Genomic DNA, 56,475 nt, shown 5'->3' on the forward strand with positions numbered 1-56,475 from the left:
CGCCGCGCGTAACAGCCGCCGCCGTCCCGCACCGCCGGGACGGGGCCGCCCGCCGTACCGCTCCGCCGGGACGGCGCGCCCCGCCGCACCCGCAGCGTCCCGCCGTGCCCCACGGGCCCCGGGCCCCCCGCCGAGCTCCCGCGCACCCTCCGCGCGGCGTGCGCCGGCGCCGTACCGCCGCGCGCGGTGCGCCGCCGACGGCGGGTACCGGGCCGCCCCCGTGCGGCCGGTCGCGGACCTGCGCACCCGGACGACGGCTCTCCCCGCGACCCGGCTGACGGCGCGTACCGTCGAGGTGCGCGGCTGCCGGGCGGAACGGCGCATACGGTGACATCACCCATTGCTTCCGAGAGGTACTGGTACTGGCCATGTCCAGCGAGTTCTTCATCCCCGACCACCAGGGGCAGGTCCCGAACTCCGAGGGTTACTTCGGAGACTTCGGCGGCAAGTTCATCCCCGAGGCCCTCGTCGCCGCCGTCGACGAGGTCGCCGTCGAGTACGAGAAGGCCAAGAACGACCCGGCCTTCGCCGCCGAGCTCAACGACCTGATGGTCAACTACACCGGCCGGCCGAGCGCCCTCACCGACGTGCCCCGGTTCGCCGAGCACGCCGGCGGCGCCCGGATCTTCCTCAAGCGGGAGGACCTCAACCACACCGGCTCGCACAAGATCAACAACGTGCTGGGCCAGGCGCTGCTCACCAAGCGCATGGGCAAGACCCGCGTCATCGCCGAGACCGGCGCCGGCCAGCACGGCGTCGCCACCGCCACCGCCTGCGCCCTGTTCGGCCTCGAGTGCGTCATCTACATGGGTGAGATCGACACCCAGCGGCAGGCCCTCAACGTGGCCCGCATGCGCATGCTCGGCGCCGAGGTCATCGCCGTGAAGTCCGGCTCGCGCACCCTGAAGGACGCCATCAACGAGGCGTTCCGCGACTGGGTGGCCAACGTCGACCGGACGCACTACCTCTTCGGTACGGTCGCCGGCCCGCACCCCTTCCCCGCCATGGTCCGCGACTTCCACCGGGTCATCGGCGTCGAGGCGCGCCGCCAGATCCTGGAGCGCGCCGGGCGCCTCCCGGACGCGGTGGCGGCCTGCGTCGGCGGCGGCTCCAACGCCATCGGCCTCTTCCACGCCTTCGTCCCGGACGCCGACGTCCGCCTCGTCGGCTTCGAGCCGGCCGGCCACGGCGTGGAGAGCGGCGAGCACGCCGCCACCCTCACCGCCGGCGAGCCGGGCATCCTGCACGGCTCCCGCTCCTACGTCCTCCAGGACGAGGAGGGCCAGATCACCGAGCCGTACTCGATCTCGGCCGGCCTCGACTACCCGGGCATCGGCCCCGAGCACGCCTACCTCAAGGACATCGGGCGCGGCGAGTACCGGGCCGTCACCGACGACGCGGCCATGCAGGCGCTGCGCCTGCTGTCGCGCACCGAGGGCATCATCCCGGCCATCGAGAGCGCCCACGCCCTGGCCGGCGCCCTCGACCTGGGCAAGGAGCTGGGCAAGGACGGTCTGATCGTGGTCAACCTGTCCGGCCGCGGCGACAAGGACATGGACACGGCCGCCCGCTACTTCGGCCTGTACGACAACGCGAGCGCCGAGGGGGAGACCAAGTGAGCGCCAACGAGCAGACCGGGCGCGTCCAGCTGCTGAGCGACACGCTCGCCAAGGCCGCGTCCGAGGACCGGGCCGCCCTCATCGCCTACCTCCCGGCCGGCTTCCCGACCGTCGACGGCGGCATCGAGGCCGTCAAGGCCGTCATCGCCGGTGGCGCCGACGTCGTCGAGGTCGGCCTGCCGCACTCCGACCCGGTCCTCGACGGCCCGGTCATCCAGACCGCCGACGACATCGCCCTGCGCGGCGGCGTGAAGATCGCCGACGTGTTCCGGACGGTGCGCGAGGCCCACGCGGCCACCGGCGCCCCGGTCCTGGTCATGACGTACTGGAACCCCATCGACCGCTACGGCGTCGAGCGCTTCACCGCCGAGCTGGCGGCCGCCGGCGGGGCCGGCTGCATCCTGCCCGACCTGCCGGTCCAGGAGTCCGCGCTGTGGCGCGAGCACGCCGAGAAGCACGGCCTGGCCACCGTCTTCGTCGTGGCGCCGAGCAGCAAGGACGAGCGGCTCGCCACCATCACGCGGGCCGGTTCCGGCTTCGTGTACGCCGCCTCGCTGATGGGCGTCACCGGCACCCGCGAGTCCGTCGGCGAGCAGGCCCAGGACCTGGTGCGGCGCACCCGCGCCACCACCGAACTGCCGGTGTGCGTGGGTCTGGGCGTCTCCAACGCCGAGCAGGCGAAGGAGGTCGCCTCGTTCGCCGACGGGGTGATCGTGGGCTCGGCGTTCGTCAAGCGCATGCTCGACGCCCCGGACGAGGCCGCGGGCCTGGTGGCGGTGCGCGAGCTGGCCGCCGAGCTGGCGGCGGGAGTGCGGCGCGGCTAGGCGTTCGGCCGTGCCGCGGGAGCGGAGCTACTGACCCGTACGGCGGACTTTTAGTCCGTACGGGTGGAACTGGGACCGGGGAGGCACGCGAGTGCCTCCCCGGTTCGTTTCGCTGGACGTGAGCGAGAATTCGGAAGCGAAACGATCTGCCCGCGAGCGCCTCGCCCAGGAGCGCGAGCGGCAGAGGGCCAGGGACAAGCGCCGGCGGACCCTGATCGTGACCTCGGCGGTGGTCGGCGTACTCGGGCTGGCCGCGGTCGTCGGGATCATCGCGGCGAACGCGGGCAAGGACGACGGCTCGTCCTCGGCCGGCCCCGTCGTCGCCCCCTCGGGCGCGGTCGGCAAGGACGCGCTCGCCATCCAGACCGGCAAGGACGGCGCCAAGTCCACGCTCGTGGTCTGGGAGGACTTCCGCTGCCCGGCCTGCAAGTCGTTCGAGACCAACTACCGCGACACGATCCACCAGCTGGAGGACAAGGGCCTCCTCAAGGCCGAGTACCACCTGGTGACGCTGATCGACGGCAACATGGGCGGCAGCGGCTCCCTGAACGCGGCCAACGCGGCCGCCTGCGCGCAGGACGCCGGCAAGTACCGCGCCTACCACGACGTGCTCTTCCAGAACCAGCCGCCGGAGACGCAGGACGCGTACGCGAGCACCGCGAAGCTGCTGGAGCTGGCGGAACGCGTGCCCGGGCTCGACTCGGACGCGTTCCGCCAGTGCGTGAAGGACGGCGAGCACAACAGCTGGGTGAAGAAGTCGTACGACGCCTTCCGGGCCGGCAACTTCCGCGGGACCCCGACCGTGCAGCTGAACGGCAAGGACCTCTTCGCCGACCAGGCCAACCCGGTCACCCCCCAGAAGCTGAAGGAACTGGTGGAGGCGAAGGCCGCCCAGGGCTGAGCCGGCGGCTCCGGCCCCGCCGCAGCGGTCACTCCGGCCACCCCGGCCGCTCTCCGGTCGCCCGTACGTCCCCAAAGGGCCGCGTACGGGCGATGTGCGGCCGGGGCCGGCACCGCCCTTTTGCCGGGACGTTGCCGGGCGGCTTGCCCTGGCCACGGGGCGGCAGGGTACCGTCGGTCCTGCCATGGAACTTGCCTTCATCCCCAGCCCGTCGACCGGCGTGATCCACCTCGGACCGATCCCGCTGCGCGGCTACGCGTTCTGCATCATCATCGGCGTCTTCGTCGCCGTCTGGCTCGGCAACAAGCGCTGGATCGCGCGCGGCGGAAAGCCGGGCACGGTCGCCGACATCGCCGTCTGGGCCGTGCCCTTCGGCCTCGTCGGCGGGCGTCTGTACCACGTGATCACCGACTACCAGCTGTACTTCAGCGAGGGTGAGAACTGGGTCGACGCCTTCAAGATCTGGGAGGGCGGCCTCGGCATCTGGGGCGCGATCGCCCTCGGCGCCGTCGGCGCCTGGATCGGCTGCCGCCGCCGGGGCATCCCGCTGCCGGCCTGGGCCGACGCCCTCGCGCCCGGCATCGCGCTGGCCCAGGCGATCGGCCGCTGGGGCAACTGGTTCAACCAGGAGCTGTACGGCCGCGCCACCGACGTGCCGTGGGCGCTGGAGATCAGCGAGGGCCCGAACCGGGTCGCCGGCACCTACCACCCGACGTTCCTGTACGAGTCGCTGTGGTGCGTGGGCGTCGCCCTGCTCGTGATCTGGGCCGACCGGCGCTTCAAGCTGGGCCACGGCCGGGCCTTCGCCCTGTACGTCGCGGCGTACTGCGCGGGGCGCGTCTGGACCGAGTACCTGCGCGTCGACGAGGCGCACCACGTGCTGGGGCTGCGCCTGAACGTGTGGACCGCGATCGTGGTCTTCGTCCTGGCGGTCGTGTACTTCGTGGTCTCGGCGCGGCTGCGGCCGGGCCGCGAGGAGGTCGTCGAGCCGGACGTCCGTCCGGGCCGCGGTCCCTCGTCGGACGGCGAGGGCTCCGCAGAGCCGGCCGCCGACGCCCCGGACGCGAAGGCCGACCAGGCCGACCGCACGGACGGGGCCGACGCCGACGCCGAAGCCGGTGCGGCGGACGCGAAGGACGCGAAGGACGCCAAGGACGCGGACGCCGAGGGCGACGGGCCGAAGGCGGACGCCGCCGCCGACGACGCCGCGGCGAAGGACGAGCCGCAGGACTCCGCGGACGCGGACCAGACGCCGTCCGCCGAGGCGGAGGACGCCGCACCGGCGGCCAAGAAGCTCTGAGCCGCTGAGCCCCTGAGCCCACCCGGCTCCCCGCAGGCCCGCCCACCCGGCGGGCCTGCGGCGTTTCCGGAACCGAGCGCCGCCCCCACCGGGGCCGGTCAGACCACCGGGTCCGGCACGAAGAGGCTCACCGCGTAGCCCGTCGGGTTGACCAGGCGGCCGCAGAACATGTCGATGCGCAGGTCGTCGGGGGCCAGGTCCGGGTCCTCGGCGTACAGCCGCCGGACGACGGCCCGCAGCTCCGCGTCGGAGTCCCCCTCCCAGACCCGCTGCCAGCGCCCGGTGGGCCGGGCGGCCTCGGCCCGGGCGCGTTCCCGCTCCCGCTTGCGCTTGCGCTTCCCCTGTCCCGGCATCGGACCAGCATCCGGGGCCGGGCCGGCCGTCCGCAAAGCATTTCCCCGACCGGGTGGCCCCCTGTCGGCGGCCCGCGGGCGATGTCGTAGCCTGCGGGCACGGTCGTGCACCCGCGCCCCGCCCCCGCCGGGGCGGCCGCGCCCCGGGCGGCGGGCCGTGTCGTGTCACCCGCCCCTCGGGCGGGACTTCCAGGGGGGTATCCACATCGTGCGTACGCGCACCTTCACGGCCGCGGTCACCCTCGCGGCCGTCTTCGGCTCCGCCGTGCTCGCGGCCGGTCCGGCCGTCGCCGACAGCCGTGCCGACGTGCCCGTCAGCGGCTTCAGCGACACCGTCGTCGACGGCGTGCACCACCGGCTCTTCCTCGGCGACAAGAGCGGCGACGGCATCCTCGTCACCGACTACGCCGGCCGGACCGTCGGCACGGTCACCGGTCTGCGGGGCGTCAGCGACCTCGCGCTGAGCGCCGACTCGGCCACGCTCTACGCCGCCGTCCGCTACGCCGACAAGGTCGTGGCCGTCGACACGGCCACGCTCGAGGTCACCGCCTCGTACCCCACCGGTGCGGGCAGCGAGCCGTCCCAGGTCGCGGCCGGCGAGAACGGCCGCATCTGGTTCTCCTTCGGAGACCAGTGGAGCTCCGGGCTCGGCTCGATCGACCCGAGCGGTCCGGACGGGCCCGTCACCACCACCTACGACGACCAGCAGGCCGGGCACGACTTCGCCACCCCGCCGCTGCTGCGCACCGACCCCAAGGCGCCCGGCAAGCTCGTCGCCCTCGACCACGGCATCAGCTCCGGCCCGGTCGTCGTCTACGACACCACCGGTGCCGCTCCCGTGGTGAGCGTCCAGGACGACAAGGGCGGCTTCTGGTACGACGCCGACTTCACCCCGGACGGCACGCGCCTCGTCGTGGCCGGCTCGGCCAAGGGGATCGTCGAGTACCAGCTCTCCGACCTGAAGCAGGTCGGCTTCTACCCGCTGGTGGACGAGCCGAGCAGCGTCGCCGTCGCGCCCGACGGCACCGTCGCCGCCGGCACCAGGGGCTTCTCGGACGACCCCGACCTCGCCGTGTTCACCCAGGGCGCCGGCAAGCCGGCCAGCCTGCGCAAGCTCTTCCCCCAGTACGGCCTGGCCCGGCGCGGCCTCGCCTGGGCGCCGGCCGGCAGCACCCTGTTCGCCGTGAACGACAACTGGACCACCCCGACCACCGCGCTGCGGGTGCTCACCGACCCCCGCCAGTACGTCACCACGGCCACCCTGACCGGGCCGGCCACCGCGACGCGCGGTGCCGCGCTCACCCTGACGGGCAAGATCGGCGCGAGCCTGCCGCTGCCCGCCGGGACGCCGGTGTCGGTCACCCGGACCGACCTGGAGTCCCCGCAGGGCAAGGTGCTGGCCCCGGTGAAGGTGGACGCGAAGGGCGCGTTCACGGTCAAGGACACCCCGCCCGCCGGCGGCAAGGTCACCTACCAGGTCGGCTACGCCGGCGACGCCGCGTACGCCCCCGCCAAGGCCTCGTTCCCGGTGACCGTGTCGCGGGCCGCGACCACGCTGACCCTCTCCAACAACAACAAGACCTTCGACTACGGCGCGCAGGTCTGGTTCATCGCGCACCTGGGCGCGACGTACAAGAACCGCACGGTCGAGCTGTGGGCCGATCCCTACGGGGGCGACAGGCCGAACAAGCTCGTGCACCGGGCCCTGGTGGACGCCCGCGGCAACATCGGGGTCAAGCTGACGATGACCCGGGACACCACCGTGGTCGCGTCCTTCGCCGGTGACGCCCGCTACGCGCCGAAGAAGGTGACGGTGACCGGGCTGGCGAGGGTCAAGGTCGCCACCACGCTCAGCGGCCACTACAAGTGGGGCAACATCGGCAGCGTCCCGTACCGCTGGTTCCGCAAGACCACCTCGCCGATCGCGACCAGCACCATGACCTACTACCCGGGGCGCAAGGCGCGCTTCGAGCTCGAGGTCTACTCGGGCGGGCGCTGGTACCCGGCGAACCCGGAGTTCTTCGCGCTGGCCCCCAACGGCAAGGTCGCCGTCCGGTTCGGCGCCCCCAACGCGTCGGGCATCCGCGCCCGGGTCCGCTCGGGGTACGTCAACAACGCCTCGGGCGACTACGTGAACACCACGACGCTCTCGTCCTGGCAGTACATGTACTTCACCAACTGACGCGGCCGGACGCGCGGGCGCAGGAGGGGGTGGGACCCGTCGTCAGGCGGGCCCCACCCCCTCCTCCGTCGTGGCCGCAGGAGACGTCCGGGCCGTTCCCCGGGCGGCGAGGGCGAGGACGCGGCGGGCGCCCGCGACCACGGCCGGGTCGACGAACCGGCCGTCGGGCAGCGAGGTGGCGCCACCGGCGGCGCCCGCCGCGACCACCTCCTCGGCCGCCGTCACCTCGGCCGCCGTCGGCAGGTACGCCCGCTCGATCACCGGCAGCTGGCGCGGGTGGATCGCGGCCCGGCCGAGGAAGCCGAGCGCCCGGCCGCGGGCGCAGGAGGCCGCGAGGCCGTCGAGGTCGCGCAGGTCGGGGTGGACGGACTGGGCCGGCGGGGCCAGGCCCGCGGCCCGGGCCGCCACGACCACCCGCGAGCGCGGCCAGTCCAGGCCCGCCTCCGCCGTGACCCCGAGGTCGGCCCGCAGGTCCGCCTCGCCCAGCGCGAGCCCGCGCAGGGCGGGGTGGGAGCGGGCGATGGCGTACGCCCGCTCGATGCCGAGGGCCGATTCGAGCAGCGCGTACAGGGCCGTGCCGCCGGTGCGCTCGGCGACCCCGACGACCTCGGCCGGGTCGACCACCTTGGGCAGCCGCAGGCCGGACAGGCCCCGGGCGGCGCCGAGGGCGGCCAGGTCGGCGTCGAACCAGGGGGAGCCGAGCGGGTTCACCCGGACGTGGACGGGCACCGGGGGCCGTGCGCCGAGCAGCTCGGCCGTGGCTTCGCGGGCGTACGGCTTGCGGTCGGGCGCCACCCCGTCCTCCAGGTCGACGATCACCACGTCCGCGCCCGACAGCAGGGCCTTGGCGACCACCTCGGGCCGGTCCCCGGGCGCGTACAGCCAGGTCAGCCAGGTGGGGTGGGCGGCGGCCCCGGCCGGCACGGCCGGGGACGGCGGGGCCGGGCGGGCGGCGCGCGGCGCCGGGTCGGCGGTCACAGCGAGCCCGCCTCGCGCAGGGCGGCGATCTCGGCGGCGGACAGGCCCAGTTCGGCCAGGACGGCGTCGGTGTCGGCGCCGTGCGGGCGGCCCGCCCAGCGGATCCCGCCGGGGGTCTCGGAGAGCCGGAAGAGGACGTTCTGCATGCGGATCGGGCCGAGTTCGGGGTCCTGGACCTCGGTGACCGTGTCCAGGGCGGCGAACTGCGGGTCGGCCATCACGTCGCGCACGTCGTACACCGGGGCCACCGCCGCCTGGGCCTCCTCGAAGGCGGTGACCACCTCGTCGGACTTGTGGCGGGCGATCCAGCCGCCGACCGCCTCGTCGAGCTCGTCGGCGTGCTGGGCGCGGCCGGTGCCGGTCGCGAACCAGGGCTCGGCGATCAGGTCCGGGCGGCCGACCAGGTGCATCACCCGCTCCGCGACGGACTGGGCCGAGGTCGACACCGCGAGCCAGCGGCCGTCGGCGGTGCGGTAGGTGTTGCGCGGCGCGTTGTTGGTCGAACGGTTGCCGGTCCGCGGCTGGACGTAGCCGAGCTGGTCGTACCAGAGGGGGTGCGGGCCGAGCACGGTCAGGATCGGCTCGATGATGGCGAGGTCGACCACCTGGCCGCGGCCGGTGCGGGTGCGCGCGGCGAGCGCGGTCATGACGGCGTACGCGGTGGTCAGCGCGGCGATCGAGTCGGCGAGGCCGAACGGCGGGAGGGTCGGGGGCCCGGCCGGCTCGCCGGTGATGGCGGCGAACCCGCTCATGGCCTCGGCGAGGGTGCCGAAGCCGGGGCGGTGCGCGTACGGGCCGAACTGCCCGAAGCCGGTGACCCGGGCCAGCACCAGGCCGGGGTTGGCGGCGCTCAGCTCGGACCAGCCCAGGCCCCACCTCTCCAGCGTCCCGGGGCGGAAGTTCTCGACCACGACGTCGGCGCCGGCCGCGAGGCGCAGCAGCACGTCGCGGCCGCCGGGGGTGGAGAGGTCGAGCGTGACGGTGCGCTTGTTGCGGCCCAGCAGCTTCCACCACAGGCCGACGCCGTCCTTGGCGGGACCGTGGCCGCGGGAGGGGTCGGGGCGGTGCGGGTGCTCGACCTTGACGACCTCGGCGCCGAAGTCCCCCAGCAGCGTGGCCGCGAGCGGGCCGGCGAAGAGCGTGGCGAGGTCGAGGACGCGCAGACCGGCCAGCGGGGCGGCGGGGGCGGTGGTGCCGGCGGGGGCGGCGGTGCCGGTCACGGCCGGTGCTCCGCGGCGAGGGCGGTGATCTCGTCCCGCAGCGGCATCGAGGCGGACGCGCCGGGGCGCTGCACCGAGAGCGCGGCCGCCGCGCAGGCCCAGCCCAGGGCCTCGGGCACCGGCCTGCCCTCGCCCAGCGCCACCGCCAGCGCGCCGACGAACGTGTCGCCCGCCGCCGTCGTGTCCACCGCCCGCACCCGCGGCGCCGGCACAGCAAGGGGTTCGGCCCCCCGCGCGCCGTACAGGCAGCCCGCCGCGCCCAGCGTGACGACCACCTCCGGAACCTCGTGCAGCAGTGCGGCCAGCGCCTGCCGCGGGTCGGTCAGGCCGGTCAGGGCGGCCGCCTCGTGCTCGTTCGGCACCAGGAGGTCGGTGGCGGCGAGGATTTCCGGGGGGAGGGGCTGTGCGGGTGCGGGCGTCAGGACGGTCCGCACGCCGTGCGCCCGGGCCGCGCGGGCTCCCGCGAGCACCCCGGCCATGGGCAGTTCGAGCTGGAGCAGCAGGGTGCCGGCGGCGGCGATGCGGGCCTCGTCGCCGGGTTCGAGGTGGGTGACCGTGCCGTTGGCGCCGGGGATGACGACGATGGCGTTGCCGCCCTCGTCGTCGACGGTGATGTGCGCGGTGCCGCTGGCCCCCTCCACGGTGCGCAGGCCGGCCGTGTCGATGCCGGCCTCGGTGAGGGTGGTGCGCAGCCGTACGCCGAAGCCGTCGGCCCCGACCGCCCCGATCATCGTCACGGCGCCTCCCGAACGGGCCGCGGCCACCGCCTGGTTGGCCCCCTTGCCGCCCGGGACGGTGCGGAACTCCCGTCCGGTGACGGTCTCGCCGAGCCGGGGGGCCTTGGGGACGTAGGCGACCAGGTCCATGTTCGTGCTGCCGAGGACGGCGACGGCGGGGCGGGCCGCGGCCCCGGGCGCGGGGCGAGCGGCGGCCGTACGGGCCGGCTCGTGGGGCGTGGACGGGTGCGCGGGCGGGTTCGAGACCGGGTTGTCGGGCGGGGTCCGTGACGGGGGCGTGGACGGGTTGTCGGGCGGGTTCACGGGCGGGTTGCCTCCTGTGCGGTGAGGGCGGCCACGGTGTCGAAGCCGATGCCGTCGAAGCCGGGGATGCTGGTGGCGAGGCGGTTCTTCAAGGGTGCGGTCCAGCGGGCGGGGAGGTGCTCCGGGCCGCCCGCCAGCAGTCCGGCGAGGGAGCCGGCGGTGGCGCCGTTGGAGTCGGTGTCCCAACCGCCCGACACCGCACGGCAGACGGACGCGGAGAAGTCCCCGTCGGCGTGGGTGAGGGCGGCCGCGATCAGGGCGGTGTTGGGGACGGCGTGCACCCAGTGGTAGTGCCCGTACCGCCGGTGCAGGGCGTCGGCCACCGCGTCGAAGCCGCCGGGGCCGGGGTCGGCCGCGGCGGCCGTCGCGATCCCGAAGCGGACCGCCCCGGCCAGCCGCGAGCCGGGCGGTACGTGCGCCAGCCCGGTGCGCAGCGCGGTGTGCACGTCGGCGGTGCCGGAGGCCGCGGCGGCCAGGGCGGCGGCGGTGAACACGGCTGCGTAGACGCCGTTCGCGGTGTGGGTGAGGACCGCGTCCCGGTACGCCTGCGCGGCCGCGCGCGCCGGGTCGCCGGGGTTGGTCCACCCGTGTGCGTCGGCCCGGATGAGGGCGCCGATCCACTCGCGGAAGGGGTTGCGGTGGGTTGCGGTGGCGGGCGGCTCCACGCCGAGGAGCAGGTTGCGGTACGCCACCCGCTCGGCGGTGAACGTCCGCCCGGCCGGCAGTTCGTCCAGCCAGACGCGGGCGACGTCGGCGGTCCGGAAGTCCTTGCCGTGGCGCCGGAGGAGCAGGAGGTTCAGGAGGGGGTAGTTGAGGTCGTCGTCCTCGGGCATGCCGTCGATGTTCTCGGCGAGGGAGGTGGCGGCGGAGCGGCGGTTCCAGGGGTGGGCGGCCAGGAGGGCCGGGGGGACGCCGCGGGCGGTGAACCAGGTGCGGAGCGGCCAGTTGCCGGCCGCGCTCCCGAGGGCCCGGATCGCGGTGAGCGGGAGCTTCTCCACGGGCTTGCCGAGGAGGCAGCCGGCCGCTCTGCCGAGCCAGGCCGCGTGGAGGCGGGCCTCCAGGGCGCCGGTCGGCCGGGCGCGGCGGGTGTCGCCGCCGTCGGGGAGCCAGGTGGTGGGTTCGCGGGGTGTGAGGGGGGAGGGGCGGGTGGCCAGTTCGTCCAGCAGGCGCTCGGCCAGGGGGCGCAGGTCCGGGCGGGTCGGGGGAGCGGGGGAGGCACCGGCCCGGATGGGGGCCGGGTGGCCGCCGGCGGCCAGCCAGGCGCGTTCGACGTCCGTGGCGTCCCGGCCGTCCTCCGCCGCCTGCCGCAGCTCGTGGCCGATCAGGTCCTCCGGCTGCACCCACGTGACCCGCAGCGGTTCCCGGCCCGTCGCCGGCCCGTCGGCCGACGTGCTCGCGCCCCCGGGCTCGCGGGGGCCCGTCGCTCCCGGCCCCGGGCCGCTCGCGGCCGCGGGGTCCGGGGCGGGTGCGAGCGTCACGGGGCGGCCGCCAGGGCGGTGAAGGCGGACTCGTGGGCGTCGCGGCGGGCCCGGTCGAGGGCGAAGACCTCGCGGGCGACGGCGGCGAGGGCCTCGGCGGGCGCGTGCAGGTCCAGCCGGCTGGCCTCCGCGACGGTCTTCGCCCAGGCCGCCGGCACGGCGGCGGAGCCGCCCAGCGCGCCCGCGACCGCCCCCGCCATCGTGGCGATCGAGTCGCAGTCCCGGCCGTAGTTGACCGCGCCGAGGACGGACGCCTCGTACCGCCCGCCCCCCACGACCAGCATGCCCAGGGCCACCGGAAGCTCCTCGATCGCGTGCAGCCGCGACGGCCGCCGCGCGTCCATCGAGGGCCGCCGGTAGTTCGGGCCGACCGAGTCGTACGGGGCCACCGCGGCCCGCAGCGGCCCGAGCGCCGACTCGAAGTCCCGGTGTCCGGCGGCCACTTCGACGACGGCCTCGATCGCGTCGCGGGTGCCGTCCTTGGCCAGCGACAGGGCGGCGGACACCACCGTGTCCACCGTCGCGCCCGGCGTGAACGCCGCCGCGACCGCCGCCGCGAACACCCCGGCGGCCTCCCGCCCGTACGAGGACTGGTGCGCGCCCGCGACGTCCAGCGCCTCGGCGTACGCGGCCCTCGGATCGCCCGCGTTGACCACCCCGACCGGCGCCATGTACATCGCCGCGCCGCAGTTGACGATGTTGCCGGAGCCGGCCTCGCGGGGGTCGACGTGCCCGTAGTGCAGCCGCGCCACGATCCACTTCTCGGCCAGGAACACGCGGTGGAGCGGCAGGGCCTCGGCCTCCAGCTCCGGGATCCAGCGGGGCGTGCCCATGAGGTCGGGCACGAGGTGGTCGGCGACGGCGTACGCGTCGAGGTGGTCGCGCACCTTCTCGTAGACGCGGACCAGCGCGTGGCACATCAGGGTGTCGTCGGTGACGTGGCCGTCGCCCTTGTGGTACGGGGCGATCGGGCGCGCCGTGCGCCAGTCCTCGTACCAGGGGCCGACCACGCCGGTGACGCGGCCGCCGTGGCGTTCGAGGATCTGATCGGGCGTCCAGCCCTCCACGGGCCCGCCGAGCGCGTCGCCGACCGCCGCTCCGACGAGGCAGCCGGCGGCCCGGTCTTCCAGAGTGAGCGTCATGTCCGAATCATCCCTTGGGTGAGGTCAGTTCCGTACGACTGAGCAGTCCGGCGAGTTCCACGAGGTCCGTGCCCGCGAGCCGGGGCAGTGCGCAGCCGGAGAGGGTCCGGCAGGCCGTGCGCCACGGCGCCGGCAGGCCCGCGCCGCCGCCGAGGGCGCCGGTGAGCGCGCCCACGAGCGCCGGGGCGGAGTCGGCGACGCGGGAGAGGCAGGCGGCGGCGGGCACCGCCTCGGCGACGCGCCCGCGCGCGGCCGTGGCGAGGGCGAGGGCGACGGGGACGGTCTCGGCGGCGGCGATGCCGTAGCTGTAGACGTGGTCGACGATCTCGTGCTCCAGCGTGGGGACGAGGCCGAAGGCACCGCCCTCGGCCGCGTCGGACCGGGCGAGGGCCACCGCGGCCCGGGCGTTGCGGCCGATCTCGGTGCCCGCGGGCAGTTGGGCGAGCGCGGCGTCCACCGCCGCCTCCACGCCGGCGGCGGCCGTCGCGGCCGGGCCGTCGGGCTGCCGGCCGAGGGCGGTCGCGACGGCCGCGGCCATCGCGCGGGCGCCGTGCACCCCGTCGCCGTCCTGCGTGTACCGAGCGTCGAACTCCGCGAGGTCCGCGGCGGCCCGCGGGTCCCCGGGGTGCACCACGGCCAGGACGGCGGCGCGTACGCAGGCGGCGTCGTCGAAGTAGTGCGGGTTGTCGTGGCCGGTCGCGGGCGGCCGCAGCCCCGCGGCCAGGTTCCCGAGCCCGGCCCGTACGGAGATCCGGGCGCGCAGCGGCAGGACGGCGGACTCGACCTCGGGGGCGCGTTCGGCGGCGGCGGCGATCTCGCTGGCCAGGGCGTTCCAGGCGAGGTCGATGGCGGCCCGCATCCGGCGCGACCGGCTGAGGTCGCTGAGCAGCACCCCGGCGGCCGTGAGTACCGACTCGGCGGCGAAGGCGGCCCATTCGGCGTCGTCGGACGGGCCGAGGCGGAGCGGCTCGGGTGGCTGGTTGAGGGCGATCGGGACGGGCAGGGTGGTGGTCGCGTTCTGCTCGGCGAAGGTGTCGAGTTCGCGGGTGAGGCGTCGGGTCCACTCGGGCATGCGGCTGGCCCGGTGGCGGGCCGCCGGCCAGCCGGCGGCGTCCCCGGCGGCGAGCCCGAGCAGCAGCCCCTCGATCCGGTCGCGCCGCCACGCCGCCTCCTCCGCGCCGCGTACGTCGCCCTGCGGGGCCGGCGGGATCCGCCCGGCCCGGCCGGCCTGCGCGGCCTGCCGGACCGTCGGCGCGGGGGGCCCGGACACCCGGACGGCCCCGGGCGCGGAGGCGGGCGAGGCAGGTGAGGCAGGTGAGGCAGGTGAGGCAGGTGAGCGTACGCCGCTCTCGGGCGTCCGAGTGGCGGTCCGTTCGGCGTGCGCGGGCACGGGGACGGAGGTCGGTACGCCGCCCTCGGCGACGGGTGCTCCGGACCGTGCGTCGGTCGGCCCGACGGGGCCGCCGGACCGCGCCGTCTCCGTGGCCGGGCCGGCGGTGGGGCGCACGGCCTCGTCGGGCGGGCTCGGGGCCGCCGCCGGCAGGGGCGGGCCCAGGGGCGGGGGCGGGGTCGTCGCGGGGTCGCCGGGTCGGTCGCCGGCGGGGTCGAAGGGGGTCATGACGCGGGCTCGCATTCGGGGGTGAGGAGGTCCGCGATGTCCAGGACGTGGTAGCCGCGCATCGAGGGCAGGCAGCTCCCGCGGACCGGCCCGATGGCCGAGGACCACGCGGCGGGGATGGCGGCGGCGCCGGACAGCGCGCCGGACAGGGCGCCCGCGACGGCGGCGGTGGTGTCCGCGTCGCGACCCATGTTGACCGCCGTCAGGACGGAGTCGGAGAAGTCGCCGGCGGCCGCCGCGAAGGCCCCGAAGGCCAACCCCACGGCCTCGGGGGCCAGGTCGGTCCAGGGGTACCCGCCGATGACCACCGCCGAGCGCACCGCCCGTTCGCCGCGCGGGGCGGCGGTGACGGCCCGGCGCAGCGAGCGGGCCGTCCAGGAGTCGGAGGGGATGACCGACAGGGCGGCCGAGACGACCGAGGCGGGCGAGCCGCCGGCCATGGCGGCGGCGACGCCGGCCGCCACCGCCTGGCCGCCGTAGATGCCCTCGCCGTCGTGGCTGACCGAGCCGTCGATGGCGACCAGCCGGGCCGCTTCGGCGGGGCGCCCCGCCGCGAACACCCCGAACGGGGCGGCCCGCATGGCGAGCCCGTCGGACCACGCGTGCCGGTGCTGCGCCGAGATGGGAGCCGCCAGTCCGCGCCGCAGGTTCTCCAGGGTGCCCCGCTCCGAGAAGCCGGCCCCGCGGAAGGGGCCCTCGTCGAGGTCGGCGATCCAGTGGTGCCAGGCGCGTTCGACGTGGGAGACGGTCAGCGCGGAGCCGTGCCGGGCGAGGAGGAGGCCGGAGAAGATGGCGTACTCCGTGTCGTCCGTGCCGGCCGGGTCGTCGGAGACGAAGCCCTCGATCCGGCCCCAACGCGCCCTGATCTCCGAGGGCTTCATGTTCTCCGCGGGCGCCCCCAGCGCGTCGCCCACCGCCAGGCCCATCAGAGCGCCTCTGGCCCGTTCCAGGAGGACCTGCGGATTGCATGCGATCTGCTCCATGGCGCGCCTCTCCACTGGTGGGACCCGCGCTCGGATCCCTTGGGGGATTTGTGCCATGCCGGGGGGCGCGCGGCGGCGCGCGAAACACCCGCGTCACCCGGTCGCCGAGGCGTTGCCCGATGGCGGGCAGCGCGTCGCGCGCGCCGTCTCGCGCGGACCGTGTCCGAGGGGTGCGCGCGCCGTCCCCGACGGCCCGCACCCGACCCCGCCCGAGTGGCAAAAGCGCAGGTAAGTACGGCCTACCTTGCTGGCGGGCGGCTCGAATCGTGCGTAGTTTCGAGGTGTTCAGGGGGAGCGGGGCACCACGTGCTCCGCCGTACGAACGCGCCCGCGCGCCACCGCGCCCGGCGCGCCGGCACCCGACGGCGCCCGCCGCCGTCACCGCCGACGCGCGAGCCCGACGTACGGACCCGACGCCCGCCGCGCACCCACCGCGGCCGGCCCGCACGACGAGGGGATAGGGGAACCGAGCATGTCCATCATCGACATCGAAGCGCCGCTGCACACCGCCCACCGCGACAACCACACCCACCGTGACGTCAACGGCGGCTGGCTGCGCCCCGCGGTGTTCGGCGCCATGGACGGGCTGGTCTCCAACATCGCCCTGATGACGGGCGTGGCGGGCGGCGCGGTCGCCCCGTCCACCGTCGTCATCACCGGACTCGCGGGCCTGGCCGCCGGCGCGTTCTCCATGGCCGCCGGCGAGTACACCTCCGTCGCCTCGCAGCGCGAGCTGGTGCTCGCCGAACTCGACGTCGAGCGGCGGCAGTTGCGCAAGCACCCGGTCGACGAGATGGAGGAGCTCGCCGAGCTGTACGTCTCCCGGGGCGTCGAGCCCGCGCTCGCCCGCGAGGTCGCGATGCAGCTCAGTCGCGATCCCGAGCAGGCCCTGGAGATCCACGCCCGCGAGGAACTCGGCATCGACCCGGCCGACCTGCCCTCGCCGCTGGTCGCCGCCGTGTCGTCGTTCGGCTCGTTCGCGCTCGGCGCCCTGGTCCCGGTCCTGCCGTACCTGCTGGGCGCCACCGCGCTGTGGCCCGCCGTGCTGGTGGCGCTGCTGGGGCTGTTCCTGTGCGGGGCCGTGGTGTCGCGGGTGACCGCCCGCACGTGGTGGTTCAGCGGTCTGCGCCAGCTCGTGCTGGGCGGGGCGGCGGCCGGTGTGACGTACGTCCTGGGCAGCCTGATCGGCGGGGCCGTAGGGTAGCCCTCGCGCGCGCTGAGACGCTATGCATCGCGCCACATGAGTATTCTGCGATAGTTCCGTTTCCCGGCCGTTTCGAATGCGTGTCGGCCGGGCATGACAGTCAGGCTCCCCCGGCGCATCCTGGGGGAAGCCCCCGTGGGCAATGAAGCCCACTCCTCAGTCGGGACCTCCGACCCGTGCTCCGCACCTGCGAAGGTCCTCCTTTTCTGCCTCGTGCAGTCCGCATGCTGGAATGCAGTATCCGGTTCCCGGGATTGCGGCCATCATGTAACCTGCACGCAATTTCGCAGAGGGCCAACGTCGTCCCTCGGCACATGCACATGCCACGACGACGACGGGAGAGCCGATGCGTTCCGCATCCACGCACTCCGCGACCGGCCCCAGCAGCACCGCCTGGTCGCCCATGGACGGTCGCCCCGCCCAGCAGGGCCTCTACGACCCGCGCAACGAGAAGGACGCCTGTGGCGTCGGTTTCGTGGCGAACCTCACCGGCGAGGTCAGCCACACCCTCGTTGAGCAGGCGCTGACCGTACTGCGGAACCTCGAGCACCGCGGCGCCACCGGCTCCGAGCCGGACTCCGGCGACGGCGCGGGCATCCTGTCCCAGGTTCCCGACGCGTTCCTGCGCGAGGTCGCGGGCTTCGAGCTCCCCGAGGCCGGCGCGTACGCCGTCGGCATCGCCTTCCTCCCCGCCGCCACCGACGGCGACGGCTCCGCACAGGCCGCCGCCGTCGAGAAGATCGAGGCCATCGCCGCCGAGGAGGACCTGACGGTCCTCGGCTGGCGCGACGTCCCGGTCACCCCGGACCTGCTCGGCAACGGCGCCCGCGCCACCATGCCGGCCTTCCGCCAGCTCTTCGTGAGCAACGGGACCAGCGGCCTGGAGCTGGACCGCAAGGCGTTCGTGCTGCGCAAGCGCGCCGAGCGCGAGGCCGCCACCTACTTCCCGTCGCTGTCGGCCCGCACCATCGTCTACAAGGGCATGCTGACCACCGGCCAGCTGGAGCCCTTCTTCCCGGACCTCTCCGACCGCCGCTTCGCCTCGGCGATCGCCCTGGTCCACTCGCGGTTCTCGACCAACACCTTCCCGAGCTGGCCGCTCGCCCACCCGTACCGCTTCGTCGCCCACAACGGCGAGATCAACACGGTCAAGGGCAACCGCAACTGGATGCGCGCCCGCGAGTCCCAGCTGGCCTCGGACCTCTTCGGCGAGAACCTGGAGCGGATCTTCCCGATCTGCACCCCGGACGCCTCCGACTCCGCCTCCTTCGACGAGGTCCTGGAGCTGCTCCACCTCGGCGGCCGCTCGCTGCCCCACGCGGTGCTGATGATGATCCCCGAGGCGTGGGAGAACCACACCTCCATGGACCCGGCCCGCAAGGCCTTCTACCAGTTCCACTCCACGATGATGGAGCCCTGGGACGGCCCGGCCTGCGTCACCTTCACCGACGGCACCCAGGTCGGCGCGGTCCTCGACCGCAACGGTCTGCGCCCCGGCCGCTACTGGGTCACCGACGACGACTTCGTCGTGCTCTCCTCCGAGGTCGGCGTCCTCGACATCGACCCCGCCAAGGTCGTCCGCAAGGGCCGCCTGCAGCCCGGCAAGATGTTCCTCGTCGACACCGCCGCCAAGCGGATCATCGAGGACGACGAGATCAAGGCCGCGCTCGCGGCCGAGGCCCCGTACGCCGAGTGGCTGGAGGCCGGCGAGATCGAGCTCGAGGACCTCCCCGAGCGCGAGCACATCGTCCACACCCACGCCTCGGTCACCCGCCGCCAGCAGACCTTCGGCTACACCGAGGAGGAGCTCCGCGTCCTCCTGGCCCCGATGGCCCGCACCGGCGCCGAGCCGATCGGCTCCATGGGCACGGACTCCCCGATCGCGGCCCTCTCCGAGCGCCCGCGCCTGCTGTTCGACTACTTCACCCAGCTGTTCGCGCAGGTCACCAACCCGCCGCTGGACGCCATCCGCGAGGAGCTCGTCACCTCGCTGCGCTCGCACATCGGCCCGCAGTCCAACCTGCTGGACCCGACCGCCGCGACCTGCCGCAACGTCCTGCTGCCGTTCCCGGTGATCGACAACGACGAGCTGGCCAAGCTCATCCACATCAACGCCGACGGCGACCTGCCGGGCCTCAAGGCCGTCACGCTCTCCGGCCTCTACCGCGTCAGCGGCGCCGGCGAGTCCCTGGCCGCCCGCCTCGAGGCCATCTGCGCCGAGGCCGACGCGGCCATCGAGGGCGGCGCCCGCCTGCTGGTCCTCTCCGACCGGCACTCCGACGCCGAGCACGCGCCGATCCCGTCGCTGCTGCTCACCTCCGCCGTCCACCACCACCTCATCCGCACCAAGCAGCGCACCCAGGTGGGCCTGCTGGTCGAGGCCGGCGACGTCCGCGAGGTCCACCACGTCGCGCTGCTCATCGGCTACGGCGCCGCCGCCGTCAACCCGTACCTGGCCATGGAGTCGGTCGAGGACCTGCTGCGGGCCGGCACCTTCATCGAGGGCATCGAGCCCGAGAAGGCCATCAAGAACCTGATCTACGCCCTCGGCAAGGGCGTCCTGAAGGTCATGTCCAAGATGGGCATCTCGACCGTCGCCTCCTACCGCGGCGCGCAGGTCTTCGAGGCCGTCGGCCTGGACGAGGCCTTCGTCGAGAAGTACTTCAACGGCACCGCCACCAAGATCGGCGGCGCCGACCTGGAGGTCGTCGCCAAGGAGGTCGCCGCCCGGCACGCCAAGGCCTACCCGGCCTCCGGCATCGCCCCGGCGCACCGCGCGCTGGAGATCGGCGGCGAGTACCAGTGGCGCCGCGAGGGCGAGCCGCACCTGTTCGACCCGGAGACGGTCTTCCGCCTCCAGCACGCCACCCGCAACCGCCGGTACGACATCTTCAAGAAGTACACGGACCGGGTGAACGAGCAGTCCGAGCGCCTGATGACGCTCCGCGGCCTGTTCAGCTTCAGGTCCGACCGCCCGTCGATCTCCGTCGACGAGGTCGAGCCGGTCTCCGAGATCGTCAAGCGCTTCTCCACGGGCGCCATGTCGTACGGCTCCATCTCCCAGGAGGCGCACGAGACCCTCGCGGTCGCCATGAACCAGCTGGGCGGCAAGTCCAACACCGGTGAGGGCGGCGAGGACCCGGAGCGCCTGTACGACCCGGCCCGCCGGTCCGCCATCAAGCAGGTCGCCTCCGGCCGCTTCGGCGTCACCAGCGAGTACCTGGTCAACGCGGACGACATCCAGATCAAGATGGCCCAGGGCGCCAAGCCCGGCGAGGGCGGCCAGCTGCCCGGCCACAAGGTCTACCCGTGGGTGGCCAAGACCCGGCACTCGACCCCGGGCGTCGGCCTGATCTCCCCGCCGCCGCACCACGACATCTACTCCATCGAGGACCTGGCGCAGCTGATCCACGACCTCAAGAACGCCAACCCGGTCGCGCGCATCCACGTGAAGCTCGTCTCCGAGGTCGGCGTCGGCACGGTCGCCGCGGGCGTCTCCAAGGCGCACGCGGACGTGGTCCTCATCTCCGGCCACGACGGCGGTACGGGCGCCTCGCCGCTCACCTCGCTCAAGCACGCGGGCGGCCCCTGGGAGCTCGGCCTGGCCGAGACCCAGCAGACCCTGCTGCTCAACGGCCTGCGCGACCGGATCGTCGTCCAGACCGACGGCCAGCTCAAGACCGGCCGCGACGTCGTCATCGCCGCCCTGCTGGGCGCCGAGGAGTTCGGCTTCGCGACCGCCCCGCTGGTGGTCTCCGGCTGCGTGATGATGCGCGTCTGCCACCTGGACACCTGCCCGGTCGGCATCGCCACCCAGAACCCGGTGCTGCGCGAGCGCTTCTCCGGCAAGGCCGAGTTCGTCGTGAACTTCTTCGAGTTCATCGCCGAGGAGGTCCGCGAGCTGCTGGCCGAGCTGGGCTTCCGTACGCTCGAGGAGGCCGTCGGCCACGCCGAGCTGCTGGACACCACCGAGGCCGTCAGCCACTGGAAGGCGCAGGGCCTGGACCTGGAGCCGCTCTTCCACGTGCCCGAGCTGCCCGCGGGCGCGGTCCGCCACGCCCTGGTCGAGCAGGACCACGGCCTGGCGAAGGCCCTGGACAACGACCTGATCAAGCTGGCGGCCGACGCGCTGAACGCGGAGTCCGCCGAGGCGGCCCAGCCGGTCCGCGCCCAGGTCGCGATCCGCAACATCAACCGGACCGTCGGCACCATGCTCGGCCACGAGGTCACCAAGCGGTTCGGCGGTGCGGGCCTGCCCGCCGACACCATCGACCTGACCTTCACGGGTTCGGCCGGCCAGTCCTTCGGCGCCTTCGTGCCCAAGGGCGTCACCCTCCGCCTGGAGGGCGACGCGAACGACTACGTCGGCAAGGGCCTGTCCGGCGGCCGCATCGTGGTCCGCCCGGACCGCGCCGCCGAGCACCTCGCCGAGTACAGCACCATCGCCGGCAACACGATCGGCTACGGCGCCACCGGCGGCGAGATGTTCCTGCGCGGCCGCACCGGCGAGCGCTTCTGCGTCCGCAACTCCGGCGCCCTGGTGGTCTCCGAGGGCGTGGGCGACCACGGCTGCGAGTACATGACCGGCGGCCGCGCGGTGGTCCTCGGCGAGACGGGCCGCAACTTCGCGGCCGGCATGTCCGGCGGTGTCGCGTACGTGATCGACCTCGACCGCGACAACGTCAACGTCGGCAACCTGGAGGCCGTCGAGGCCCTGGGCGACGACGACAAGCAGTGGCTGCACGACGTGGTGCGCCGCCACCACGAGGAGACCGGCTCCACGGTCGCCGCGAAGCTCCTCGACGAGTGGTCCGTCGCCGTGGACCGCTTCAGCAAGATCATCCCGACCACGTACAAGGCTGTGCTCGCCGCCAAGGACGCCGCTGAGCGGGCCGGACTCTCCGAGTCCGAGACCACCGAGAAGATGATGGAGGCGGCGACCCATGGCTGACCCGAAGGGCTTCCTCACCACCACCCGCCAGACCGCCTGCTCCCGCCCCGTCGAGGAGCGGCTGAAGGACTGGAACGAGGTCTACGTCCCCGGCTCCCTGCTGCCGATCATCAGCAAGCAGGCCGGCCGCTGCATGGACTGCGGCATCCCGTTCTGCCACAACGGCTGCCCGCTCGGGAACCTGATCCCCGAGTGGAACGACTTCGCGTACCGCGAGGACTGGGGCGCCGCGTCCGAGCGGCTGCACGCCACCAACAACTTCCCGGAGTTCACCGGCCGCCTGTGCCCGGCTCCGTGCGAGTCGGCGTGCGTGCTCGGCATCAACCAGCCGGCCGTCACCATCAAGAACGTCGAGGTCTCGATCATCGACAAGGCGTGGGACAGCGGGGACGTCACCCCGCAGGCCCCCGAGCGCCTGTCGGGCAAGACCGTCGCCGTGATCGGCTCGGGCCCGGCCGGCCTGGCCGCCGCCCAGCAGCTGACCCGGGCCGGCCACACCGTGGTCGTGTACGAGCGCGCCGACCGCATCGGCGGCCTGCTGCGCTACGGCATCCCCGAGTTCAAGATGGAGAAGCGGCACATCAACCGCCGCATCGAGCAGATGCGCGCGGAGGGCACCAAGTTCCGCACCGGCGTCGAGGTCGGCCGCGACATCACCGCCACGGACCTGCGCAAGCGGTTCGACGGCGTGGTCATCGCCGCCGGCGCCACGGTCTCCCGCGACCTGCCGGTGCCGGGCCGGGAGCTGAACGGCATCCACTTCGCGATGGAGTACCTGCCGCTGGCCAACAAGGTGCAGGAGGGCGACTTCGTGGCGCCCCCCATCACCGCCGAGGGCAAGCACGTGGTCGTCATCGGCGGCGGCGACACCGGCGCGGACTGCGTCGGCACCGCCCACCGCCAGGGCGCGGCCTCGGTCACCCAGCTGGAGATCATGCCCCGCCCGAACGAGGAGCGGAACGCGACCTCCCAGCCCTGGCCGACCTTCCCGATGCTGTACAAGGTCACCTCGGCGCACGAGGAGGGCGGCGAGCGGATCTACTCCGTCTCCACCACCCACTTCGAGGGCGACGAGGACGGCAACGTCCAGTGGCTGCACCTCGTCGAGGTCGAGTTCGTGGACGGCAAGCTGGTCCAGCGCGAGGGCACCGAGCGGAAGATCCCGGCGCAGCTGGTCACCCTGGCCATGGGCTTCACCGGCACCGACCAGGCCAACGGCCTCGTCGAGCAGTTCGGCCTGGGGCTGGACGAGCGGGGCAACATCGCCCGCGACGCCTCGTACGCCACCAACGTCGACGGCGTCTTCGTCGCCGGTGACGCGGGCCGCGGTCAGTCCCTGATCGTGTGGGCCATCGCCGAGGGCCGCTCCGCGGCCCGCGGCGTGGACCGCTTCCTGACCGGCACGAGCACCCTGCCCTACCCGGTCAAGCCCACGGACCGCGCGCTCGCGGTCTGACGCAGCACCCGCAGTACCCGCCCCCTCCCGGGGCGACCCCTCATACGGTCCGTACAACGACGTACGGCACTCGACACGGCGCCCGCCCGTCCCCGACCGGACCCGCGGGCGCCGTGGCGTGTCCGGGGCCGCGCGGCCCCGAACCCGTGGTGCGGCCCCGTCCGTTCGCCGTCCGCACGATGCCCCGCGCCGCTAGACTCGGCGCCCTCCGAAGGGCGGGGCGGTATGAGCACGACATGTCCGCGGTGCGGCGGTGCGGGGCGGCGACCGGTGGCTCCGGGGCGCTGGGAGTGCACCGGCACCGTCCAGCGAGTCGTGACGACCGTGATCCCCGATCCGTTCAACCCCCCGTACCCCCGGCCGGTCCACCAGACCGTGACCGCCGTCTGCGGGAACCGCTACGACGCCGCGGCGGACGGGGACGCGCCGGTGGACGCGGAGCTCTGCCCGTGCGGCAACTACGCCGAGCGGCCGTGCGCGGACTGCGGTACCCCGACCTGCCGGGACGACGGCACGCGGACGGACGGCGGGTTCGTGTGCGCGAAGGACGCGGCGGACCGCCACCGGAGCGCCCGGGAGGTCGAGGCCGCACGGCGGGCGGAGCAGGCCGAGGAGGAACGCCGGCGGCAGGTCCTGGAGGAGGCCAGGCGGGCCGCCCTTCCCGCCGCCACCCTCAAGCAGGTGCGCGAGTACCTCCGCTGGCACGGGATGGGCCCGCATCCCGATCTGTGGCGGGCGTACCGGCTGCCGGACCTGTCCGCACGCCGGTTCGGGCGGGTGGTCCGCCGCGCCATGAAGGAGCAGTGCCTCCTCGGCGCCGCCCGGATCCGCCGCAGGGCATGGTTCCGCGCAGTGGGCTGGGCGATGGACGGCGTCGGGACGGAGCCGGGCTGGCTGGTCTCCCGGTGGGGGCGCGTCTACCGGATCAGCGCGGAGCGTCCCTGCCGCGTGGTGCGCCGGGTGCCGGCGGCGGAGCCCGTGCCTGCCTCCGTACTGGGGTCCTTCATGGGCGGCTCCCGGTACTGGCGGGAGTACACCCCGCCCGACCTGCGCTGAGAGGTACCCGCGCGGGTACCGCGCGTGCGCCGGCGGAGGCGGCGGGGGCCGGCGTCGGATGCCGCCGGCCTGCCCGGCCTGCCCGGCCTGCCCGGCCTGGCCGTCACGACCAGCGCGGTCGTCGCGCCGGCTGCGCCGGGGGGTCGGTCAGGACTCGGGGGACTCGGGGGCCTCGCGGGCGGGTTCCTCGTCGTTGCCGCGGCGGAGGGTGTGCTTGGGGGAGCCCGGGTGCCAGGTGGTGACGACGAGTTCGTCGGCGTCCTGGTCGACCGTGATGCGGACGACCTCGGTCAGTTCCGTCCGGAACACGTGGTCGGGGTGCACCTCGCCGGACTCCTCGGCCTCCTCCGCGTACCGGTGCAGCTCGGGCGGCTCGGTGACCTCGACCGCGCGCCCGGAGATCCGTACGTCCCCCTCGGGCATCGCGTCGTCCGGACCCGGGTTGGAGTGCAGCGCGAAGCGCGGGTCGCGGCGCAGGTCGTGCGCCTTGAGCGAGCCCGGCATCATGCCCAGCCACAGCTCCCCGCCCCGGATCTCCACGTTCAGGCCGGTCAGCCGGGGCGAACCGTCCTTGCGGAGGGTGGCCAGCACGTGGTGCGGGTATGCGGCGAAGCGGGCCCGTACCGCCTCGGAGAACTCCGGTTCGGCCTTTTCGAAGTCTGCCCAGTTGTCGGTCATGGAGCCATGAAAGCGCGTGCCGCCGCGAAGTGGGGTCAGCCGCGTGCGATCCCGGCGTGCCGGTCCGCCGGCGGCCTGCCGAGGCCACTGCGCTCGGGCCGATCGCGCGGTCGGGTCCGGCGGCGCTGCCGTTCGTCTTCCCAGTCCGCGGAGCTTCGTATATGACTAATCGTCATATCTGACGGTCCGTTCTGTGGGGGAGTGGAAGACGGATGATCTCGCTGGACGGCAAGGTGGTCGTCATCACCGGCGCCGCACGCGGTCAGGGCGCGGCCGAGGCGGCCCGGTGCGCCGAGGCCGGCGCCCGGATCGTCGTCACCGACCTCCGCGAGGCCGAGGGCGCCGAGGTCGCGCGGTCCCTGGGCGGTCGCGGTCTGTACGTGCGCCACGACGTGGCCCGCGAGGACGGCTGGGCGGAGGTGGTGGAGCGGACCCTGGAGGCGTACGGGCGGATCGACGCCCTGGTCAACAACGCGGCCCTGTGGCGCACCGCGTCCGTCGAGCACGAGACGCGCGAGAACTTCGAGCGGCTGCTGGCCGTCAACCTGCTGGGGCCGTTCCTCGGCATGCAGGCCGTCCTGCCCGCCCTGAAGGAGGCCGGCGGCGGCGCGATCGTGAACGTGTCGTCCCTCGCCGGCCTGGTCGGCCTGCGCGGCCACGCCGCCTACGGGTCCACCAAGTTCGGGCTGCGCGGCCTGACCCGGTCCGGTGCGCTGGACCTCGCTCCGCACCGGATCAGGGTGAACTCCGTGCACCCCGGCGCCATCGACACCCCGATGATCGCGGCGGTCGCGGACAAGGACTGGTCGCACGTGCCGCTCGGCCGGATGGGGCACCCCGGCGAGGTCGCCGACCTGGTCCTCTTCCTCGTCTCGGACGCGTCCTCGTACGTCACGGGTGCCGAGTTCACGGTGGACGGGGGTCAGAGCGCGTAGGGCGCGAAGGGCCCGGCGCGGGTGGGGGCCGGGTGGGGGCGGGCTACGCGGAGGTGCTGGCGGACCGGCCAGTCGGCCGCCGCCGCAGAGCCAGATGTCCAGCCCCCGCTCCGCCTTGAGCGTGCGGACCCGGGCGAGCGGGTCCGCGCCTCGGGCCGCGCCCGGTGGGCGGTACGGGCCGCGGTACCCGGACCGACGAGGACCGCCGACCCGGACCCGGACCGGGCTGGGACCGGCCGCCGCGCTAGGACCGGCCGCCGCGCTAGGACCGGCCGCCGCGCTGGGAGCGGCCGCCGGGCGGGGGCAGCAGCGCCTCGGCGGCGGCCGCCGCGACGGCCCCGGCGACGGCGGCCAGGGCGGGCGAGTCCAGCTTCCACTGCTGCCAGTACAGGGGTACGTCCATGGGCCGGTCGGGCGCCAGCTCCACCAGCCGGCCGGACCGCAGCAGCGGCACGGCCTGCGGCTCGGGAACCAGCCCCCATCCGAACCCGGCGGCCACCGCGTCCCGGAAGCCGTCCGAGGTGGGCACCAGGTGGCGGATCGGCCCGGCCTGCGCACGTCCCCGGGTGAGGGACCGCACGAACGCGTCCTGGAGCTCGTCGCGCCGGTCGAAGACCACGAGCGGGGCCTCCCGCAGGTCCGCGGCCAGGGTCCCGGTCAGATGCCGGGCGACGAACTCCGGTGCGGCCGCGGCCAGGTAGCGGGCCGCCCCCAGCGGCCGTACGGTGCAGCCGGCCACCGGGTCGGGCGAGGAGGTGACGGCGGCCATCACCCGGCCCTCGCGCAGCAGGGCGGTGGTGTGGGACTCGTCCTCCCGGTGCAGCTCGAAGCAGATCGGCGGATCCTGAGGCACCCGGGTCAGGGCCGGCAGGAACCAGGTGGCGAGCGAGTCGGCGTTCACCGCGATCGGCACCCGGGCCGGGCCCTGGTCCCCGGCCAGTCCCAGTTCGGCGCGGGCGTCCTGCTCCAGTCGGGCCAGTTGCCGGGCGAACCGCACCACCACCTCGCCCGACTCGGTGGGCCGTACCGGCTTGCCGCGCATCAGCAGTACCCGCCCGGTGCGCTGCTCCAGCGCCTTGACGCGCTGGCTGACGGCGGAGGGGGTCACGTGCAGCACGGCGGCCGCGGCGTCGAAGGTGCCCTCGTCGACCACCGCGAGCAGCGTCTGGACCTGGTCCAGCGGAAGCTCGTCCATAAGTACGGCTAAGGGTACTTAAGAATCTTTAGCTGTACTCACTTCCGCACGGTGCTTACGGTCGACCTCATGACCAGCAGCATCCTCGCCGCCGCCGTCGCCGGTTTCGGCACCGGACTCTCCTTGATCGTGGCCATCGGGGCGCAGAACGCCTTCGTCCTGCGCCAGGGCGCCCGCCGGCACGCCGTCCTCGCGGTGGTCGCCATCTGCGCCGTCTCCGACGCGGTGCTGATCGCGCTCGGCGTGGCCGGCGTCGGCGCGGTGGTCACGGCGTGGCCGGCCGCCCTGACCGCGGTGGGTCTGGCGGGCGGCGCGTTCCTGCTCTGCTACGGCGTCCTGGCGGCCCGGCGGGTGCTGCGCCCGGACCCGGCCGCCGCGCTCACGTCGTCCGGGCCGGCGGCGGGCTCCGCCCGGCGGGCGGTCCTGACCTGCCTGGCGATGACCTGGCTGAACCCGCACGTCTACCTCGACACCGTGCTCCTGCTCGGCTCGCTCGCCTCCGACCGCGGCGACCTGCGCTGGGCCTTCGGCGCGGGCGCGGCCCTGGCCAGCCTGGGCTGGTTCTTCACCCTGGGCTTCGGCGCCCGGCTGCTGAGCGGCGTCCTGTCCCGCCCGAAGGCCTGGCGGGTCCTGGACGGCCTGGTCGCGGCGACGATGCTGGCCATGGGCGGCATGCTGGTCGCGGGAGCGTAGCCCCCCGCCTCGGGGCAGACTTCCGGCCGCCGTGGCGGGAATGGCCGTATCTCGGCTGCCTCCCCGTCCCCCGGAGGCGCTTAATGGAGCCCCGCGGCGCGCGTGCGCCGGTCAAGGGGAACGGGGGACGCACATGGACGTCAAAGGAACCGTCGGGCCACCGCCACCGTCCGAGCCGCCGGCGCAGCCGGCACAGCTGCTGCAGTCGCGAGGCAAGCGGCGGATGCTGGTCCTCAAGGTCGACGGCCGGATGCTCTGGGTGGGCTCGGCGGCCCTGCCGCTGCACAACATCACCTGGGTCGACGCGTTCCGATCGGGACCCCGGTGGGGTACGACGTTCGTCCGCTTCCTGAAGTGGGAGGCGGCCGCCATCGTCCTGGTCTACGCCGCGGCCTACGTCGCGAACGGCGGCAGCACCGGCGAGCGCGGCCCCGGACCGCTCCCCGTCCTGGTGCCCCTGCTCGTCTTCGTCCTGAAGCTGTTCGAGCAGTCCAAACCGGTGCTGGCCGTCGAGACCGCCGGCGGCTCCGCGGTGCTCGTGACCCTGCCGAGCATGGACGAGCTGCGGCGGATCGCCGGACAGATCGTGCACGCGATCGACCATCCTGACGCCGAGTTCACGGCGGTCGTACAGCAGCTCAACAGCAACAACACCAATAACTACGGTCCCGTCGTCCACATGCAGGGCGGGCGGGGGAACACGGGGTTCAAGCTGTGAGCGACGCGTCGAACTACTACGGCCCCGTGGTCAACATGCACGGCGGCCGCGAGAACATCGGCATCAACTACGGCACGGCGGGCGGCCCCGCCCGGGACACCGAGCTGGGCGCCGCCGTCGAGGAGCTGACCCGCCTCCTCGGCGAGCTGCGCCGGCACCTCTCGCCCGAGCAGGAGCGGACCGTCGACGAGGCCCTGCCCGAACTCGTCCCCGACCGCACCGCCCTGCGCCGCAACGGCCTCGTCCTGGCGTCCGTCGCACAGATCGCCGCCGCCGTCGGCGCGGTCGGCCAGCCCGTCGCCGACGCCGTGGGCCGGCTGCTCGGGCTGCTCGCCCAGTAGGGCTTTGTCAGCTGGTCTCGTCACTTCGGGTGTCTGGTAGTTCGCTGGCCGTATGAGGGCTGGGGAGCTTGCTGCGGTGCGGGGTCGGTTGGAGGAGTTCACCTCCGAGGTGTTCGCGCCTGGCAGCGCGCCCTGGACATGCTCGACGAACTCGCAGGGATCGGGCTGCGGCCTGCTGCGGTGGTCGCGGACACCGGATACGGAGCGAACGCCGACTTCCGCCGCGGCCTGGAGCCTAGTGGTGGTCGAGCCAGCGGCGTGCCGCCACGCTCAGCGGCAGGTCGTTCGGTTCGCCCATATCGTCCATGGAGCCGTCCGTCAGCCACTCCGCCCAGCGGCGGAGGACCTGCGAACGGTGCGGCGCCTTCAGCACCGAGGTGCTGATCGCGTGCTCCCACGTCGTGGCGAAGCACAGCACGTTCCCGTCGAGCGACAGCATGCCGAACTCGGGCCGGTAGGGGGCGCTGCCGAGCAGCCCGTCAGCGCCCTTGCCCATGATGTCCCACTCGCTCTGCAGCTCGACGCAGTGCCATCGCGAGAGGCGGTCCCGGCCGGGGCTGAGGGCGATCAGGAACCTGCGGTCGGTCTCGGAGAAGAGTCCTCCTTCGACCGCCAGCCGGTACCAGTCGGCGTTCGCCTTCTCCTGGAGGAGCGGATCGAGGAAGTCCCTCAAGACCTCGACGCGCCCGTCCTCGAACGGGACGCTCGGCGCCTGTCCGGTGACGGTGGGCGGAACGAGCCCGTCGGGCGCGGTCCACTCCTCCACGATGCGCAGCCCCGCCGCGGTGAGAGACTTCATGAACCCCATCATGCAGTCTCCGCTGATCAGCACGCGGGGCAGGGCGGTGCTGGGTTCGCGCCTGGGCCGTTGCCGCCCGTTACGGCAGACGCGGCTATGCGTTGGGCACCACTTCGGCCGCGTTTCCCCAGGTCAAACCGCGAAGTACTGCTGGAGTACTAGGACCTGTCCGCGGGGCGGACCGCGACGGAGACGGTGGTGACGTACGGCTCGTCCAGCCCGCCGTCGGGGAAGTGCCGCAGCAGGTGCGCGCGCTCCGTCGCCAGGAACTCCGCCCCGCGGGCCTCGCCGAGCACGATGAACGCCGAATGCGTGGCCAGCTTCGCCAGGTGGAAGTCGATCGAGACCCGGCGCGACCAACGCAGTTCCCGGGTGCGCCAGGAGAGACCGGCCGGCAGGGTGCGGTCGGAGATGTAGTAGCCCTCGCCGAACCGTGCCGCGATCCGGGCCTGCTGCTCGGCCACCCACGGCACGGCCGGGTCGGGGTCGTTCCACCACAGCGCGAGGACGCCGCCGGGCCGCAGCACCCGCAGCGCCGAGGGCACGGCGCGCGCCGGGTCGGTCCAGTGCCAGGACTGGGCGTACGCGACCAGGTCCAGCGAGCCGTCCGCCAGCGGCAGCCGGTTGCCGTCGCCGCGCACCAGCGGCACGTCCGGCAGCTCGCGCCGGAACTGCTCCGCCATCCCGGCCCCCGGCTCCACCCCGGTCACCCGTGCCCCGCGCTCGCGCAGCGCCCGGGCGGCCAGCCCGGTGCCGGTGCCCACGTCGGCCACCCGGGCCCCGGCCAGCCGCAGCCCGCCGAACTCCTCCACGGTGTCGAAGACGCCCGCCGGGTACTCCGGCCGGTACGCGGCGTACGCGCGCGCGGCCCGACCGAAGGCCAGGGCCCGCTCGGCGGCGGGGATGTCGTAGGTCATGGTCCGACTATCGCGCGGGATCCCGCCCGGGAACAGGGCGCGTCGCGGCGGTGCCGGGCGTGTCCTCGGGCGGCGGGCCGGGGTCCCGGCGCACCGGGGACGACGGGCGCGTCACCCGGCGGGCCGGTGCGCCGGAACGGGGCGCGTCGTCCTCGGCCACCGTGCCACCACGGCCGCCCGCAGCGCCGCGCAGTACCCGCCCAGGGCGCGCAGGTCCGCTGCTCCGCCGGCCAGGTCGGCCACCACGCCGAGCCGGTGCGCCAGCCGCTGGCGGGCGCCGGCCGTGCCCCAGGTCCAGTCGCGGGCCGGCAGCCGCTCCAGGTGCTCGCCCCCGCCGGTCCGCCGGGCCCGCGGCACCAGCGCGTCCCCGAGGATCAGCCACCCGGCGCACGCGTCGGTGAGGTCGCCCTCCAGGGGCGCGATCCGCCGGTACGCCGCCTCGGCGCGCGCCACCAGGGCGGGCGCGGGGGCGGTCACGCACCAGCAGGTGGGGAAGCCGATGCGCAGGTAGGCCAGTTCGGTCGCGCCGCTGCCGACGGAGGCCTGCTCGAAGTCCACGAAGCGAACGCCGTCGGGGGTGTGCAGGTCGTTGCCCGGGCACGGGTCGCCGTGCAGCAGGGCACTGCCGGGAGCCTCGGCGAGGCGCTGCACCAGGGCCGCGAGCTGCGTCCGCACGTCCGGGCCGGCCGGTACGCCCAGCCGTCCGCCGAGCGCGACGAAGGCCTCGGCGTCCTGCGGGCCGGGCCCGAGCAGGCGGGGGAGCAGGGCCGGGTCGACGGGACTGGTGTGCAGGCGCGCGAGGGACTCGGCGTACCCGACGATCCAGTCGGGGGCGGGGGTCGCGTGGTCCAGGTGCTCCAGGACGAGGACCCGCCGCTCGGGGTCGGTGGCGAGCAGTTCCGGGACGACACCGGACGCGGCGGCCGCGCGCAGGGCGGCGGTCTCGCGCCGGTAGCGGCCCTCGGGGTCGTCGTCCCCCACGGCCTGCTTGACGACGGCGGAGCGGCCGCCGTGCGCCACGAGCTCCACGCGCCAGACGCGGGAGCGGGGGCTGCTGGCCAGCTTGCGGGCACCGCGCACCGGGCCGAGCCGGTCGCGCAGGGCGTCTCCGTACGGTAGTGCCGGGCGCATGCGGCGGCCTTCCACGGATGGGTTCGGGGGCGGGGCGGCCGGATTCGAACCGGCGTCCTCCGAGATGCTGTCGCGGCGCACTACCTCTGTGCTACGACCCCGCCTTGACCGGAAGCCTAGGTGGTGTCCCACGGCGCGCCAAACCCTTTTCCGGCGGCGGGGGTTCGGCGCTCGGGCCGGCAGCCGACCACCGGGGTCCGACCCGAGCCCGTCCGCCGGCACCCGTCCGCCGGACCGCCGCCCCGGCGCCCGACCGCGCCGCCGCCCGGCCCGACCCCGGGACGACGACCGAGCTGGTGGGGGCGTGCTCGGACCGCCGCCGGGTGCGCCTGGCGTACCGCTCCGAGGCCGGCCGCGAGCGGGACGTACGGGTCGACCCGTGGGCGGTCGTCGTGCGGCACGGCCGCTGGTACCTGCTGTGCTGGTCGCACACCTCGGAGGGCCGCCGGGCCTACCGGGTCGACCGGATCGGCGCCGTCGAGGTGCTCGACGAGGGCTTCGAGCCGCCGGCGGGACTCGACCCCGTCGCCGTGCTCGAAGAACACCTCGCGGCCGGCTGGGAGTACGCCGCCGAGGTCGTGATCGAAGCCCCGCTCGACGCGGTGGCCCCGTACGTGCCGCGGACCCTGGGTCGCCTGGAGCCGGTGGACGGTGCCACCTGCCGGCTGGTCGGCACGACGAGCAACCCCCGCTGGTACGCCGAGCAACTCGCCGGCCTGCCGGCGCCGTTCCGGATCCTGGACGGCGAGGAGGTGCGGCGCGCCGCGCACGCGCTCGGCCGCCGCCTGCTCGCCGCGGCCGGCGAAGCGCCCGCGTAGCCCTGCCGCCACGCCCCGCCGGGCACCGCCGCACCCTGCACCGGACCTGGCCGCGGCACGGAACCGCAGGTCAGGGCAATTGTCAGTGGCCCCCGCTACGTTGGGGCGCATGAGAGCTGAGGGAACCTTCGAGGTGGCGAGCTTCGTGCCCACCGACACCGCACCGGAGCCCGCGATCGAGACGGCCGTGCCCGTGGGCGTCTCCCGTCTGGAGAAGCGCTACGAGGGCGAGATCACCGGTCGCTCGGCCACGCTGTTCACGGCCGCCTACGACCAGGCCACCGGCACCGGGACGTACGTCGCCATGGAGTCCTTCGAAGGCGAAGTGGCGGGCCGCAAGGGGGCGTTCAACTACGCCCACTGCGCCACGACCCGCGACGGCGGCGGCCGCGAGGCGGAGTTCTTCGTCATCGTGCCCGGCAGCGGCACGGGCGAGCTCGCCGGCATCACCGGTACGGGCGGCCTGGCCATCGACGACGACGGCACCCACCGGGTGTGGTTCGCGTACGAGCTGGGCTGACCGGTCCGGTACGGGGCGGGCCGACCGCTCCGGGCACCCGGCACCGGTCCGCGGTGCGGGACGTCCGGCGGGCGCGGGGGGCTCGCCGGACGCCCCGTCCCGCGGACCGCTGCGTCACGCCGTCGAGGCCCGCGCGGCCGCGTCACGCCGCCCGGCGCGCGGACCCGGGCCCGGACCACCGGTACGGGGGGGCGGTAAGGAGCGGCACGGGGCAGGCCCCCGGCACGGGGGTGCGGGGGCCTGCCCCGTGCGCGGCACCGGCGCCCGACGGTGGACGGACCGGACCGGACCGGACCGCTCAGGCCAGCAGTCGCGCCCGGCAGTCGGCCGGGGCGCCCCACGCCGTGCGCAGCGGGCGGGCCTTGCGCAGCCACAGCGCGAGGTCGAGCTCCTCGGTGTAGCCGATCGCGCCGTGCAGCTGGAGCGCGGTGCGCGCGGCCCGGTACGCCGCCTCGCCCGCCGCCAGCTTCGCGGCCGCCACGTCCCGCTCCGCCAGCGTCACCGCCGCACCGAACACCAGCGGCCGGGCGAACTCCAGCGCCACCAGCGTGTCCGCCAGCCGGTGCTTGACCGCCTGGAAGGAACCGACCGGCGCCCCGAACTGGGTGCGCTGCCCGACGTACTCCACCGTGCGCGCGAGCAGCGCCTCGCCCACCCCGAGCGCCTGCGCGGCGGTGAGCAGGGCCGGCCAGCGCCACCACGACGCGGGCACCGCGCCGAGCCGTTCGCCGCCCGCCACGACCGGGGCCGCCAACCGCCGCGCCGGGTCGGCCGAGGCCCGTACGGCCCCGTGCCCGACCGCCGCCACCAGCTCACCGGTCTCCGACACCGCCAGCACCGCGTCCGCCGCGTCCGCGTCCAGCGCGTACGGCGAACCGGGCCCGGCCAGCGTCAGCAGCGTCTCGCCCGCCGCCACGCCCGGCAGCCAGCGCTTCCCCGCCCCCGCCGCGGGCCCGGGCTCCCCGAGCAGCACCGCGGCCGACGCCGTCTCCACCAGCGGCCCCGGCGCCCCGGCGCGGCCCAGTTCCACGAAGGCCGTCGCCAGCTCCACCGGCAGGACGCCCACCCCGTCGTGGGCCTCGGGCACCGCCAGGGCGAAGACCCCGAGCTCGCCGAGCCCGGCCCACAGCGCCCGCCCCGGCCCGTGGTCGCCGGCCGCCCAGGCCCGGGCCGCCGCCGGCACGTCCGCGGCGGCCAGCAGTGCGCGCAGCGAGCGCGCGAAGTCGCCCTGCTCCGCGGTCGGCAGGAATCGCATCAGCGGCGGCCCTTCGGAAGGCCGAGCAGGCGCTCGGCGATGATGTCGCGCTGGATCTCGTTGGTGCCCGCGTAGATCGGACCGGCGAGCGAGAAGACGTACCCCTCGGCCCACTCCGAGTCCGCCAGCTCGCCGTCCGCGCCCAGCAGGTCCCACGCCGTCTCGTGCAGGGCGATGTCCAGCTCCGACCAGAACACCTTGTTCAGGCTCGACTCCGCCCCGACCCCGGTACCCGCGGCGAACCGCGAGGCCGCCGCCCACGTGTACAGCTGGTAGGCCCGCGCCCCCGCGACCGCGTCGGCCACCCGGTCCCGCAGGGCCGCGTCCGCCGGGTCGCCGACCGACCGCCACAGCCGCACCAACCGGTCCGCGGCCGCCAGGAACCGGCCCGGTGAACGCAGCATCAGCCCCCGCTCGTTCCCCGTGGTCGACATCGCGATCCGCCAGCCCTGGCCGGGCTCCCCGATCACGTCCGCGTCGGGGACGAAGACCCGGTCGAGGAACAGCTCCGCGAAGGCCGGCTTGCCGTCCAGCCGCCCGATGGGCCGCACGCTCACCCCGGGCGCGCGCAGGTCGAACATCAGGTACGTCAGGCCCTGGTGGGGCCGGGGCGCCGCCGGGTCGGTCCGGAAGATGCCGAAGGCCCGGTCCGCGAAGGCGGCCCGCGAGGACCAGGTCTTCTGCCCCGACAGGAGCCAGCCGCCGGCGGTGCGTTCGGCCCGCGAGGTCAGCGCCGCCAGGTCCGAGCCCGCCTCCGGCTCGGACCAGGCCTGCGCCCAGACCACCTCGCCGCGCGCCATGGCCGGCAGGACCCGGGCCCGCTGCTCGGGCGTGGCGTGGTCGAAGAGGGTCGGGGCGAGCAGGTTGATGCCGTTCTGCGAGACCCGGCCGGGTGCGCCGGCGGCGTAGTACTCCTCCTCGAAGACCAGCCAGTGGAAGACGTCCGCGCCCCGCCCGCCGAACTCCTCCGGCCAGGACACCACCGACCAGCGGTCCGCGGCCAGTTCGGCCTCCCACTCCCGGTGGGCGGCGAAGCCCTGCGCCGTCTCCAGCGAGGGCAGCGGCCGTTCGGGCACGTGCGCGGCCAGCCAGGCGCGGGCCTCGGCCCGGAAGGCCTCCTCCGAGGGTGTGTGCGCGAGGTCCATCTGCGGCTCCCCTCCCCGGCCGCTCCCGGCGGCCGTGCTCCGCGCGCTTCCCTAACAAGCGTTTGGCAGGTTAACGTACGGCCATGAGCAGCGTCGAGAGCGGCGGAGGCGCCACCCACGCCGCGTACGTACCCGGGCACGGCCTCCTCGCCGGCCGCACCGCCGTCATCACCGCCGCCGCCGGAGCCGGCATCGGCGGCGCCACCGCCCGCCGCTTCCTGGAAGAGGGCGCGAGCGTGGTCGTCAGCGACGCCCACCCCCGCCGCCTCAAGGAGACCGAGGCCGTCCTCGCCGCCGAGTTCGGCCCCGACAGAGTGGCCGGCCTCGCCTGCGACGTCACCGAGGAGGCCCAGGTCCAGGCCCTGTTCTCGTACGCCGAGGAACGCCACGGCCGCCTCGACCTCGTCGTCAACAACGCCGGCCTCGGCGGCACCGCACCGCTGGCCGACATGACCGACGAGCAGTGGACGAAGGTCCTCGACGTCACACTGAACGGCACCTTCCGCTGCACCCGCGCCGCCCTGCGCGCCTTCCGGGCCGCCCGCGCGGCCGGCGACCCCCGCGGCGGTGTGATCGTCAACAACGCCTCCGTCATCGGCTGGCGCGCCCAGGCCGGCCAGGCCCACTACGCCGCCGCCAAGGCCGGGGTCATGGCCCTCACCCGCTGCGCGGCCCTGGAGGCCGCCGAGTTCGGGGTACGGATCAACGCCGTCGCCCCCAGCCTCGCCATGCACCCGCACCTCGTGAAGGTCACCACCCCCGAACTGCTGGCCGAGCTCACCGCCCGCGAGGCCTACGGCCGCTACGCCGAGCCGTGGGAGGTCGCCAACGTCATCGTCTTCCTGGCCAGCGGCTACAGCTCGTACATGACCGGCGAGACGGTCTCCGTGAGCAGCCGGCACCCGTAGCCGAGGGACGAGAATGGCCGTGTGCCCACGAAGAAGACCCACGTGACCCCCTCGCCCGAGCGCCGGCGCGAACTCCTCGGCACCGCCGCCGAGGTGTTCGCCGCGCACGGCTACAACGCCACCACCGTCCGCAAGATCGCCGACGAGGCGGGGATGCTCGCCGGCAGCCTCTACTACCACTTCGATTCCAAGGAATCGATGCTCGACGAGATCCTCTCCACCTTCCTCGGCGAGCTCTGGGAGGGCTACGACACCGTCCTCGCGGCCGGCCTCGGCCCCCGCGAGACCATCGAGGCCCTCGTCACCGAGTCCTTCCGCGAGATCGACCGGCACCGAGCCGCCGTCGCCATCTACCAGAAGGAGTCCCGCCACCTCGCCGACCAGCCCCGCTTCCACTACCTGAGCGACTCCCAGGTCAAGTTCGAGAAGGCCTGGCTCGGCACGCTGGAACGGGGCGTCGCGAGCGGCGCGTTCCGCCCCGACCTCGACATCCGGCTCGCCTACCGGTTCGTCCGCGACACCGTGTGGGTGGCCGCGTCCTGGTACCGGCCGGGCGGCGGGCACAGCCCCGAGGAGATCGCCCGCCAGTACCTGTCGATGGTGCTGGACGGGATCGCCGTCCGCACGTAGCCCCGGCGCGCCCGCGCGCCCGTCCCGAAGGAGACCCCGCCATGCCCGAGGCCTACATCGTCGACGCGCTCCGCACCCCCGTGGGCCGCCGCAAGGGAGGGCTGGCCGCGGTCCACCCGGCCGACCTGGGCGCCCACGTCCTCAAGGCCCTCGTCGCACGCTCGGGCATCGACCCGGCGGCCGTCGAGGACGTGGTCTTCGGCTGCCTCGACACCGTCGGCCCGCAGGCCGGGGACATCGCGCGCACCGCCTGGCTGGCCGCCGGACTGCCCGAGGAGGTGCCGGGCGTCACCATCGACCGGCAGTGCGGCTCCTCCCAGCAGGCCGTGCACTTCGCGGCCCAGGGAGTGCTGTCCGGCACCCAGGACCTCGTCGTCGCGGGCGGCACCCAGAACATGTCCATGATCCCCATCGCCTTCGCCTCCCGGCAGGCCGCCGAGCCGCTGGGCCTGACCCAGGGCCCCTACCTCGGCAGCGAGGGCTGGCGGGCCCGGTACGGGGACGCGCCCGTCAACCAGTTCCACGGCGCCCAGCTGATCGCCGAGAAGTGGGGCATCTCCCGCCGCGACATGGAGGAGTTCGCGCTGCGCTCCCACCAGCGCGCGGTCCACGCCATCGACGAGGGCCGCTTCGACCGCGAGCTGGTCCCCTACGGGGACGTCACCACCGACGAGGGCCCGCGCCGCGACACCACCCTGGAACGGATGGCCGCCCTGCAGCCCGTCCTGGAGGGCGGCACGATCACCGCCGCCTGCTCCTCCCAGGTCTCCGACGGGGCCGCGGCCATGCTGATCGCCTCCGAGCGGGCCGTGGCCGAGCACGGCCTGACCCCGCGCGCCCGCATCCACCACCTCTCGGTGCGCGGCGAGGACCCCATCCGGATGCTCTCGGCACCCATACCGGCGACCGCGTACGCGCTGAAGAAGACCGGCATGACCCTCGACGACATCGACCTGGTCGAGATCAACGAGGCCTTCGCCCCCGTCGTGCTGGCCTGGCTCAAGGAGACCGGTGCCGACCCGGCGAAGGTCAACGTCAACGGCGGCGCCATCGCGCTGGGGCACCCCCTGGGCGCCACCGGCGTCAAGCTCATGACCACCCTCCTGCACGAGCTCGAGCGCACCGGTGGCCGGTACGGCCTGCAGACCATGTGCGAGGGCGGCGGCCAGGCGAACGTCACCATCATCGAGCGGCTGTAGACCACCGGGTCGGGGCGGCGTGATCCGGCCGTCCCGACACCCCTCGCCCGAGGGATGTGCTAACGTCGAGGCGTTGCAGTTGTGGTACCCATGAACTTTATGTGCGCCTGACGGGAATGATCCGCAGGCGCTTTTATTGTTTCCGGCATCTCCGGATGGGCGCCCTCTACCTATCAGGAGAAAATTATGGCCACCGGCACCGTGAAGTGGTTCAACTCGGAAAAGGGCTTCGGCTTCATCGCGCAGGACGGCGGCGGCCCCGACGTCTTCGCCCACTACTCGAACATCGCCACCCAGGGCTTCCGTGAGCTCCAGGAGGGCCAGGTCGTGACCTTCGACGTCACCCAGGGCCAGAAGGGCCCGCAGGCGGAGAACATCCTCCCCGCCTGATTCCAGGCCGACGCGTACCGACGTGTCCTGACGCGTTCCCACGCGCCCGCACGCATCGTCGCGACAACCGGGGCCCGCACCGTCAGGTGCGGGCCCCGGCTCGTGCTGTCACACCAGGTCCAGGAGGGCGCTTCCGCATGACCAGCTCCAGTTCCGCCAGTTCCGCACCCACCACCGACTCCCGGTCCGGCCGCCGCTCCGGCGGGGCGGGCGGCTCCGCCCGCGGCCGCGGTGCCGCGCCGAAGGGCGCCGCCAGGGCCGCGGCCCAGGGCACCGCCCAGGGCGCCAAGGGCAACGCCAGGGGCGGTGCCAAGAGCGGCGCGAAGAAGGGTGCGAAGAAGAACGGCGGCGGCGCCGGGACCCCCGCCCGCCCGCAGGACTTCGCCCTGCCCGAGACGCTGACCCCGGCCCTGCCGCCGGTCGCCGCCTTCGAGGACCTGGACCTGCCCGAGGCCCTGCTGAAGACCCTGGCCGACCAGGGCGTCACCGCGCCCTTCCCGATCCAGGCCGCGACCCTGCCGAACTCCCTCGCCGGCCGCGACCTGCTCGGCCGCGGCCGCACCGGCTCCGGCAAGACCCTGGCGTTCGGACTGGCGACCCTCGCCCGTACCGCCGGCCGCCGCGCCGAGTCCAAGGCCCCGCTCGCCCTGGTCCTCGTACCGACCCGGGAGCTCGCACAGCAGGTCACGGACGCCCTCACCCCGTACGCGACGGCCCTGCGGCTGCGCATCGCCACGGTCGTCGGCGGCATGTCGATCAACCGGCAGGCCAACGCCCTCGCGCGCGGCGCCGAGGTGCTGGTGGCCACCCCGGGCCGGCTGAAGGACCTGATCGACCGGGGCGACTGCACCCTGGCGCAGGTCTCGATCACCGTGCTCGACGAAGCCGACCAGATGACCGACATGGGCTTCCTGCCGCAGGTCACGGCGCTCCTCAGGCAGGTCGAGCCGGACGGCCAGCGGATGCTGTTCTCCGCGACCCTGGACAAGAACGTCGACCGGCTCGTCCGGGACTTCCTGGTCGACCCGGTCACGCACTCGGTCGACCCCTCGGCCGGCGCGGTGACCACCATGGAGCACCACCTCCTGCACGTCCTCGACGAGACGGACAAGAAGGCGGTCACCACGCGCATCGCCGCCCGCGACGGCCGCGTGATCATGTTCCTGGACACGAAGCGGTCCGTGGACCGGACGGTCAAGCGGCTGCTCGCCAGCGGTGTCCGGGCCTCCGGGCTGCACGGCGGGCGCTCGCAGCCGCAGCGCAACCGCACGCTGGAGTGGTTCCGGACCGGCGAGATCACGGCCCTGATCGCCACGAACGTGGCGGCGCGCGGCATCCACATCGACGACCTCGACCTGGTCGTCAACGTCGACCCGCCCGTGGACCACAAGGACTACCTGCACCGCGGCGGCCGCACCGCCCGCGCGGGGGAGTCGGGGCGGGTGGTCACGCTCGTCCTGCCCGAGCAGCGGCGGGAGATGTCCCGGCTGATGGCGGACGCGGGCATCACGCCCGCCGAGGCGCGGGTCAAGTCGTCGGACGCGGAGCTGGCGGAGCTCACGGGGGCGCGCGAGCCCTCGGGCGTGCCGGTCACCATCGAGGTCCCGGCGCCGGCCCAGGCGCCGGCGAAGGCCGCGTCCGGTGCCGGTGGTCAGCGTCGGTCCCGGCGGGGGCGCGGGGGCGACGGCTCCGGCCGCGGCCGCACGGCCGCGACCGACTCCGCCGCCCCGGCCCAGGGCTCGGGCCGGGGTTCCGGTCGTGCTGCCGCCCAGGCGCAGGGGTCCGGCCGGGTCTCCGGTCGCGGTGCCGCCCAGGCCTCGGGCGCGGGGCAGGGTTCCGGGCGGGCCGCCGGTTCCGGCCGGGGCGCCGCCAAGGCCCCCGGCTCCGACAGCGGCCGCGGCTCGGCGCAGGCTTCCGGCGGGCGCGCCGGGGGCGGGTCCGCGCGGAGCCGGTCCGGCGCGTCGCGCCGTCGCTCCGGCACGGGGCGCGCCGGCGCCTGACCCGGCGCTCCGCGCCGGGTGCGCTCAAACGCCCGCGCGGGCTGGAATCGCCCCGCCTCGGGTGGTTCCAGCCCCGCCGGCGTCAGAGGCGCCGGGGGGCTGGGGCGGAGCCCCCGCCCCCGGACGGGCTAGCTAGCTAGCGCACCAGCTTCGACTGGAGGCGGGCCAGCGTCGGCACGTCCAGGCCGAGGCCCCGCGTCAGGTAGCCGTAGAAGCCGCCGTAGTCCGCCTCCATCCGCGACGTGGCCGCGTCCAGGTAGTCCTGGCGGACCTCCTGGAGCGGGATCAGCAGGTCGGGGTTCTGCATCCGACCCGACTGCCTGAGCCCGTCCCGGACCCGGGCGTCGTACGCCCCCCGGAAGGTGTTGGACGCCAGGTAGTCCCGCTCGGCCGAGGACACCGGCACCCCCAGCGCCCGCAGCAGCACGTAGCTCAGCCAGCCGGTCCGGTCCTTGCCCGACGTGCAGTGGTACAGCAGCGGACCCTGCGCGCCGTCGGCGATGTCGCGCAGGGTCGCCGCGAACTGCGCCCGGTCGGCGGGGTCGGTCACGAAGGTGCGGTAGACGTCCCGCATGAAGGCCTCCGCCCTGCCCCCGCCGAGCATCTGCTCCTGCTTGACGGGGTCCCCGCTGCCGATGGCCGTCAGCAGCATGCCGTACAGGCCGAGGTCGCTGACCGGCCGCGAGGTCGTCGCGAGCCCGGCCGGCAGCCGGTCGGCGCCGTCGTACTGGACCTCCAGCGGGATGCGGAAGTCCACCGCCTTCGTCAGCCGCAGCCCGGCGACGGTGTCCACGTCGGCCGGGGTCAGCTTGCCGAGGGCGTCGGCCCGGTACACCAGGCCCGTGCGCACCTGGCCACCGGTGTAGGTCCAGTAGCCGCCCAGGTCGCGGACGTTGACCGCGCCCTGGAGGGGTATCTGCCGGATGGTCTCCGCCACCGCGTGCACCCGGGGGTGGTGGCGGGGGGCGGCCGGGGCCGGTGCGGCGGTGGCCGCCGCCGGCAGGGCCCCGGTGGCCAGCGCGGAGACCAGGGCTCCGGCCGCCAGCAGTCGTGCCCGTCGCACGCTCCGGGCTCTTCGGTTCTCGATCGATCCACGCGCGCTGCGCGTACGGCTCGTGCCGTTCATGGGTGTGCACTCCTTGGGAGCCGGTCCAGTACCTGGTGTGCCTCGGCCATGACCCGGGCGACGAGTTCCGCACACGACGGAAGGTCCTCGATCACGCCCGCGACCTGGCCCGATGCCATGACCCCGAGGTCCGTACGGCCCTCGACCATGGACGCCTTGAGGAGCATGGGGGTGTTGGCGGCGAGCAGGACCTGGCTCCAGGACAGGTCCTTGCCGTGTTTCATGGCCAGCCCGTCGCGCACCATCCGCGACCAGCTCAGGCCCGAGAGCTGCTTGAAGCCGGCCGCGTGCCGCACCGCGCGGGCCAGCCGCCGGGTCCGTCCGGCCCGCTCCAGCGAGGCCACCATCGGGGTGCGCAGCATCCGGTGCGGCAGCCCGTCCACGGCCGTGGTGACCGTGACGTCCCTGACGGAGGCCGCCAGGTAGCGGGCCTTGACCGGGTCGGGGACGGTGGAGTCGGAGGTCAGCAGGAACCGGGTGCCCATCGCCACCCCGGCCGCCCCGTACGCCAGGGCCGCGACCAGCCCGCGCCCGTCGTGGAAGCCGCCGGCGGCCACGACGGGGATGTCCACCGCGTCCACCACCTGCGGCAGCAGCACCGAGGTCGCCACGTCGCCGGTGTGCCCGCCGCCCTCCCCGCCCTGCACGATCACCGCGTCCGCGCCCCAGGCGGCCACCTTCTCGGCGTGCCGGCGGGCTCCGACGGAGGGGACCACGACCACGCCCGCGTCCTTCAGCCGCAGGATCAGCTCGCGGGAGGGCGCCAGCGCGAACGACGCCACCCGTACGCCCTCGGAGATCAGCAGCTCCACCCGCTCGCCGGCGTCCCCGGCGTCCGCCCGCAGGTTCACCCCGAAGGGCTCCGCGGTCCGCGACTTCACCTCCCGCACCGCCGAGCGCAGCTGGTCGAGGGTCATGGTCGCCGAGGCGAGGATGCCCAGCGCGCCCGCGTTCGCGGCCGCCGAGACCAGCCGCGGGCCGGCCACCCACCCCATGCCGGTCTGCACGATCGGGTGGCGCACCCCCACGAGCTCGGTCAGGGCGGTCTCGATCACGGGGGCGGTCACGCCGGCACCTCCCGGTCCCGCGCCCCGTCCGGGTCGAGCTCCTCGCGGATCAGCCGCAGCTCGGCCGCCGTCGGCTCCCGCGTGTACGGCACGTCCGCCGGCACGGTGAGCGCGAACCCGGTCGCGGCCCGCACCTCCTCGACCGTCACGCCCGGGTGCAGGGAGGCGAGCCGCATCGACCGGTCCGGGGTCGCGAAGTCGAAGACGCCGAGGTTCGACACCACCCGGGGGATGCGGTGGAACCGGCTCGCCGACGGCCCGGCCGCCGCCGCCCGGTCGTACCCGACGCCCGAGACCACGTCGACGCGCTCGACGAACACCCGGGTCGAGTGCCGGGGGATCCAGTAGCTGACCGGGTTGTTGAGGGTGTTGACCGGCGCCCCGCGCACCCCCAGCAGCTGCCGGGACGGGCGGGACCAGTCCCCGATGCAGGAGATGTTCTGGTTGCCGTGGCGGTCGATCTGGGAGGCGCCCATCATCACGTGCCGCCGCCCGCCGGTCACCGTCGTCAGGTGCTTGCGGTAGGGCAGCCAGCCCTCGGCCGTGCCGTCGTCACGGACCAGCGTGGCCTCGCCGTCGGTCAGCAGCAGGTCGGGGGAGAAGGTGCGGCGGGCCAGCCGCGCGCCGATCGAGGGGACCGCGCCCATCGGGCTGGCCAGTACCTCCCCGTCGTCCCGCCAGGCCTCGGCGCAGGCGATCACGCAGTACTCGGCCCGGGTGGTGCTCGTCGACGTGCTCATCGCCGTCCCTCCGTGGCCCGCCCCGTCGTCGGCCCCGTCGTCGGCCCCGTCGTCGGTTCCGCCGTCCGTTCCGCGCGCCAGTCGGCGACGGCCCGCTGGTAGTCGTACTCGCTGCGGCCGGCCAGGAAGCGGGCCGCGAACTCCTCCCACGGCGTGCTCGCGTACAGCTTCTGGAAGGCCTCGTCGCGCCCGTAGTCGGGCGCGCAGGAGGTGAAGTGCGCCCCGTTCGGGGTCTCCACGACCCCGGTGACGCAGTGCCGGCCCACCAGCAGCGTCTGCGGCGGTGCGTCCTTGGTGAGCGCGGCGGTCTCCACCAGCTGCTCGCAGGAGAGGTACGCCCGGTCGGCGGCCTCGCAGAACAGGTCGTCGAAGTACGGGTCCGGGCCCAGGTACTGGCCGTTGCCGAGCCGGTCGGCCCGGTTGAGGTGGACCAGCGCCGCGTCCATGCGCAGCGCGGGCACGGCGACCAGCTCCTCACGGTCCTCGTACGGCGAGACCACCGTCCGCAGCCCGGGGTTGACCTCCATCACCGCCGAGCCCAGGCCCGCCCGCACCGGCATGAACGGCAGCCGGTTCGCGGCCGCGTGCAGCCCCCACATGAACATCGCCTCGTCGAGCTCCGTCAGCTCGAAGGCCCCCCGCTCGCGGGCCGCCCGGAAGTGCGGCTCCAACGGGATCGAGTCGAGCGTGGCGAAGGGTGCGACCAGCCGCCGGATCCGGCCCGCGGCCGCCAGCAGGCCCACGTCCGGGCCGCCGTACGAGACCACGGTCAGGTCGGTGACGCCGGAGCGCAGCAGCGCCCGGACCAGGGCCATGGGCTTGCGCCGCGACCCCCAGCCGCCGATCCCGAGGGTCATTCCGCTGTGCAGCTGCCCGACGACCTCGTCGGGGGTCATGGTCTTGTCGGTCACGAAGACGCCTCCGTCCGCTCGCTGCCGAAGGTGTTGCGCACCCGGTCGGCCACCCCGCTGAGGTTGGCCTCGAAGGTGAAGCCCTGCTCGAAGCGGTAGCTGCGGCGCACGTCCACCGGGTCGATGCCGTTGATCGCGGCCTTGGCCAGCCGGAGGAGCGTGCCGTCCTTGGCCGCGATCTCGGCGGCCAGCTCCAGGGCGGCGGCCGTCAGCTCCGCGCCCGGCACGACCTTCCAGACCGAGCCGTGGGCGTGCAGCTCGGCGGCGGTGACGTTGCGCGAGGTGTAGTACAGGGTGCGCATCAGGTGCTGGGGGACCAGTCGGGCCAGGTGGGTGGCGGCGCCGAGGGCGCCGCGGTCCAGTTCCGGAAGGCCGAACACGGCGTCCTCGGCGGCCACGATCGCGTCCGCGTTGCCCACCAGGCCGATGCCGCCGCCCAGGCAGAAGCCCTGTACGGCGGCGACCACCGGCACCTGGCACTCGTAGACCGCGGCGAAGGCCTCGGCGCAGCCGCGGTTGGCGCCGAGCAGCGCGCCGTGCCCGGCGTCGCGCTGCATCTCCTTGATGTCGACCCCGGCGTTGAAGCCGCGGCCGGCGGCGGCCAGGACGACGCACCGGGTCTCGGGGTCGCGGCCGGCCGCGCGCAGGGCGTCGGCGAGTTCGTACCAGCCCCGTACGGGCAGCGCGTTGACGGGTGGGAAGTCGACGGTGACGACGGCGACGCCCTTGTCCGGGCGGGAGGTGGAGACACCCATGAGAGGATCAGCTACCTTTCCACCAAACATTTGTTAGGTGTGGAAGGTAGCAGCCCATGGAGCTGGACGGGAGGGTCGCGGTCGTCACCGGCGGAACCCGCGGCGTCGGAGCGGGCATCGCCGAGGCGTTCCTCGACGCCGGCGCACAGGTCGTCCTGTGCGCCCGCAGACCACCGGAGCACCCCATCGAAACCCCGGCCGGAAAGGCCGAGTTCATCCCCCTCGACCTGCGCGACGGCGCCGCCGTCGAGGCCTTCTTCGACTCCGTCGCCACCCGCTACGGCCGCCTGGACTGCCTGGTCAACAACGCCGGCGGCACCCCCTACCGCCCGCTCGCCGAGGGCGGCCCGGCCCGCCACGCGCGCGTCCTCGAACTCAACCTGCTCGCCCCGCTGACCGCCTCCCTGGCGGCCCACCCGCACCTGCGCGCCGCCCGCGGCTCCCTCGTGATGGTCGGCAGCGTCAGCGGCACCCGCCCCTCCCCGGGCACCGCCGCCTACGGCGCCGCCAAAGCGGGCCTGGAGAACCTGGCCCGCTCGATGGCCGTCGAATGGGCGCCCGAAGTACGGGTGAACACGCTCGTGTTGGGCATGGTCCGCACCGAGCTCAGCCATCTGCACTACGGCGACGAGCGGGGTGTCGCCGCCGTCGGCGGCACCGTGCCGCTCGGCCGCCTCGCCGAACCGCGCGAGGTGGGGGAGGCCGCCGTCTTCCTCGCCTCCGACCGGGCCGCCTACATCAGCGGTGCCAGCCTCCTCCTCCACGGCGGCGGGGAGCGGCCCGCGTTCCTGTCCGCCGCCACCGCCAACTGGCCGGGCGCCGACGAGTCCGGTACCGGCAGGGCCACCGTCGACAAGGAGAACCGAGATGAGCAGTAAGGGGATCTGCGAGGGCCGGGTCGTGGTGATCACCGGTGCCGGACGCGGCCTGGGCCGGGCGCACGCCCTCGCCTTCGCCGCCGAGGGCGCCGCCGTGGTCGTCAACGACCTGGGCGTGGGCCTCGACGGCCGGCCCGGGCCCGACAGCCCCGCGGCCGAGGTCGTCGCCGAGATCGAGGCGGCCGGCGGCCGCGCCGTCGCCCACGGCGGCGACATCGCCACCTCCGAGGGCGCCGCCTCCCTGGTCCGGACCGCGGTGGAGGCGTACGGGCGCCTGGACACCCTCGTCAACAACGCCGGCTTCCTGCGCGACAAGATGCTCGTCAACCTCGACGAGGCCGATTGGGACGCCGTCATGCGCGTCCACCTCAAGGGCCATTTCCTGCCCCTGAAGTACGCCGCCGCCCACTGGCGCGCCGAGTCCAAGGCCGGCCGCACCCCCGTGGCCCGCGTGGTCAACACCAGCTCCGGCGCGGGCCTGCTCGGCTCCGTGGGCCAGGCCAACTACAGCGCCGCCAAGGCCGGCATCGTCGGCCTGACCCTGGTCGCCGCCGCCGAGCTGGAGCGGTACGGCGTCCAGGTCAACGCCCTCGCCCCGGCCGCCCGTACCCGCATGACGGAGCGGACCTTCGCCGAGACGATGGCGGTGCCGGCCGGGGACGGCTTCGACGCGATGGCCCCCGAGAACGTCTCCCCGCTGGTGGTGTGGCTGGGCTCGGCGGCCTGCGCCGGGGTCACCGGCCGGATCTTCGAGGCCGAGGCCGGGCGCATCACCGTCATGGAGGGCTGGCGGCCCGGCCCCACCGCCGACAAGGGCGCCCGCTGGACCCCCGCCGAGGCGGGGGAGACGGCGCAGAAGCTGCTGGCCGAGGCCGAGGCCCCGCAGCCGGTCTACGGGGCGGGCTGACGCCCGCCGGCACCGCGGACACCCGGGCCCGCGCCCCCTCCGGGGCCCGGTGCGGCGCCCGGTTTCCGGACACGGAACGGGCCCGGCCTCCTGGCGGGGAGGTCGGGCCCGAACACCGACTCACGCGACACCGGGTTACTACCCACCCGGTGCACCTTTCGAACCGTCGAGTAGGTGTCTTTCCGTCAAACTCCGTAACGGACGCGGTCCGCCACCCCGCGCTCCGCCGCCGGCGCGAAGGGCGGACTCCACAAGCAAGGCGTGACAGCAGGGCGAAAAGAGGGGGCGGTCCCCGGCGTGCTCAGGCGCGCGGGCGGACCTCGACGTTCTCCAGGACCCCGACCGCGTCGGGCACGAGGATGGCGGCGGAGTAGTACGCGGTGACCAGGTACGAGATGATCGCCCGCTCGTCGATGCCCATGAACCGCACGTTCAGGCCCGGCTCCACCTCGTCCGGCAGCCCCGTCTGGTACAGGCCGATGAGGCCCTCGTTGTCCTCGCCCGTGCGCACCGCGATGATCGAGGAGGAGTGCGCCTCGGAGATCGGGATCTTGCCGCAGGGCAGGATCGGGACGCCCCGCCACGCCGGGATGTGGTGGCCGTCCACGTCCACGTGCCCGAGGGTCAGGCCGCGCTTGTTGCACTCCTTGCCGAAGGCCGCGATGGCCTTGGGGTGGGCGAACAGGTACTGCGTGCCGCGCCGCATCGAGATCAGGTCGTCCAGGTCGTCGGGGGTGGGCGGGCCCGAGTGGGTCTGGATGCGCTGGTCGTAGTCGGCGTTGTGGAGGAGCCCGAACTCGGCGTTGTTGACCAGCTCGTACTCCTGGAGCTCGCGCAGCTCCTGGATCGTCAGGCGCAGCTGCTGCTCGGTCTGGTTCATCGGCTGGTTGTAGAGGTCGGCGACGCGGGTGTGGACCTTGAGCACCGTCTGGGCCACGCTCAGCTCGTACTCGCGCGGCGTGAGCTCGTAGTCCGCGAACGCCCCGGGCAGCATGGCCTCGCCGACGTGGCCGGCGCTCAGCTCGATGGCCTTCTCGCCCGCCTTGTTGGTCTTGTGGCCGTTCTGGCCGCTGGTGTCGCGCGTCCGCGAGACGTGCGTGCGCAGCCCCTCGTACTGCTCCGCGACCGCCTGGTACGCCGACTCGGGCAGCGTCAGCAGGGTCACGGCGGTGGCGGCGCGGGCGGTGAAGTCCCAGGTGGTGCCGTTCGAGCCGGCCAGGGCGTGGCCGCCGAAGGTGTCGCCGTCGCCGTACCGGCCCAGGACGGCCTCCTCCCCGTACGGGCCCGGGCCGATCTTCTCGATCTTGCCGTGCGCGACGAGGTAGACGTGGTCGGCCGGGCGGCCCGCCTCCACGATGACCTGACCGGGCTCGAACTCCTGCTGGACGAACCGCTCCGCCAGCGCGCCGAGCGCGGTCGGGTCGTCGAAGCCGCGCAGCAGCGGGAGCTCGGCGAGCTCGGCCGGGATCACCTGGACCCGGGAGCCGCTCTTGACGAAGGTCACCCGGCCGTCGCCGACCACGTACGACAGGCGGCGGTTGACGCGGTAGGCGCCGCCGGGAGTGTGCACCCAGGGCAGCTTGCGCAGCAGCCAGCGCGAACTGATGCCCTGCATCTGGGGTTCGGACTTGGTCGTGGTGGCCAGGTTGCGGGCGGCCGCGGTGCTGAGGCTGAGTTGGATCCGGTGGGCTTCCGCGCCTGCGGCTGCGGCGGCGGCCGCGGTGTCGACGGACATGGGTTACTCCTTGTGGCGGTCAGTCACCTTGCGTATCCAGAAGTAGCGCACCCGTGCCGATGGGATTCGCAGGTACGCGGACGTGTGGCAGCGCAGGTCCGTTCCCGCGCGCCCTCGCGCGCCGTGCGCGCCCCGGCCCCGCGCGATGCCGCCCCGACATCGCCCTGCCGGCACCGCCCCGAAGCCGCCCCGCGGCGGTGGCCGAAACGCCCTCTTGCCGCACCGCGGCCCGAGTTGTGACATGGACGCGTCAGTCTTTTCGGTTCTCCCCGGAACCGACCACGCACAGCCCAACCCCCCACGAAAGGCAGTGTGTTGAAGACTTCACGCATCCCCGCCCCGCACCCCCGCACCTCCCTGACCCGCCGCCTGCTCCAGCGCACCCTCGCCGCCGGCGCCGTCGCACTGGCGGCCCTCAGCCTCCAGCCCGCCGGCGCCCAGGCCGCACCCCAGCCCGTCGTCGGCGGCGTCCGCGCCGCCCAGGGCGAGTTCCCCTGGATGGTCCGCCTCTCCATGGGCTGCGGCGGCGCCCTCTACACCCAGCAGATCGTCCTCACCGCCGCCCACTGCGTCAGCCGCACCGGCGCCAACACCTCCATCACCGCCACCGCCGGCGTCGTCGACCTCAACAGCTCCAGCGCCACCAAGGTCCGCTCCACCTACGTCCTCCAGGCCCCCGGCTACAACGGCAACGGCAAGGACTGGGCCCTCATCAAACTCGCCCAACCCATCAACCTCCCGACCCTCAAGATCGCCGACACCACGATCTACAACAACGGCACCTTCACCGTCGCCGGCTGGGGCGCCACCCGAGAAGGCGGCGCACAACAGCGCTACCTCCGCAAGGCCGACGTCCCCTTCGTCTCCGACGCCGCCTGCGCCGACGCCTACGGCAGCTCCCTGATCCAGGGCGAGGAGATCTGCGCCGGCCTCCTCGACACCGGCGGCGTCGACACCTGCCAGGGCGACTCCGGCGGCCCCATGTTCCGCCGCGACAACGCCGGCGCCTGGATCCAGGTCGGCATCACCAGCTGGGGCGAGGGCTGCGCCCGCGCCGGCTACCCCGGCGTCTACACCGAGGTCTCCACCTTCGCCACCGCGATCCGGTCCGCCGCGGCCGGCCTGTAACCGGCCCCGCACCCGTCCCACCCACGCCCCGGCCCGGACCCACGCACCCGGGCCCCCGTCCGTCCGGCCACCGAGCACACCGGCCGGACGGACGCGGCGCGGTTGCGACCCGCCCCGCGCCCCGGTCCCATGAGAAGGACCTGAACGGCGACGGGCGACACGGGGCAGGCAACGCATGACGATCACCGTGGTCATCGCGGACGACCAGGACATGGTCCGCACCGGATTCCGCATGATCCTCGAAAGCCAGCCCGACATCGACGTCCTCGCCGACGTCACCGACGGCGAGGCCGCCCTGACCGCCGTCGAGGAACACCACCCCGACGTCCTCCTCCTCGACATCCGCATGCCCCGACTCGACGGCCTCGAAGTCACCCGCCGCCTCGCCGGCCGGACCACCCCGCGCATCGTCATCGTCACCACCTTCGACCTCGACGAATACGTCCACGCCGCCCTGCACGGCGGCGCCAGCGGCTTCCTCCTCAAGGACGCCAGCCCCGCCATGCTCGTCGAAGCCGTCCGCGCCGCCGCCGTCGGCGACTCCCTCGTCTCACCCGCCATCACCGTCCGCCTGCTGCGCGAAATGGCCCCCCGCACCCCCGCCACCACCGCCCGCCGACCCGCCGAACCCCTCACGGAACGCGAGCGCGACGTCGTACGCTGCCTCGCCCGCGGCATGACCAACGCGGAGATCGCCACCGAGCTGTACGTCTCCCTCTCCACGGTCAAGACCCACCTGGCCAACGTCCAGACCAAACTCGACGCCCGCAACCGCGTCGAGATCGCCGCCTGGGCCTGGGAGAGCGGACTGGCCGCGAGCACCACATGAACGCACACCCGCCGACACCACACCCCCCACCCGCCAACCCCACCGGACCGGCACGACCGTGAGCCCCCTCCAGTCCTGGGCCCGCCGCCACCCCCGCGCCGCCGACTGGGCCCGCCTCGCCCTCACCGTCGTCCTGCTCGCCCTGGTCACCTACGAAGGCATCGCCCTCATCCGCCAGCCCACCTTCCCCCACGCCGTCGTCTGGGCCGCCGGCCTCCTCGTCAGCCTCAGCGCCGCACCCTGGCCCGGCATCCCCCTCCTCGGCCGCGCCTGGTTCGCCGCCACCGTCACCTGGACCGCCACCCTCCTCCTGATCACCACCCACCCGCCCCTGCACGTCTGGGGCATCGGCGAAGCCCTCGCCCTCCTCGTCCTCCTCAGCCAGGTCCTCCTGCGCACCCCCGCCCGCACCGCCGCCGTCCTCGGCCCCCTCCTCGGCCTGGGCTGCACCGCCGTCCCCGTGCGCGACAGCGACCCCGGCCGCTTCACCCTGCTCTTCTCCGTCCTCTCCGTCGTCGTCGGCGCCTACTCCCTCCTCCTCCGCCAACAATCCGTCCAACGCACCCGCGACCTGCGCGCCGTACGCACCGCAGAACGCCTCGAACTCGCCCGCGAACTCCACGACCTCGTCGCCCACCACGTCACCGGCATCGTCGTCGAGGCCCGCGCCGCCCGCTTTACCCGCGTCGGCGACGACCGGGCCGGCGAGATCTTCGCCCGCATCGAGACCGCCGGCAGCGAAGCCCTCGGCTCCATGCGCCGCCTCGTACGCGTCCTGCGCGAGGACGACGCCCCCGCCGGCACCCCCGGCACCACCCCCGTCGCCGGCCTCCAACAGATCAGGGAACTGTGCGAACGCTCCTCCCGAACCGGCCCGCCCGTCGCCCTCCGCATCGCCCCCGGCCTCGACGCCACCGTCCCCGGCGACGTCGCCGCCACCGCCCACCGCATCGTCCTCGAAGCCCTCACCAACATCACCAAACACGCCGCCGACGCCACCGCCGTACGCGTCCGCATCCACACCGTCCCCGCCGGCCTGGAAATCGACGTCACCGACGACGGCGCCCGCCCCGCCCGCCTCTCCGACAAGGCCCGCGGCGGCGGCTACGGCCTGGCCGGCATGACCGAACGCGCCGAAGCCCTGGGCGGCTCCCTCACCGCCGGACCCGCCCCCGAAGGCGGCTGGCGCGTCACCGCCCTCCTCCCCCTGTGACCCACCGCACCACCCGCCCCCGCCCCGACGGCCACCGACCCACCCGCCCACCACCGGCCGCACCACCCACCGACCCCGCCAGCGGCATCCGGCCACCCACCACCCCCGCACCGTCTCACTGTGCGGCCGAGCAGTGATCATCCGCCGCCACCCACGTAAGCTCACCCCCCATGAGCACCAGCGACAAGGCCACCCCCATCGACGAGGACGTCCGCGCCGACCTGGCCCGGCTGCGCGACAGCATCGACAACATCGACGCAGCCGTCGTCCACATGCTCGCCGAGCGGTTCAAGTGCACCCAGCAGGTCGGCTTCCTCAAGGCCAAGCACCACCTGCCCCCCGCCGACCCGGCCCGCGAAGCCAGCCAGATCGCCCGCCTGCGCGAGCTCGCCGAGAACGCCAAGCTCGACCCCGCCTTCGCGGAGAAACTCCTCAACTTCATCATCGCCGAGGTCATCCGCCACCACGAGACGATCGCTGCGGGCGAAGAGTAGACCCCTAGGTCGGACGGGGCCCGTCGGGCAGCATGGGCCCATGTCCGCACTGACGCGCAACGAAGCGCAGACCCGAGCCGCCCTCCTCGACGTCCACCACTACGCCGTCGCCCTCGACCTCACCACCGGCGACGACACCTTCGACTCCACCACCACCATCCGGTTCACCGCCACAGCAGCCGGTGACACCTTCGTGGAGCTGAAACCGGACGAACTGCGCTCGGTCACCCTCGACGGCCACCCGCTCGACCCGGCCACCCTCGACGACAACCGGCTCCCCCTCACCGGCCTGACCGCCGGCAGCCACGAACTGCGCGTCGAAACCGCCATGCGCTACTCACGCACCGGCGAGGGCATGCACCGCTTCACCGACCCTGCGGACGGCGAGACCTACCTCTACACCCAGCTCTTCCTCGACGACGTCCAGCGCGTCTACGCCGCCTTCGACCAGCCCGACCTCAAGGCCGTCTTCGACCTGGAGATCACCGCCCCCGCCGACTGGACCGTCCTCGCCAACGGCGTCACCGAACGCACCGGCCACCGCGCCGACGGCGCCGCCGTCTGGACCGCCGCCACCACCCCCCTCATCTCCACCTACCTCGTCGCCGTCGCCGCCGGCCCCTGGCACAGCATCCGCACCGAACACGCCGGCCTCCCTTTCGGCATCCACTGCCGCCGCTCCCTGGCCGCCCACATGGACGCCGACGCCGACGAACTCCTCGACATCACCCGCGCCTGCTACGACCGCTACCACGAGAAGTTCTCCGAGCCCTACCCGTTCGACTCCTACGACCAGGCCTTCGTCCCCGAGTTCAACGCCGGCGCCATGGAGAACCCCGGCCTCGTCACCTTCCGCGACGAGTTCATCTACCGCTCCGCCGTCACCGACACCGAACGCCAGACCCGCGCCATGGTCATCGCCCACGAAATGGCCCACATGTGGTTCGGCGACCTCGTCACCCTCCGCTGGTGGGACGACATCTGGCTCAACGAGTCCTTCGCCGAGTTCATGGGCTACCAGACCCTCACCGAAGCCACCCGCTTCACCGACACCTGGACCGACTTCGGCGTCCAGCGCAAGGCCTGGGGCTACGACGCCGACCAGCGCCCCACCACCCACCCCGTCGCCCCCGACCCCGACGCCGTCCCCGACACCGCCTCCGCCCTCCTCAACTTCGACGGCATCTCCTACGCCAAGGGCGCCTCCGCCCTGCGCCAACTCGTCGCCTGGCTCGGCGAGAAGGACTTCCTCGCCGGCATCAACCTCCACTTCAGCCGCCACAAGTTCGCCAACGCCTCCCTCGCCGACTTCGTCGACTCCCTCGCCGCCTCCACCGACCGCGACGTCCACGCCTGGGCCGACACCTGGCTGCGCACCACCGGCGTCGACACCCTCGCCCCCGACGTCCGCACCAGCCCCGGCGGCTGGACCCTCACCGTCGACCGCACCGGCAGCCGCCCCCACCACGTCCTCGCCGGCCTCTACGACCGCACCCCCGACGGCCGCCTCGAACTGCGCGAACGCCTCCCCCTCGACCTCCCCACCGACGAGGTCGTCTCCGCCGCCGGCCCCCGCCCCGCCCTGCTCCTCCTCAACGACGGCGACCTCAGCTACGCCAAGATCCGCCTCGACGACACCTCCGCCGAGACCGTCGTCCGCAGCCTCTCGACCGTCCCCGACGCACTCACCCGCGCCGTCATCTGGAACGCCCTGCGCGACATGGTCCGCGACGGCGAACTCGAACCCGCCGCCTACCTGGAGACCGCCCACGCGCACCTGCCCGAGGAGACCGACCTCGCCATCGTGCAGGCCGTCCTCGGCTTCGCCCGTCACCAGATCGCCGACCGCTACCTGCCGCCCGCCGACCGACCCGGCGCGCTCGCCCTCGTCACCTCCGTCGCCCGCGCCCTCATCCGCCGCACCGAGGGCGGCGAGGACCCCGGCCTGCGCCTGATCGCCGTACGCGCCCACATCGACGCCGCCACCCAGCCCGACACCATCGCCGCCTGGCTGGCCGACGGCACCGTGCCCGGCGGGCCCGAACTCGACCCCGAACTGCGCTGGCGCATCCTCACCCGGCTCGCCGTCCTCGGCGCCGTCGGCGAACCCGAGATCGCCACCGAACTCGCCGCCGACCCGACCGCCACCGGCCAGGAAGGCGCCGCCCGCTGCCGGGCCGCCCTGCCCACCTCCGAGGCCAAGGCCGCCGCCTGGCAGTCCATGTTCGGCGACGACACCCTCTCCAACTACCTCTTCACCGCCACCGCCCAGGGCTTCTGGCAGCCCGAACAGGCCGACCTCACCCACGAGTACACCGCCCGCTACCACCCCGACGCCATCGCCCTCTCCGCCCGCCGCGGCCCCGCCATGGCCCTGGCCGTCGGCCGCGACGCCTTCCCCTTCCACACCATCGACGCCGCCTTCCTCGCCGCCGGCCACACCGCCCTCGACTCCGACGAGGTCACCCCCGCCCTCCGCCGCAAGCTCGCCGACCAGCTCGACGACCTCACCCGCGCCCTCCGGGTCCGCTCCTGACCCCTCCGGGCCCTTGAACGGCGTGCCGGCAGGGCTGGACAGCCAGCCCTGCCGGCCGGGCCGCGGCCGGCGGCGCGGCAGGCTCAGCCCCGGCCGGGGGCGTCCGGACCCCCGGTACCGGGCTTTGGCATGAGCTCGGGCATGAGCTCCGGTGCATCAAGCGGGAGCGCGCCGACGGCGTCGGTGCACAGGCCGTAGGTGTACAGCCTGCCCACCTCGGTGCCGTTGTTCCTGCCGGTGACGTACCAGCCCTTCGGCCCGCTGTTCCAGGCGATGGAGCTCGCACTCATGGTGAACGCTCCGGCGTCGTGGTACGAGAAGAACCCCCCTCCCCCCGTGACCAGCTGACCGGCCGGACAGTCATCCGTCCTGGCCGTGCCGACCTGCCCTGGATTGATGTCGGTGTGCCCCCACACCGCAAGGGTGGTGATCGTCCGCGAAGCCGCCGAGGCGGGTTCGCCCTGCCTCGCGTAGGCGATCCCGGCACCGGCGGCAAGGGCCGCGGCGACCACGAGGGCGGTAGTTCGAACGCGCTGCATGATGACCTCCTGAAGTTCGATTCGCCGGAAGGTCCATAACCCCGTCGACCCGGTCCGTCCCCCCGCCTCACGCGAACACCGCAAGCAGAAACGATCTCCCAGGGCCTGTCCGAGTGACGCCCCTCGCCGCACCCGAGAGCCGCCAGACCAACGGCCACCCCCCGACACGGGTGCACGGACTCACGAGAGCGCCGCGTACCGCAGCCCGACCCGGGCACGGACTCACGAGAGCGCCCCGCAACCGCAGCCCGAAGCCCGACCCGGGTGCACGAAAACAAGGGAGTCGGCCGCGCCGTGGTGTGTGGGGGAGGTGCTTGAGGCGGTAGGGCAGGCTGGTCCGGAGGCAGGCCCGGGCCAGGGGTGGCCGAAGGCCAGGGCGAAGCCCCTTGCCCCTGGGGTGGGCCTGCCGCAGGGCCTGCAGGCCCTGCCGGGTCAAGCGCCGAGGGGACCCACACACCACGGGGCGGCCACCCGAAGCGGGCTGACCCCGACGCCGGGCCAGAGCGAGGGCCGCCGGGGTGTTACATACGAGGGTGTTCGGCTTCCGCGCCACCGGTGTCGCGCAATGGCGGCCGGGGTGGCGCCACCCTGTGGTGCGCGGGTCCCCGGCGCTTGACGCCCTGCGGCCTGCAGGCCCTGCGGCAGGCCCACCTCGGGGGCAAGGGGGCTCCGCCCCTGGCCTTCGGCCACCCCCGACCCGGGCCTGCCTCCGGACCAGCCTGCCACAGGGCGTCAAGCGCCTCCCTGCACACCACACGGCATCGGCAGGCGGGCCCGGAGCCGAGCGGCCCGAACACCGAACACCCAACACCCAACACCGAACGCCGAATCCGAACCTGACTCGACGGAATGAGCGGGCGGATCCGTTTGCCCGGCAGCCTGCGCGGCCGACCACACCAAGCCCCGAAGGAATGCCCGTACCAGGGCGGCGGGTCGGCCTGGGCACCCACGATGGTGAGTCGGCCCGGGCAACCACGGCGGTGAGTCGGCGTGAGCAACCAGGACGGCGGGTCGGCCTGGGCACCCACGATCGTGAGTCG

The 56,475-nt window shown here is 74.4% G+C and carries 49 protein-coding genes, 1 tRNA gene and 1 pseudogene; 28 read left to right on the forward strand and 23 right to left on the reverse strand.

Annotated elements, in window-relative coordinates; all coding sequences use genetic code 11:
* Positions 1–368 precede the first annotated feature (368 nt).
* From trpB to lgt, 4 genes are all read left to right on the forward strand, one after another.
* Positions 369–1,619, forward strand: coding sequence for a tryptophan synthase subunit beta (trpB, locus tag ACIQCH_RS11325; RefSeq protein ID WP_402580377.1), 1,251 nt, complete (start codon positions 369–371; stop codon positions 1,617–1,619).
* On the forward strand, positions 1,616–2,443 hold the full coding sequence (gene trpA / locus ACIQCH_RS11330) for a tryptophan synthase subunit alpha (protein WP_402580379.1): 828 nt from the start codon (positions 1,616–1,618) through the stop codon (positions 2,441–2,443). The genes trpB and trpA overlap by 4 nt, the downstream gene beginning before the upstream one ends.
* 118 nt (positions 2,444–2,561) lie before the next feature.
* Positions 2,562–3,344, forward strand: coding sequence for a DsbA family protein (locus ACIQCH_RS11335; RefSeq protein WP_402580381.1), 783 nt, complete (start codon positions 2,562–2,564; stop codon positions 3,342–3,344).
* 184 nt (positions 3,345–3,528) lie between these two features.
* Positions 3,529–4,644: a prolipoprotein diacylglyceryl transferase gene (gene lgt, locus ACIQCH_RS11340; protein WP_402580383.1), complete on the forward strand. Its 1,116-nt coding sequence runs from the start codon at positions 3,529–3,531 to the stop codon at positions 4,642–4,644.
* Between the two features lie 98 nt (positions 4,645–4,742).
* On the opposite strand, the gene ACIQCH_RS11345 is transcribed toward lgt, so the two are convergent.
* Entirely contained in the window at positions 4,743–4,997 is a 255-nt protein-coding gene (locus ACIQCH_RS11345) for a hypothetical protein (protein WP_402580385.1), read from the reverse strand.
* 208 nt (positions 4,998–5,205) lie between these two features.
* Between ACIQCH_RS11345 and ACIQCH_RS11350 the strand changes: the two genes are divergently transcribed.
* Positions 5,206–7,179, forward strand: coding sequence for an Ig-like domain repeat protein (locus tag ACIQCH_RS11350; protein WP_402580387.1), 1,974 nt, complete (start codon positions 5,206–5,208; stop codon positions 7,177–7,179).
* 42 nt (positions 7,180–7,221) lie between these two features.
* On the opposite strand, the gene ACIQCH_RS11355 is transcribed toward ACIQCH_RS11350, so the two are convergent.
* From ACIQCH_RS11355 to ACIQCH_RS11385, 7 genes are all read right to left on the reverse strand, one after another.
* Complete coding sequence (locus ACIQCH_RS11355) at positions 7,222–8,103, reverse strand: HpcH/HpaI aldolase/citrate lyase family protein (protein ID WP_402580482.1); 882 nt, start codon at positions 8,101–8,103, stop codon at positions 7,222–7,224.
* Between the two features lie 50 nt (positions 8,104–8,153).
* Positions 8,154–9,377, reverse strand: a complete 1,224-nt coding sequence (locus ACIQCH_RS11360) for a CaiB/BaiF CoA transferase family protein (RefSeq protein WP_402580389.1) — start codon at positions 9,375–9,377, stop codon at positions 8,154–8,156.
* The gene (locus tag ACIQCH_RS11365; protein WP_402580483.1) at positions 9,374–10,243 is read right to left on the reverse strand and encodes a ribokinase; all 870 of its coding nucleotides are present in this window, start codon (positions 10,241–10,243) and stop codon (positions 9,374–9,376) included. Before ACIQCH_RS11365 ends, ACIQCH_RS11360 begins: the two co-directional genes overlap by 4 nt.
* A 170-nt stretch (positions 10,244–10,413) precedes the next feature.
* Complete coding sequence (locus ACIQCH_RS11370) at positions 10,414–11,772, reverse strand: ADP-ribosylglycohydrolase family protein (protein WP_402580484.1); 1,359 nt, start codon at positions 11,770–11,772, stop codon at positions 10,414–10,416.
* Positions 11,773–11,891: 119 nt separating this feature from the next.
* Positions 11,892–13,037 (reverse strand): ADP-ribosylglycohydrolase family protein, encoded by a 1,146-nt coding sequence (locus ACIQCH_RS11375; protein WP_402580391.1) that lies wholly within the window; start codon positions 13,035–13,037, stop codon positions 11,892–11,894.
* A gap of 7 nt (positions 13,038–13,044) precedes the next feature.
* Positions 13,045–14,655, reverse strand: coding sequence for an ADP-ribosylglycohydrolase family protein (locus tag ACIQCH_RS11380; RefSeq protein ID WP_402580393.1), 1,611 nt, complete (start codon positions 14,653–14,655; stop codon positions 13,045–13,047).
* Positions 14,652–15,638 carry an ADP-ribosylglycohydrolase family protein gene (locus ACIQCH_RS11385; protein ID WP_402580395.1) on the reverse strand — a complete coding sequence of 329 codons (987 nt, stop codon included), beginning with the start codon at positions 15,636–15,638 and terminating at the stop codon, positions 14,652–14,654. The genes ACIQCH_RS11380 and ACIQCH_RS11385 overlap by 4 nt, the downstream gene beginning before the upstream one ends.
* A gap of 472 nt (positions 15,639–16,110) precedes the next feature.
* Here ACIQCH_RS11385 and ACIQCH_RS11390 point away from each other — a divergent pair, with 472 nt between their 5' ends.
* The 4 genes from ACIQCH_RS11390 (at position 16,111) to ACIQCH_RS11405 (ending at position 24,305) form a co-directional block, all read left to right on the forward strand.
* Positions 16,111–16,842 carry a VIT1/CCC1 transporter family protein gene (locus ACIQCH_RS11390; protein WP_402580397.1) on the forward strand — a complete coding sequence of 244 codons (732 nt, stop codon included), beginning with the start codon at positions 16,111–16,113 and terminating at the stop codon, positions 16,840–16,842.
* 403 nt (positions 16,843–17,245) lie between these two features.
* Positions 17,246–21,793, forward strand: coding sequence for a glutamate synthase large subunit (gene gltB, locus ACIQCH_RS11395; protein ID WP_402580485.1), 4,548 nt, complete (start codon positions 17,246–17,248; stop codon positions 21,791–21,793).
* Entirely contained in the window at positions 21,786–23,249 is a 1,464-nt protein-coding gene (locus ACIQCH_RS11400) for a glutamate synthase subunit beta (protein WP_402580399.1), read from the forward strand. Before gltB ends, ACIQCH_RS11400 begins: the two co-directional genes overlap by 8 nt.
* A gap of 315 nt (positions 23,250–23,564) precedes the next feature.
* Positions 23,565–24,305 (forward strand): hypothetical protein, encoded by a 741-nt coding sequence (locus ACIQCH_RS11405; protein ID WP_402580401.1) that lies wholly within the window; start codon positions 23,565–23,567, stop codon positions 24,303–24,305.
* A gap of 147 nt (positions 24,306–24,452) precedes the next feature.
* Here the strand turns inward: ACIQCH_RS11405 and ACIQCH_RS11410 are convergent, their stop codons facing one another.
* On the reverse strand, positions 24,453–24,983 hold the full coding sequence (locus tag ACIQCH_RS11410; RefSeq protein ID WP_402580403.1) for a pyridoxamine 5'-phosphate oxidase family protein: 531 nt from the start codon (positions 24,981–24,983) through the stop codon (positions 24,453–24,455).
* Between the two features lie 212 nt (positions 24,984–25,195).
* Here ACIQCH_RS11410 and ACIQCH_RS11415 point away from each other — a divergent pair, with 212 nt between their 5' ends.
* Positions 25,196–25,918: a glucose 1-dehydrogenase gene (locus ACIQCH_RS11415; protein WP_402580405.1), complete on the forward strand. Its 723-nt coding sequence runs from the start codon at positions 25,196–25,198 to the stop codon at positions 25,916–25,918.
* Positions 25,919–26,180: 262 nt separating this feature from the next.
* Here ACIQCH_RS11415 and ACIQCH_RS11420 read toward each other — a convergent pair whose 3' ends face one another.
* Positions 26,181–27,113 carry a LysR family transcriptional regulator ArgP gene (locus ACIQCH_RS11420; RefSeq protein ID WP_402580407.1) on the reverse strand — a complete coding sequence of 311 codons (933 nt, stop codon included), beginning with the start codon at positions 27,111–27,113 and terminating at the stop codon, positions 26,181–26,183.
* A gap of 69 nt (positions 27,114–27,182) precedes the next feature.
* On the opposite strand from ACIQCH_RS11420, the gene ACIQCH_RS11425 reads away from it, so the two are divergent.
* From ACIQCH_RS11425 to ACIQCH_RS11440, 4 genes and pseudogenes are all read left to right on the forward strand, one after another.
* Complete coding sequence (locus ACIQCH_RS11425) at positions 27,183–27,806, forward strand: LysE/ArgO family amino acid transporter (RefSeq protein ID WP_402580409.1); 624 nt, start codon at positions 27,183–27,185, stop codon at positions 27,804–27,806.
* 133 nt (positions 27,807–27,939) lie between these two features.
* Positions 27,940–28,524 (forward strand): DUF6232 family protein, encoded by a 585-nt coding sequence (locus tag ACIQCH_RS11430; RefSeq protein WP_402580411.1) that lies wholly within the window; start codon positions 27,940–27,942, stop codon positions 28,522–28,524.
* Complete coding sequence (locus ACIQCH_RS11435; protein WP_402580413.1) at positions 28,521–28,865, forward strand: hypothetical protein; 345 nt, start codon at positions 28,521–28,523, stop codon at positions 28,863–28,865. Before ACIQCH_RS11430 ends, ACIQCH_RS11435 begins: the two co-directional genes overlap by 4 nt.
* A gap of 138 nt (positions 28,866–29,003) precedes the next feature.
* Positions 29,004–29,150: pseudogene (locus ACIQCH_RS11440) on the forward strand (hypothetical protein); the annotation flags it as partial.
* On the opposite strand, the gene ACIQCH_RS11445 reads toward ACIQCH_RS11440, so the two are convergent.
* From ACIQCH_RS11445 to ACIQCH_RS11460, 4 genes are all read right to left on the reverse strand, one after another.
* The gene (locus tag ACIQCH_RS11445) at positions 29,101–29,664 is read right to left on the reverse strand and encodes a hypothetical protein (protein ID WP_402580415.1); all 564 of its coding nucleotides are present in this window, start codon (positions 29,662–29,664) and stop codon (positions 29,101–29,103) included. The pseudogene ACIQCH_RS11440 and the gene ACIQCH_RS11445 sit on opposite strands and share 50 nt — an antisense overlap.
* A 158-nt stretch (positions 29,665–29,822) precedes the next feature.
* On the reverse strand, positions 29,823–30,581 hold the full coding sequence (locus tag ACIQCH_RS11450) for a class I SAM-dependent methyltransferase (RefSeq protein WP_402580417.1): 759 nt from the start codon (positions 30,579–30,581) through the stop codon (positions 29,823–29,825).
* A gap of 111 nt (positions 30,582–30,692) precedes the next feature.
* Positions 30,693–31,712, reverse strand: coding sequence for a phosphotransferase family protein (locus tag ACIQCH_RS11455; RefSeq protein WP_402580419.1), 1,020 nt, complete (start codon positions 31,710–31,712; stop codon positions 30,693–30,695).
* Between the two features lie 28 nt (positions 31,713–31,740).
* A tRNA-Leu gene (locus tag ACIQCH_RS11460) sits at positions 31,741–31,815 on the reverse strand.
* Between the two features lie 193 nt (positions 31,816–32,008).
* Here ACIQCH_RS11460 and ACIQCH_RS11465 point away from each other — a divergent pair.
* Positions 32,009–32,530 (forward strand): helix-turn-helix transcriptional regulator, encoded by a 522-nt coding sequence (locus tag ACIQCH_RS11465; protein WP_402580421.1) that lies wholly within the window; start codon positions 32,009–32,011, stop codon positions 32,528–32,530.
* 109 nt (positions 32,531–32,639) lie between these two features.
* A complete protein-coding gene (locus ACIQCH_RS11470; protein ID WP_402580423.1) occupies positions 32,640–33,050 on the forward strand; it encodes a DUF3224 domain-containing protein in 411 nt (136 codons plus the stop codon).
* A 298-nt stretch (positions 33,051–33,348) separates the two neighbouring features.
* Here the strand turns inward: ACIQCH_RS11470 and ACIQCH_RS11475 are convergent, their stop codons facing one another.
* Together ACIQCH_RS11475 and ACIQCH_RS11480 are read right to left on the reverse strand one after the other, a co-directional pair.
* The gene (locus ACIQCH_RS11475) at positions 33,349–34,305 is read right to left on the reverse strand and encodes an acyl-CoA dehydrogenase family protein (RefSeq protein ID WP_402580425.1); all 957 of its coding nucleotides are present in this window, start codon (positions 34,303–34,305) and stop codon (positions 33,349–33,351) included.
* On the reverse strand, positions 34,305–35,450 hold the full coding sequence (locus tag ACIQCH_RS11480) for an acyl-CoA dehydrogenase family protein (protein WP_402580427.1): 1,146 nt from the start codon (positions 35,448–35,450) through the stop codon (positions 34,305–34,307). Before ACIQCH_RS11480 ends, ACIQCH_RS11475 begins: the two co-directional genes overlap by 1 nt.
* Positions 35,451–35,533: 83 nt before the next feature.
* Here ACIQCH_RS11480 and ACIQCH_RS11485 point away from each other — a divergent pair, with 83 nt between their 5' ends.
* From ACIQCH_RS11485 to ACIQCH_RS11505, 5 genes are all read left to right on the forward strand, one after another.
* Complete coding sequence (locus ACIQCH_RS11485) at positions 35,534–36,358, forward strand: SDR family oxidoreductase (RefSeq protein ID WP_402580429.1); 825 nt, start codon at positions 35,534–35,536, stop codon at positions 36,356–36,358.
* A gap of 21 nt (positions 36,359–36,379) precedes the next feature.
* The gene (locus tag ACIQCH_RS11490; RefSeq protein ID WP_402580431.1) at positions 36,380–36,988 is read left to right on the forward strand and encodes a TetR/AcrR family transcriptional regulator; all 609 of its coding nucleotides are present in this window, start codon (positions 36,380–36,382) and stop codon (positions 36,986–36,988) included.
* A 41-nt stretch (positions 36,989–37,029) separates the two neighbouring features.
* Positions 37,030–38,187 (forward strand): acetyl-CoA C-acetyltransferase, encoded by a 1,158-nt coding sequence (locus tag ACIQCH_RS11495; RefSeq protein ID WP_402580432.1) that lies wholly within the window; start codon positions 37,030–37,032, stop codon positions 38,185–38,187.
* 186 nt (positions 38,188–38,373) lie between these two features.
* Positions 38,374–38,577: a cold-shock protein gene (locus ACIQCH_RS11500; protein WP_402580433.1), complete on the forward strand. Its 204-nt coding sequence runs from the start codon at positions 38,374–38,376 to the stop codon at positions 38,575–38,577.
* A 137-nt stretch (positions 38,578–38,714) separates the two neighbouring features.
* A complete protein-coding gene (locus tag ACIQCH_RS11505; RefSeq protein ID WP_402580434.1) occupies positions 38,715–40,577 on the forward strand; it encodes a DEAD/DEAH box helicase in 1,863 nt (620 codons plus the stop codon).
* Positions 40,578–40,713: 136 nt separating this feature from the next.
* Here ACIQCH_RS11505 and ACIQCH_RS11510 read toward each other — a convergent pair whose 3' ends face one another.
* Genes ACIQCH_RS11510 through ACIQCH_RS11530 form a run of 5 tightly spaced genes read right to left on the reverse strand, consistent with a single transcriptional unit; the run spans position 40,714 to position 45,176 of the window.
* Positions 40,714–41,640, reverse strand: a complete 927-nt coding sequence (locus tag ACIQCH_RS11510; RefSeq protein ID WP_402580435.1) for a tyrosine-protein phosphatase — start codon at positions 41,638–41,640, stop codon at positions 40,714–40,716.
* Positions 41,641–41,699: 59 nt separating this feature from the next.
* Positions 41,700–42,755, reverse strand: a complete 1,056-nt coding sequence (locus tag ACIQCH_RS11515) for an NAD(P)H-dependent flavin oxidoreductase (RefSeq protein WP_402580486.1) — start codon at positions 42,753–42,755, stop codon at positions 41,700–41,702.
* Positions 42,756–42,766: 11 nt separating this feature from the next.
* Positions 42,767–43,510 carry a CoA-transferase subunit beta gene (locus ACIQCH_RS11520; protein WP_402580436.1) on the reverse strand — a complete coding sequence of 248 codons (744 nt, stop codon included), beginning with the start codon at positions 43,508–43,510 and terminating at the stop codon, positions 42,767–42,769.
* Positions 43,507–44,421 carry a CoA transferase subunit A gene (locus ACIQCH_RS11525; RefSeq protein WP_402580437.1) on the reverse strand — a complete coding sequence of 305 codons (915 nt, stop codon included), beginning with the start codon at positions 44,419–44,421 and terminating at the stop codon, positions 43,507–43,509. The genes ACIQCH_RS11520 and ACIQCH_RS11525 overlap by 4 nt, the downstream gene beginning before the upstream one ends.
* On the reverse strand, positions 44,418–45,176 hold the full coding sequence (locus tag ACIQCH_RS11530) for an enoyl-CoA hydratase family protein (protein ID WP_402580438.1): 759 nt from the start codon (positions 45,174–45,176) through the stop codon (positions 44,418–44,420). Before ACIQCH_RS11530 ends, ACIQCH_RS11525 begins: the two co-directional genes overlap by 4 nt.
* 56 nt (positions 45,177–45,232) lie before the next feature.
* Here ACIQCH_RS11530 and ACIQCH_RS11535 point away from each other — a divergent pair, with 56 nt between their 5' ends.
* Together ACIQCH_RS11535 and ACIQCH_RS11540 are read left to right on the forward strand one after the other, a co-directional pair.
* A complete protein-coding gene (locus ACIQCH_RS11535) occupies positions 45,233–46,054 on the forward strand; it encodes an SDR family oxidoreductase (RefSeq protein ID WP_402580439.1) in 822 nt (273 codons plus the stop codon).
* Entirely contained in the window at positions 46,044–46,961 is a 918-nt protein-coding gene (locus ACIQCH_RS11540; RefSeq protein ID WP_402580440.1) for an SDR family oxidoreductase, read from the forward strand. Before ACIQCH_RS11535 ends, ACIQCH_RS11540 begins: the two co-directional genes overlap by 11 nt.
* A gap of 301 nt (positions 46,962–47,262) precedes the next feature.
* Here ACIQCH_RS11540 and ACIQCH_RS11545 read toward each other — a convergent pair whose 3' ends face one another.
* A complete protein-coding gene (locus ACIQCH_RS11545) occupies positions 47,263–48,696 on the reverse strand; it encodes a family 2B encapsulin nanocompartment shell protein (protein WP_402580441.1) in 1,434 nt (477 codons plus the stop codon).
* Between the two features lie 357 nt (positions 48,697–49,053).
* Between ACIQCH_RS11545 and ACIQCH_RS11550 the strand changes: the two genes are divergently transcribed.
* From ACIQCH_RS11550 to pepN, 5 genes are all read left to right on the forward strand, one after another.
* Positions 49,054–49,824: a serine protease gene (locus ACIQCH_RS11550; RefSeq protein ID WP_402580487.1), complete on the forward strand. Its 771-nt coding sequence runs from the start codon at positions 49,054–49,056 to the stop codon at positions 49,822–49,824.
* A 175-nt stretch (positions 49,825–49,999) separates the two neighbouring features.
* Positions 50,000–50,653, forward strand: a complete 654-nt coding sequence (locus ACIQCH_RS11555; RefSeq protein WP_402580442.1) for a response regulator — start codon at positions 50,000–50,002, stop codon at positions 50,651–50,653.
* A 58-nt stretch (positions 50,654–50,711) separates the two neighbouring features.
* Positions 50,712–51,866: a sensor histidine kinase gene (locus ACIQCH_RS11560; protein ID WP_402580443.1), complete on the forward strand. Its 1,155-nt coding sequence runs from the start codon at positions 50,712–50,714 to the stop codon at positions 51,864–51,866.
* A 170-nt stretch (positions 51,867–52,036) separates the two neighbouring features.
* On the forward strand, positions 52,037–52,360 hold the full coding sequence (locus ACIQCH_RS11565) for a chorismate mutase (protein ID WP_030204914.1): 324 nt from the start codon (positions 52,037–52,039) through the stop codon (positions 52,358–52,360).
* A 40-nt stretch (positions 52,361–52,400) separates the two neighbouring features.
* Positions 52,401–54,896 carry an aminopeptidase N gene (gene pepN, locus ACIQCH_RS11570; RefSeq protein ID WP_402580444.1) on the forward strand — a complete coding sequence of 832 codons (2,496 nt, stop codon included), beginning with the start codon at positions 52,401–52,403 and terminating at the stop codon, positions 54,894–54,896.
* 83 nt (positions 54,897–54,979) lie between these two features.
* Here the strand turns inward: pepN and ACIQCH_RS11575 are convergent, their stop codons facing one another.
* Complete coding sequence (locus tag ACIQCH_RS11575; RefSeq protein ID WP_402580445.1) at positions 54,980–55,435, reverse strand: hypothetical protein; 456 nt, start codon at positions 55,433–55,435, stop codon at positions 54,980–54,982.
* Between the last annotated feature and the right edge of the window lie 1,040 nt (positions 55,436–56,475).

It is taken from the genome of Streptomyces sp. NPDC093225 (genome assembly GCF_044753805.1).
In the GTDB taxonomy this organism is placed as follows: domain Bacteria; phylum Actinomycetota; class Actinomycetes; order Streptomycetales; family Streptomycetaceae; genus Streptomyces.

What these genes read in the sequence shown, in the direction of transcription:
- ACIQCH_RS11505 (WP_402580434.1), top strand. Translation starts at nt 38,715, where the DNA reads ATGACCAGCTCCAGTTCCGCCAGTTCCGCACCCACCACCGACTCCCGG.
- ACIQCH_RS11445 (WP_402580415.1), bottom strand. Translation starts at nt 29,664, where the DNA reads ATGAAGTCTCTCACCGCGGCGGGGCTGCGCATCGTGGAGGAGTGGACC.
- ACIQCH_RS11430 (WP_402580411.1), top strand. Translation starts at nt 27,940, where the DNA reads ATGGACGTCAAAGGAACCGTCGGGCCACCGCCACCGTCCGAGCCGCCG.
- ACIQCH_RS11345 (WP_402580385.1), bottom strand. Translation starts at nt 4,997, where the DNA reads ATGCCGGGACAGGGGAAGCGCAAGCGCAAGCGGGAGCGGGAACGCGCC.
- ACIQCH_RS11555 (WP_402580442.1), top strand. Translation starts at nt 50,000, where the DNA reads ATGACGATCACCGTGGTCATCGCGGACGACCAGGACATGGTCCGCACC.
- ACIQCH_RS11385 (WP_402580395.1), bottom strand. Translation starts at nt 15,638, where the DNA reads ATGGAGCAGATCGCATGCAATCCGCAGGTCCTCCTGGAACGGGCCAGA.
- ACIQCH_RS11545 (WP_402580441.1), bottom strand. Translation starts at nt 48,696, where the DNA reads ATGTCCGTCGACACCGCGGCCGCCGCCGCAGCCGCAGGCGCGGAAGCC.
- ACIQCH_RS11500 (WP_402580433.1), top strand. Translation starts at nt 38,374, where the DNA reads ATGGCCACCGGCACCGTGAAGTGGTTCAACTCGGAAAAGGGCTTCGGC.
- ACIQCH_RS11365 (WP_402580483.1), bottom strand. Translation starts at nt 10,243, where the DNA reads ATGGACCTGGTCGCCTACGTCCCCAAGGCCCCCCGGCTCGGCGAGACC.
- ACIQCH_RS11565 (WP_030204914.1), top strand. Translation starts at nt 52,037, where the DNA reads ATGAGCACCAGCGACAAGGCCACCCCCATCGACGAGGACGTCCGCGCC.
- lgt (WP_402580383.1), top strand. Translation starts at nt 3,529, where the DNA reads ATGGAACTTGCCTTCATCCCCAGCCCGTCGACCGGCGTGATCCACCTC.
- gltB (WP_402580485.1), top strand. Translation starts at nt 17,246, where the DNA reads ATGGACGGTCGCCCCGCCCAGCAGGGCCTCTACGACCCGCGCAACGAG.
- ACIQCH_RS11520 (WP_402580436.1), bottom strand. Translation starts at nt 43,510, where the DNA reads ATGAGCACGTCGACGAGCACCACCCGGGCCGAGTACTGCGTGATCGCC.
- ACIQCH_RS11390 (WP_402580397.1), top strand. Translation starts at nt 16,111, where the DNA reads ATGTCCATCATCGACATCGAAGCGCCGCTGCACACCGCCCACCGCGAC.
- ACIQCH_RS11480 (WP_402580427.1), bottom strand. Translation starts at nt 35,450, where the DNA reads ATGGACCTCGCGCACACACCCTCGGAGGAGGCCTTCCGGGCCGAGGCC.
- pepN (WP_402580444.1), top strand. Translation starts at nt 52,401, where the DNA reads ATGTCCGCACTGACGCGCAACGAAGCGCAGACCCGAGCCGCCCTCCTC.
- ACIQCH_RS11415 (WP_402580405.1), top strand. Translation starts at nt 25,196, where the DNA reads ATGATCTCGCTGGACGGCAAGGTGGTCGTCATCACCGGCGCCGCACGC.
- ACIQCH_RS11455 (WP_402580419.1), bottom strand. Translation starts at nt 31,712, where the DNA reads ATGCGCCCGGCACTACCGTACGGAGACGCCCTGCGCGACCGGCTCGGC.
- ACIQCH_RS11540 (WP_402580440.1), top strand. Translation starts at nt 46,044, where the DNA reads ATGAGCAGTAAGGGGATCTGCGAGGGCCGGGTCGTGGTGATCACCGGT.
- ACIQCH_RS11420 (WP_402580407.1), bottom strand. Translation starts at nt 27,113, where the DNA reads ATGGACGAGCTTCCGCTGGACCAGGTCCAGACGCTGCTCGCGGTGGTC.
- ACIQCH_RS11475 (WP_402580425.1), bottom strand. Translation starts at nt 34,305, where the DNA reads ATGCGATTCCTGCCGACCGCGGAGCAGGGCGACTTCGCGCGCTCGCTG.
- ACIQCH_RS11425 (WP_402580409.1), top strand. Translation starts at nt 27,183, where the DNA reads ATGACCAGCAGCATCCTCGCCGCCGCCGTCGCCGGTTTCGGCACCGGA.
- ACIQCH_RS11530 (WP_402580438.1), bottom strand. Translation starts at nt 45,176, where the DNA reads ATGGGTGTCTCCACCTCCCGCCCGGACAAGGGCGTCGCCGTCGTCACC.
- ACIQCH_RS11470 (WP_402580423.1), top strand. Translation starts at nt 32,640, where the DNA reads ATGAGAGCTGAGGGAACCTTCGAGGTGGCGAGCTTCGTGCCCACCGAC.
- ACIQCH_RS11380 (WP_402580393.1), bottom strand. Translation starts at nt 14,655, where the DNA reads ATGACCCCCTTCGACCCCGCCGGCGACCGACCCGGCGACCCCGCGACG.
- ACIQCH_RS11375 (WP_402580391.1), bottom strand. Translation starts at nt 13,037, where the DNA reads ATGACGCTCACTCTGGAAGACCGGGCCGCCGGCTGCCTCGTCGGAGCG.
- ACIQCH_RS11450 (WP_402580417.1), bottom strand. Translation starts at nt 30,581, where the DNA reads ATGACCTACGACATCCCCGCCGCCGAGCGGGCCCTGGCCTTCGGTCGG.
- trpB (WP_402580377.1), top strand. Translation starts at nt 369, where the DNA reads ATGTCCAGCGAGTTCTTCATCCCCGACCACCAGGGGCAGGTCCCGAAC.
- ACIQCH_RS11410 (WP_402580403.1), bottom strand. Translation starts at nt 24,983, where the DNA reads ATGACCGACAACTGGGCAGACTTCGAAAAGGCCGAACCGGAGTTCTCC.
- ACIQCH_RS11485 (WP_402580429.1), top strand. Translation starts at nt 35,534, where the DNA reads ATGAGCAGCGTCGAGAGCGGCGGAGGCGCCACCCACGCCGCGTACGTA.
- ACIQCH_RS11575 (WP_402580445.1), bottom strand. Translation starts at nt 55,435, where the DNA reads ATGCAGCGCGTTCGAACTACCGCCCTCGTGGTCGCCGCGGCCCTTGCC.
- ACIQCH_RS11535 (WP_402580439.1), top strand. Translation starts at nt 45,233, where the DNA reads ATGGAGCTGGACGGGAGGGTCGCGGTCGTCACCGGCGGAACCCGCGGC.
- ACIQCH_RS11495 (WP_402580432.1), top strand. Translation starts at nt 37,030, where the DNA reads ATGCCCGAGGCCTACATCGTCGACGCGCTCCGCACCCCCGTGGGCCGC.
- ACIQCH_RS11400 (WP_402580399.1), top strand. Translation starts at nt 21,786, where the DNA reads ATGGCTGACCCGAAGGGCTTCCTCACCACCACCCGCCAGACCGCCTGC.